Raw genomic sequence first — 55,558 nt, 5'->3', positions numbered from 1 at the left:
GTCGCCGGCATCCTCAATTTCTTCCTGCACGACCCACTTGTGATCAGTGACGGGGTCGCCGCCACCTGCGGGCGTGTAGTTCACGGAGTACGTGTACGTGTCGAATGCGCCGGAAATCGTTGCTGTAGCCCCTTCCATGCCTTCCATGTGGTCGGCCGTGAGCTGCACCTCGGTACCGACAGGGTAGGTGGGCTCACTGGCTTCGGCGATACCCTCGGGTGCCGGTCCGCCGTCCATCGGGTGCTCCATCTCCTCATCACCGCTTTCTGCGTTGTTGCCGCCGTGGCCCTGATGCTCCTCAGTAGCCGAAGGGTCGGTCTGCTGGTCGTCGTCTGCTCCGCTGGCGCAACCGGCGAGCACGAGCGCCACTCCGAGCGCTCCCGCTGCCAGTCCTGTTCGCAGTCTCCTCTGCATGTCATTTCCTTTCATCAATATGCCTACCATATACCCCTAGGGGGTACTAGTCAAGGCTTGTGTGTTGTGTCGGTATGGATCAATCGGAAGCCCCTTCTCAGAGGGTCTGCTCGTGTTGGATGGGCAATGCGGCGATGAGGGGATGGTCGAAGCCCGTCGGTCCGATCTTCGCGGCTCCTCCGGGAGAACCCAACTCGTCGAAGAACTCGACGTTGGCCTTGTAGTAGTCAGACCATTCGTCGGGCAGGTCGTCTTCGTAGTAGATGGCCTCGACGGGGCAGACCGGTTCGCAGGCTCCGCAGTCGACGCATTCGTCGGGGTGGATGTAGAGCGAGCGTTCGCCCTCGTAGATGCAGTCGACAGGACATTCGTCGATGCAGGCGCGGTCCTTGACGTCCACGCAGGGAAGCGCGATCACGTAGGTCATGGCTGCTCCTCTCGGTCGGGTGCGGATCGGCGGTGAGAGCCGGTGGGAGGCTCGGGGAAGTCGTCAGTCTCTGCCGGGCCTGCGGCCGGGTGCGGGATGCGCAGGCGCAGGACGGTGGCGACGAGGCTGAGGGCGATGATGATCGCACCGAGGATCGTCATCGTCCCCGACAGGGTGAGCACCGGCACGAGCAATCCGGCGACGATGGTGGGCACGCCGAATGCCAGGTAGGCAACTGTGTAGATCACAGCCATCACGGCGGCGCGTTCCGACGATGCCGTGTGGGGCATGAGTGTGCGCAGTACCCCGAGGAACGCTGTGCCGAACCCGGAACCGACGATCGCGACCGAGGCGACATAGGCTGAGTAGGAACCGAGTGCGAGGGCGCCGATGCTCACTGCGGTGCCGAACGCCAGGGCACTGGTCGCATACAGGCTGATGGTGCGGGCGGAACGCCGCTGTAGGACGGACGAGGCGGTGACTCCGGAGATCGCCAGTGCGAAGATGACGATCCCAGCTTGGGTGTGCGTGGAGCCCCCAAGCTCACTGCCGACGAGGTCGGCTCCGAGCGCGAGGAAAAGCCCGTTGGTCGCCCACCCGGCGATGATCACGGGCACTCCGGCGGTGAACATGCGGCGCAGGTGCGGTGGCACGGTGAACCGCGGACGGAGGTCGCCACGTCGTATCCGGGTCTTCGGGGCCAGTTCCGGTGTGCTCCACACGACCGTTGCCACGATGAGGAAGGCAAGCACGAGCGACCCGAAGACGGCAGTTGTCGGTTCGGAGGTGAGATCGAGGAGAAGCGCAGCACCGAGAGCCCCGGCCCCAAGGCCAATCATCGGGCCGATCGTGTTCCACAGGGCTGCGATGTTCCGATGCGACGGGGACTCGAAGTCGATCATCATCGCCGACAGCGCCGGGATCAGCAGACCCGCTGCGAGCCCTTGCAAGGCTCGGGCGACCAGGAGCGCCGCGAGGCTACCGGCGAACCAGAACATGGCCACGCTCAGCGCCAGCGCCAAAGAACCGGCGGCCACGACCGGACGTCGGCCGACGTGGTCGGAGAGTGGTCCGAGGTAGAGCAGCGCGGCCAGGAGGGTGAAGGTGTAGACCGCGAACACGAGTGTGGTGGCGACGGGGATGAGTCCGAGCCGTTCGGCGATCTGGGGGTAGAACAAGGACGGCGCGCTGGCAGCGGCCATCATGAGAATGGTCGCTGCCAGCGAGAGCACGAAGCCCCGCCGTGGGATCTGCCTAATACAGTCTCCCGCCATCGCCTATGCCCGCACGCCGTGGAGCTGCTGCCCCCACTGGTAGACGGTGCCGACTGCGTCGATGCCAGTGACGCCGACGACGATGCCGTCGGTCTCGTGGCGGACGATGAACTCCTCACCGGCTTCCAGGTGGGCGTCTGCGCCGGCTGTGTACCCGACTCCGGAGATCATCTGACCGTAGACCATTGCCATGTAAGGGCTGCGTGGCAGGTAGGCGCCCGGATCGTCGCTAATGCCGAGGTCGTGCAATGCGGCCTGCGCGGCATGCGCACCCTGTGCGGCGGCGTCTTCCCAATGGTCGATGCGCCAGGCGCCCAGTGCCTCGTCGTGGTGCGTGGCCACACCTCCGGCTGCGTAGACGTGTTCTGCCGCGGCGCGGAGGTGATCGTCGACGTCGATACCGTTCGTCCACGGTGACGGGGCTGCGGGCGTCGTGCCGAGCGCGAGGAGAAGGAAGTCAGCCACGACGGGATTTCCGTCGTTGAGGGTGATGGTGACACCGGATTCTGTTTCGTCGACATGCTGGAGAGTGCGACCGAATCGGGCCTGCACCTTGGCGGCATGGTCGGCGGCGAGGCGCTCAGCCACGGGCGCCCCAAACGCTCCGACGCCGGGAACTGAACTGCGGGAGACCAGCGTGACCATGCGTCCGTCGGCTTGCAGAGACGAGGCTGTCTCGGCTGCGATGATTCCACCGCCGTAGATCGCTACCCGCGCGGGTCGCCCCAGTCCGGTCAGCAGCTTTCGGATGCCCAGGGCATCCTCCACGGAGTGAAGAGCGGTGACCCGCCCTTGTCCGGCGTCTTCGCCGCCGAACACGTCAGCGGGCAGGGAGCGAGGCATACTCCCGGTCGCGACGATGAGCGCGTCGTAGGAGACCTGTGCGCCGGAGGTCAGCTGGACCTGCTTCGCCGAGGTATCGACTTTGAGCACGGTGTCGGCGATGACCTCGATCTGAGGCAGCGGGAGCTTGATCATCTCCGGCGGTGTCGGACCGAACGCGATTCCCTTGATGAGCATCCGCGTATAGGGCGTCTCCCCGGTGCGGGTCACCAGCGTCACCCGGACATCGTCGCGTGAGGCGAGAGTGCGGGCGGCTGCGGCCCCGGCTGCTCCCGAGCCGAGGATGAGAACGTGCTGTGGGGTCATAGAAGAACTCCTGAACTGCTGGTCGTGATCGAACTGATGCGCCGGCGTCAGGAGCGCACGAGGCGGGCGATGGCCTCGGACGCCTCGCCGAGCCTCTGCTCGCTCACTGGTCCGCCGGCGAGTGCGGCGTCGAGGACACAATGCTTGAGGTGATCGTCGAGCAGGCCGAGGGCGACATTTTCGAGTGCCCTGGTGACTGCGGAGATCTGGGTGAGGATGTCGATGCAGTAGCGGTCCTCGTCGACCATCCGATCGATGCCGCGGATTTGGCCTTCGAGGCGCCGCAGACGATTGCGGTACTTCGTCTTATCGCTGATGTATCCGTGGACGGACGCGTCGCCGTCGCCTCCTGCGGGGCAGGTGTCGAGGTGGGTTTCGGTGGTGGGAGTCGTAGTGGTCATGTCGGTTCGCTCCGATCAGGTGGCGGGGTGCCGCAGCGGTGCCGCGGCACCCCGCACGCTGGTGGATTACGCCATGTTGGCGGCGTACTTGGCCGGGTCCGAATCGAACGCAGGCCCACAACCAGCGCAGCAGAAGTAGTAGCGCTCATCCTCGAAGTCGCGGTAGAGGCCGGCGGCCTCGGCGGTCTTCTTGCTGACCGGGGTGCCGACCATGACCGGGCAGGTGGTCATGTCATCGGCGCCCCCGCCAAGAAGGTTCTCGCGTCCACCGTTCTCCACGGCCGGGTTGGTCTCGTTCGTGCTGCAGCAGCTGCTCATTCTCTGGTGTTCCTTCGTTATTGGATTCGTGTGGATGGGTGGGTTCTCGTACGTCACTTCGAGGCGACGCTCGTGAACCCGCGCAGGCGGAGGCTGTTGCCGACGACGAAGACGCTGGAGAACGCCATCGCCGCACCTGCGAGCATGGGGTTGAGCATGCCGAGCGCAGCGACCGGGATCGCGGCGGTGTTGTAGGCGAATGCCCAGAACAGGTTGGTCTTGATCGTCGACAGGGTCTTCCTGGACAGGCGGATCGCGTCGACGGCGGCCCGCAGGTCACCGCGCACGAGCGTGATGTCGGAGGCCTCGATCGCGACGTCCGTGCCGGTGCCCATCGCCAGGCCCAGATCAGCCTGCGCGAGCGCGGGGGCGTCGTTGACGCCGTCGCCGACCATCGCGACGATCTTGCCCTCTTCCTGGAGGCGAGTGACGACGTCGACCTTGTCCTTGGGTAGCACTTCGGCGATGACCTCGTCGATGCCGACCTCGGACGCGATCTGGCGGGCCACGGCCTCGTTGTCACCGGTGAGCAGCACCGGGGTCAGGCCGATCTCCTTGAGCCCGCGGATCGCCTCGGCGCTCGTGGGCTTGACGGTGTCGGCGACGACGAGGATGCCGCGCGCAGCACCGTCCCAGCCGATCGCGACGACCGTCTTGCCCTCGCCCTCGGCCTGGGCCTTCGCCTGTGCGACCTCCGGAGAGAGCTTCTGCGACCAGTCCGCCAGCAGAGACTCGCGGCCGACGACGACCGGGGTCCCCTCGACGATGCCCTGCACGCCCTTGCCCTCGACATTGGCGAAGTCCTCTGGAGTAGGCAGCTGGCCGACTTCCTGGGTCGCGCCCTTGGCGATCGCCTGCGCAATCGGATGCTCCGAAGAGTCTTCCAGTGCACCGGCGAAACGCAGCAGCTCCGTACGATCCACACCGGGCTCAGTGATCACGTCGGTCAGAGTCATCTTGCCGCTGGTGACGGTGCCGGTCTTATCGAGCACGACGGTGTCGACCTTGCGAGTGGACTCCAGCACCTCCGGGCCCTTGATGAGGACGCCCATCTGCGCACCGCGCCCGGTGCCGACGAGCAACGCGGTCGGGGTCGCCAGACCCAGCGCGCAGGGGCAGGCGATGACGAGCACAGCGACCGCTGCGGTGAACGCGGCGGCGACGGGGAACCCGCCTCCCAGCCAGGCGCCGAGGGTGATGAACGCGACGACGATGACGATCGGCACGAAGATGCCGGAGATACGATCGGCCAGACGCTGCACCTCGGCCTTGCCGGTCTGCGCGTCCTCGACGAGCTTCGCCATCTGTGCGAGCTGTGTGTCCGAACCCACACGAGTCGCCCGCACGACCAGGCGGCCGCCGGCGTTGACGGTGGCACCGGTGACCGAGTCGCCCTCGCGGACCTCGACCGGCACGGACTCGCCGGTGAGCATCGAGGCGTCCACCGCGGAGGAGCCGGAGGTCACGAGACCGTCGGTGGCGATCTTCTCGCCTGGACGGACGATGAACTCGTCGCCGACCGCCAGCTCAGAGGTGGGGATCTTCACCTCTACGCCGTCGCGGAGTACGGCGACTTCCTTCGCGCCCAACTCCAGGAGGGCGCGCAGCGCGGCCCCGGCCTGGCGCTTGGATCGCTTCTCGAAGTAGCGGCCGGCGAGGATGAACATCGTCACGCCCGCGCCGACTTCGAGATAAATGTTCGCCGCGCCATCCGACGGAGCGATCGTGAACTCGAAGGGGTGCGTCATGCCGGGAGTGCCGGCAGTGCCGAGGAAGAGCGCATAGAGCGACCACAGCAGCGCGACGGAGGTACCCATCGAGATGAGCGTGTCCATCGTCGCCGCACCGTGCTTGAGGTTCGTCCACGCCGCCTTGTGGAACGGCCAAGCTCCCCAGATGATCACCGGTGCGGCCAGGGCGAGTGAGGCCCACTGCCAATACGTGAACTGCAGCGCGGGGATCATCGCCATCGCGATCACGGGAACAGTGAGCACGATCGCGCCGATCAGCCGATGCCGCAGCGAGGTGAGCTCACTGTCTTCCTCCTCCCCGGCCTCGGTCTCCGACATGTTCGCCGTAGTGTCCTTGGGCTTGGGCAGTGCGGCCGTGTACCCGGTCTTCTCGACCTCGGCGACCAGCAGTGACGGATCGTAGCCGGCAGGCACGGTGACCTTAGCCTTCTCAGTGGCGTAGTTGACGGTGGCCGCGACGCCATCGAGCTTGTTCAGCTTCTTCTCGATCCGGTTCGCGCAGGAGGCGCAGGTCATCCCGCCGATCTCCAACTCGATGTCCGGCCCACCCGTTGGGGGCGCTGATGTGCTCATCCTCTTCCTTCTTTCTCAGCTCTCGTGCGACGCCAGGCCCTGCGGGTCAGTGGCCGTCGGAATGCGAATCGTCTGTCTTCGAGCCGTCACCGTGCTCGGCGTCGATCACGAACTCGGCGGTGTGCACCTGCCCGTCGACCTGGAAGTCCAGGTAGAGCAGGTAACGGTCGGCGGTCGGGGCCTCCGCTGCGAATCGGATCTCGGGTCCGGCCGTGTCCCCGGCCTGGGGCTCGTCGCCCTCGGCGTGGACGTGCAGGTAGGCGAGGTCACCCTCGCGCAGCGCCACCAGGTGGCCGAACGCGCCCAGGTAAGGCTCCAGCGTGGTCACCGGCTGACCGTCACGCTCGACCGAGATGGTGAGCTCGCTTGAGGTGCCCGCAGTGAGGTCGCCGTTGAGGGAGACGGTGTATCCGTCGACCTCGTCGGTGGTCTGCGCCTCGGTCTCGACAGGGGTGAAGTCGCCCGCGACCTCGATTGCGCGGGTGAGAGTGATGCCTTCGGCTTCCTCGCCCGCGGGTGTGAAGTCGGCGTACACGCGGTAGGTGCCCGCCTCGTCCCAGGTCCACGGCACCGACCAGGTGCCTGTGCTCGTGTCGAGTTCGGGGTGCACGTGCTGGAAACCGGCGCCGTCGGTGCGCACGGCGATCAGATGCAGGTCCTTCTCGTGCGCGGTGGTGTACTCGGTCACCGGTTCGCCGGACTCGTCGAGGATCTGGAAGCTCAGGTCTCCATCCTCGCCTGCGGCCGTGGGGGCCTGGACCGGAGAGAGCACGAAGCCGTCCGCGCTTGCGGAGACCCCGTTCAGAGCGGGCTCCGCGGTTTCCTGCGCAGCGTCGCCGTGCCCTTCACCGTGTGCGTTCACGTTACTTCCTTCTGCCCATGCTGCTGCGAAGCTATCGGGAATGACGGCGCCGGCGAGGCCGAAGGCCCCGCCGAACGCCACCACCAACCCGGCCCCGTAGAGCGCGAGCCGTCCTCCGGCCTTCATCAGACGCGCACCGCCGAGTAGCCGGCCTCCTCGACCGCCGCGAGGACCTTGGCGTCGTCGATCTCACCCTCGGCGGTGACGTTGAGCTTGCCGGTCTGCGCGCTGACTTGGATGTCCTGGACGCCGGGGATCTCGCTGACCTCCTCGCGGATCGACATCTCGCAGTGGCCGCAGGTCATGCCCGTCACCTGGTAATCGTTCGAAGCCATCAGGTATCCTCCTTGTATGTCGGTAGTACCCCTACCGGGTACGTGTACAAGTCAACGCTATACCCCTGTCAGGTATTCCGCAAGGAGGGAGGCGATCGTGTGAGCTGCATCGCGCAAGTGCTGCAAACGATGGTTGGAGCGTCCGAGGTGTGCCTTGTGGTGCACCGATGCTGCGGGGCGATCCGCTGGGTTTTGTCGATGCGCGTCGGAGAGTAGTGACCCCTCGGCTCATCAGAACCGTGGACTGCCTTGCCGCATCGACGAAGGCAGCGAAGACTGGTACGAAACCGACTCCCGCCCCACAGCGATCATGCGCTATTGCTGTTGGTTCGGAACTGGCGAGCTCGTCCGGCTCCACAGGCGTTCGAGATTAGTGAGCGGATCAGACAAGAGCCAGCAAGAGTGCGCGGCCACGCCAGAGGCAGCGAGGCACTCCTGTGATGCACATTGGCGTAGCCCGCTGGTCGCCCAGACGCTTGCCGTCCACCGGCCTGTCGGCCCGGTGGTTTACGACTGCCTCAACATCTTGTTCATTAGGTCGGGCTCGGCAATCATGTTCAGCGAGTTCGGTCGTCAGCCGGTCAGCGTGGGCGATGCGATCCTTCTCGGCCCGAACGTATTGTTCAGCTGCGAGCCCGAGTGCCAAGTGTCGGTGACGTCGATCCGTGTCGATACCGATTTCGCTCTCGATCAGTTCTTCTGGCAGCACTCTGCGGTGCTGCACGATCGGCTTGACGCCCCCGGTTTCGCGGAGAAGATCTACTCTGAACCAGCGCAGATCCTGCGACTCGGCAGAGATCGGGCCGGGATGGTTGTGCCGTGGATTGATGAGATGGTCGCGCTCAGCGTTGAGAGACGGTTCCGAGAGAGATTCAACCGACTCCAGGCACTCTGGTTCGCTGTCATGGATGTGCTCGGACCATTCATCCGGGTCTCGCCTGCGAGGCTGACACCATTGCAGCGTGCACGCGCGCGTCCAGTGCTGCCGCGCAGTCGCAGGTTAGCCCCTCTCCGTCCGGAGGCGCTGCTGGCACGGGAGGCACTGCATGAAAACGTCGCCTATAGGTGGACACTCCACGAGCTGTCCGAGAGGGTGCGGCTCTCCCCGCAGCAATTGACCCGTGTGTTCGTCGATGCCTTCGGGAAGACCCCGATCGCGTATCTGACGATGCTTCGCGTGCAGGAGATGGCCAGGCTGCTGCGCGAGTCCGATCTTTCTGTCGCAGCAGTAGGTCGTTGCGTCGGCTGGTCCAGCCGTTCACGGGCGACGGAGGCATTCATCGAGCACGTCGGGCTCAGCCCGAGTCGCTACCGCTCCATGCGCCCGGTTGTCGCGGATAGATAGCAGCAGAGTCGTCCGGGAAATCATCACTTCGTCCGGCGTCCGACCGGACTCAGCTGCTTCCAGCCCTACGCAGGCTCTGAGGCTGATACGCCAGTAGGTCCACGTCAGGTGCCGCCCGTGTCCTGACGGCCAACCTACCGACTGTTCCGTTCGCTGACCGTCTGACTCGCCGGAAGCTCCTGGCTCACCTCGCTGGTGCAAGGCCAGCCGCGACCTCGCGGCTGGCCTGCCGAGAGGAGGCCGACGATGGCGACGAGGGAGGAAGCCCGCCAACAGCGGGAAGCGAAGCTCGACGAGCTCCACGAGAAGCTCACCGGTGCCGTCGAACGGCTGGTCACCGGTGAGGACTGGGCCGATGCGATGCGGTTCGCTGCCCGGTTCCGGTCGCGGAGCTTCAACAACGTCTGCCTGATCTGGGAGCAGCACCAGGCCGCATTCGAGGCCGGCGGGGTGCCCGAACCGTTCCCCACCCTGGTCGCGGGATACAAGCAGTGGCAGCAGCTGGGCCGACAGGTCGAGAAGGGCCAGGCCGGGTATCAGATCCTCGCCCCGGTCACTGGCAGGTTCGCCTCGACGAACCCGGCCGATCCGGACTCCTGGCGGCGTCTGAACCGGGGTGAGAAGCCGAAGCCCGGTGAGGTCGTGCGCTCCCGCATGGTCGGCGTGCGCCCGGCCTACGTCTGGGACGCCTCCCAGACCAGCGGCGATCCGATCCCCGAACGGCCAGCGCCACGGCTGCTCGCTGGCGAAGCCCCCGAAGGTCTGCGCGAGGGTCTGGCGGAGCAGGTCACGGCGGAGGGGTTCGAGCTGCTGTGGGTGCCGCACGAGGGCATGATCGGCGGCGCGAACGGGCTGACGAACTACTCGACCCGGCAAGTCGCCGTGCGCACGAACATGGACGACGCCGCGCAGGTGAAGACTCTCGCCCACGAGCTCGGGCATGTGCTGATGCATGGGCCGGACCAGGAGGAGGCGCGGCAGCATCGCGGGATCGGTGAGGTCGAGGCCGAATCGGTGGCGCTGATGATCGGCGCCGCCCACGGCATGGACACCACGGGCTACACGATCCCGTACGTGGCCGGGTGGGCGGCGAACGTCGACGGGAAGAACCCGGTCGAGGTCGTGCAGGCCGCCGGTGAGCGCATCCGCAAGACCGCGCTCAGCATCCTCGACGGCCTCGACACGAACCAGGTGCCCGACGGCACACCGCCCGGGCTGGAACGCGACGGCCCGGCCCCGAAGAGCCCACGGCAGGACACGCCCGGTCGGCAAGTGGCGCCGTTGCCGGCGCCGGAGCGGGCCGCTGCGGTCGTGTTGGGGCGGGGGCTGTGATGTCCGAGAGCAGGTTTACTCGGGCGGTCCGGCAGATGGATGCGTCCTGGCCGCTGGGGCGGGCCGCGATGGTGTTCGCGCAGTCCGGGGTGCCGGTGTTCCCGTGCGCGCCGGAGGGCAAGCAGCCGATCACCCGACGCGGCTTCCACGACGCCACCACCGACCCGGCGCAGGTGGAGGCCTGGTGGCGCAGGTTCCCGGCGGCGAACATCGGCATGCCCACCGGCCGAGCCTCGGGCGTCTCCGTGGTGGATGTCGATGTGCACGGCGTCAACGGCTTCGACGCGATCCGCGCCGCGCGGCGGGAGGGGCTGGTGCATGGCTGGGAGACGATGGTGCGCTCACCGACCGGCGGCCTGCACATCTACTTCCCGGCCGCCGACAGTGAACAGCCGTCGTGGCAGGCCGGCCGTGCCGGGGTGGATTTCCGTGGGGATCGCGGCTACATCATCGTCCCGCCCTCGCGCCGCCAGATCGACGGCGAGAGCGTGCTCTACCGCCCCACCTCGTTCGCCCCCACCGACGGGCGGGCGCTGGATGCGCAGCGCCTGCGGGAGTTTCTCACCCCGCCCCGGCCCCGCCCGAAGACCGGCCCGATCTCGGATGCAGGGGCGATGGTGGATGCGGGTCGGATGGCGTCCTGGCTGAGCGGGCAGTCCACGGATCGCAATCTCAAGCTGTTCTGGGCCGCCTGCCGCCTCGCCGAGGGCAATGTGCCGGTCTCCGAGGCGCTGGATGCGTTTGCGAGCGTGGAGCAGCCGGATTTCGGGCAGCGGGAGATCACTCGCACCGTCGAGTCCGCCTACCGCACCATCACCACCGGTGTCGGCACCTCGACCCGGGCCGAGTCCGTGCCGGAGAGATTCGGGCCGGTGCCGGCTGCGACGCGGGCGGGCCGGGGGCTGTGATGGGCGGGCTGTCGGGGCGGCGATGGGCGGTGGTCGCGGCCGCGTCGGGGACGGTGCTGATCGGCGGCGGCGCGTTCTGGCTGAGCTTCGTCGCTCTGGCCGATCTCGCGGTGCGCTCGGGCATCACCAGGAACCAGGCGTGGATCTGGCCGCTCTTGGTGGACGGGCTGATCGTGGTCGCGACCGTCGCGGTCGTCGCCCTCGACGGGCATCGGGCGGCCTGGTACCCGTGGGTGCTGCTGATCGCCGGGGCGCTGATGTCGGTGAGCGCGAACGCCGCGCACGCCCTCGTCGCCGCTGACGCCTCCGTGCCGGGCCTGCTCGCGGCCATCGTCGCCGCGGTCCCGCCGCTCGTGCTGCTGGCCTCCACGCATCTGACGACGGTCCTGACCCGCTCCACCAGAACCCCGGTCCCCACGCCGATCACCCCCACCCCGGAGTCAGGATCGGCGCTGGAGGTCTCCGAGACCGCTGGCGCGCAGGCACAGGCCGCACCGCTCCTTCTGCCGGAGCTTCCCGAGCGGCCACGTTCGGCCACGGGCATCGCGGTAGCGACACCGCCGGCCCCGGCCGCCAAGGTGCTGGGCGAGCAGACAGAGCCTGACCGATCGGATGTGCCCGTGCTGGAGGCGGTGGCCGAAACCCCATCGGCTGAGCCCGACCCGCCAACGTTGGCAGGTGCTGGGCGGCGGGAACGGGCGGCAGTGCTGCGGGGGCGGGGCTGGTCGAACAAGGCGATCGCGCGCGAACTCGGCGTGCACGCCTCGACCGTCGGCCGCTGGTTCCCCCGCACCGATCCCGCGCCCGCCGCAGACCAGGAGACCTCGGCAGTGCCCGAGCACCACAACGAATCAGATGAGGAGAAGGAGCAGAAATCATGAACCCCTACGAGCAGAACAACCCCGGCAGGCAGGACACGCCCCCGCCGGAGACGACCCGCCCTGACCGGGCGGAGACACCGGGTGCTCCGGAGGCGATCCAAGCCGCCGACGTCACCCGCACAACCGGTGCCAAGACTGAGACTGCGGATGTTGATCCGGCACTGCGCAAGGCGCGCGGGGTTGACTGGGTACGCACCTCGGACCTGATGGCGAGAGGCACCGGGCAGATCTCACGCCTGGCGATCGACTTCGAGGCGAACCTCGCACACAAGGCCCACGACGGCCTCGCCCGCGGCGTCACGCGCCTGGGTGCAAAGGAGCGTGAGCTGCCCCCGATCTCGGCGTTCGGCCGCAGTACGAGCCGTGACGGGGCCGGGCGCGGCCCGGTCGGAATGAACTGAGGTGACCGGCCATGACCACGACCATGCCCGGCGCCGAACGCCGAGCACCAGGTGTCGGAGAAGGCGAGTGCACCTGCCTGCCAGGAGGTGCCGAACCCATGACGACCACGACTCACACAGGTTCCCCGCAGCGGGGGCCTGAGAACTACACGACCAGCGCCGGGCTGCGTGCCCTGCTGGCCCGGCTCCACGCGGCCGGGCCCGGGGCATGGGCGCGGGACCCGGTCGCCGGCGAGCTGATGCAGTATGCGGCGCAGAAGTACGCCGCGCTGGCGCGCAAGCACTCGTTGGACCCGTGGGAGGCCGCCAGCGCCGCGTTCGATGTGATGCGCACCCGCTCCGCCCGGGAGGCGATCGACCCGTGGGGCGTGGTCACGCACGCGGTGCGGATCACCTGCATCGCCGAGGAGCGCGCCCAGGGGCTGCTGTGCTCGACCCATCAGGCCCGCCGCCCGCACATCTCCGCGTTCCACGACGCCGAGCGAATCTCCGACAGGGAGACGCCGCTGTCGGAGTATCACCCCGCGTTCCAGGTCACCGACCCCGAACCCGATCCCGACGGCACCGGAGACGCCGGAGACGGTGACGGTGGCGGTGGTGGTGTGGTGGGGGTGGCGATGTCGGCGTCGTCGGCGGCTGAGGACGCGATCGCGCTGGTGACGATGCTCGGCTGGGAGCCCGCGACCGCGCGGGCGTCGGTGGAGCACATCTGCGGGGCGCTGGCGAAGGCCGGGGCGCGGCATACCGCGTTCGAGACCCTGCGACGTGACCAGCACGCCCGCGCGCTGCTGGATCTGCCGGGCCGGTCCTGGACCGGGCTGCTCAAGGCGCTGCTGGGCAACCCGCACCCGGCGCTGGCGGCGACCAGCGCGGGCCGCGGGGTGCTGCTGCGGCTGCTGATCGGCGAGACGATCCCGATGCTGCTGCGCGATGACGATCTCGTGCTCACCATCTGCCTGGCCGCCCCACGACAGGCCCGGAAGTAACCGGGGACCACGAAGAGAGGACTGAGAGGGGTGAGTGGTGATGAGTATCGAACTGCAACGCACCGTGGAGTCGATTCAGGTCGGTGCCCGTCATCGCGCCGACCTCGGCGATATCCAGGCTCTGGCTGACTCGATCCGCGAGCACGGCCTGTTGCAACCGATCACGGTCACCCCCGAAGGGGTGCTGGTGTGCGGGCGACGCCGGCTGGAAGCGATCCGGCTGCTGCACTGGCGCACGGTCAGCGTGTGGGTGCGATCGGGTGTCTCGACCCGGTTGGGGCATCTGCTGGCCGAGCAGGACGAGAATGCGCACCGCAAGCCGCTCAACCAGCTGGAGGCCGCCGCCCTGTACCGCGAGCTCAAGCAGCTCATGACCGAGGACGCCCAGCGCCGCGATGTCGTAACCCGCTTCTCGGCGGAGAATCAGCCCGGTGCTGACGGGGGTGCCAAATTGGCACCCCCGTCAGGGGGTGTCGGTGGGAGGAGCCGCGCGCAGGCCGCGCGGATGGTCACCGGCCGCGCCTCGTACACGACGCTGGAGAAGATCTCGGCGATCCAGGCCATGGCCGAGAACCCCGAGAATCCCGAGGCGCTGCGCGAGCAGGCGACGACGGAGCTGGCGGGGATCGAGGCCGGCGGGCCGGTCGACCCCGCCTATCAGCGCCTGCGCGGCCAGGTCGAGCAAGCGGACGCCTCTCGCCAGGCGTCGCTGCGCGCGATGGCCCAAGAGGCCGTCGCCCGTGTCACCGCCGCTGGACGCACCAAGCCCCGCACGCACACCTCGGCCCGGCCGGCGGTGGTGCCGGGGCGGTGGCCGGTGACGGCGTTCGTGCAGACCTGGACCTCCCTGGCGGAATGGTGGACCCACTACGACGTGGACGAGCTCGCCCGCGACCTCACCGAGGAGCAGGCCGGCATCTTCCTCGACGTCGCCGACGGCACCAGCGCCTTCGCCGCCCGCCTGCGCATCTCCCTCGACACCACCGGCCACGACGTCGAGACGACAACCGAGGAGCCCCGCACCGACGAGGACACCGGCCCCGGCGCTGATGCCGAATCAGGCGAGAGCGTCTCTCGGCAGCATCTGCGTGCTCTGTGACCGGGTGCGTGCACCTGGGCGGCATGAAGACTTTCGCTGACTCCCGCCCGCGCACCCGCCTGATCGTCCTGCTCGCCGCCGGCCTGGTGATCGTGCTCCTGGCCGGCATCGGGATCTACGGCCTGATCCTCGGCCCCGACACCAGCCCACCCCACGACCGTGACCCCGAGCCGGGCGCGTCGTCGAGTCCGGTCGAGTCCGGCACGCCACGGCCGGGGCGGATCGCTGCGGTGGTCGGGTCCGGGGACCCGGAGGAGTTCGCCCGCAACGTCGCGACGGCGGTGTTCGCCTGGGATACCGGGTCGGGGCTGATGCCGCTGGACTACACGAGCGTGCTGATGGAGGTCGCCGACCCGACCGGCACCGAGCAGGCCGGCCTCGCCTCCGATATCGCCGCCTATCTGCCCACGCGGGAGGCATGGGTCGAGCTGCGCCAGTACGCCACCACCCAGCACCTGGAGATCACCGATGCGTTCGTGCCCGGAGCGTGGGCGACCGCGCAGGAGCAGGCGCAGCCGGGGCAGCTGGTGGAGGGGACGACGGCGATCACGATCGAAGGCGTCCGCCACCGTGCCGGGGTGTTGAACGACGAACCCGTCGACTCCGCGCACGAGGTGGCGTTCACCGTGTTCGTGGTCTGCGAGCCCGCCTACGACACCTGTCATCTGCTGCGGCTGTCCGAGCTGGACAACCCCCTGCGCTGACCCGAGAGGTCTGGGGAGAAAGGAGGGGCGTGGTGCTCAAGAAGCTCGCTATCGGACTGCTCGCACTGGCGCTGGTAGCACCGTTCCTGTCGATGGTCGGGATCGGGCTGCTGATGAACCCCGCCGCGACCTGGGCCTGCACCGTGCCCGGCGGCGGACTGCAAGTCGGCGAGGTGCCCGACGAGCTCGCCGTCGAAACGCGCGATGGGGAGTCGTTCACGCTGAACAAGAAGCAACTCACGCACGCGGCCACGATCATCGAGACCGGCTCCGGCGTCGAGGGCGTGAACCGTGACGGACTCCAGATCGCGCTGATGGCCGCACTGACCGAGTCGACCCTGCGGCAGCTGTCGAACACGAGCGTCTACCCGGAGTCAGCGGACTACCCGAACGATGGCGATGGCAGCGACAACGACAGCCTGGGGTTGTTCCAGATGCGCCCGCAGGCCGGGTGGGGGTCGGTCCCAGAGCTGATGGCCCCCGAGTATCAGGCGCGAGCGTTCTTCGGCGGCCCGGACGGCCCGAACCATCCCTCGCCGCGCGGGCTGCTGGACATCCCCGGCTGGCAAGACATGGGCAAAGGCGAGGCCGCCCAAGCCGTGGAGGTCTCGGCGTTCCCCGACCGGTACGAGAACTACAGCCCCGTCGCCGTCACGATCCTCGACACCCTCCTCGGCACCACAGGCACGAACGTCGAAACTGACCCTGGTGTGGTGCCTGCTGTGGCCGGGGCGGCGGAGTCTTCGCGGGTGGTGTTCCCTCTGCCCGAGGGCACGTGGACGGCGACCGACCCGTACGGGCCGCGCACCCACCCGATCACCGGGGAGCAGTCCTTCCACACCGGCAGCGACTTCGCCGCCCCGGACGGCACGCCCATCCTCGCCGCCGCCGACGGCACGGTCACCGTCGCCGAGTACACCGATGCGTGGGGCGGGAAGGTCGTCATCGAACATCAGGTCGGCGGCGAGCAGGTCGCCACCGGGTACATCCATTCCTGGGCCGACGGCATCCACGTCGAGGCCGGCGATAGGGTGCGGGCCGGGCAGCACATCGCCGACGTCGGCTCCTCGGGCCAGTCCACCGGCCCGCACCTGCACCTTGAGGTCTATGTCGGGGGCACCGGCGGTGAGCACACCGACCCCGCCGCCTGGCTGAACGCCCACGACGCCGCGGACCTGCCCGAGGCCGAGACCGGCCCACCGGCCGGCGACTGCGACCCCGACAGCAATGGGCCTGGTGGGGAGCCTGACCCTGCCCCGGCCGGTGACCCGGATGAGCTGGTCGACGACCCGACCAGTAACGGGCAGATCACCCGCCGCACCCTGCACCTGTATCAGCAGACGATCGCGGCGTTCCCCGAGACGACCTGGTCGTGCTACTCGCCACGGCCGGGCACGGTCTCGGAGCACCCGCTGGGTCGGGCCTGCGATATCGCGTTCGGCAACGCCATCGGGCAGATGCCCACGCCCGCGCAGATCGAGGCGGGCTGGGAAGTCACGAACTGGATGAAAGACCACGCCGAGACCCTCGGAGTCGACTACCTCATCTGGCAGGACAAGATCTGGTCCCTCGCCCGTGACGACGAGGGCTGGCGCGACTACACGCGCGGCACCGATATCACCACGAGGCATCAAGACCACCTCCACGTCACCCTCGCCGATTCGGGTGGTGGGGCCTGATGGACGTGTTCCCCGATTTCGAGGGCCTGGGCGGCATCGGCGACCTGGAAGAGGTCATCGGCGCCCTGTTGACGTTCGTGCTCATCATCGCGGTGCTGATGCTCATTATTTCCGGCATCGTCTGGGCGATCGCGTCTGCGTCCGGGAACTACGCCGCCGCCGGCAAGGCCCGCACCGGCGTGCTCGTCGCCCTCGGGGCGGCGATCCTCGCCGGCGCCGGGGTCACGTGGATGAACTGGTTGATCGGCATCGGCCAACAACTCTGAACCCCTGCGCTGAAGCTGCTGCGCCCGCCCCCGGTCTTGTGGGGGCGGGCGCTGCTGCGTGTCTGGCGGGGTCGGGTGCACCTGGTCGAGAGAACACCTCTGTCTCATCTGTCGAAGGAGCGCCCTGCCATGACCATCACGACCCTCGCCACCTGGACCCTCGCCCGCTTGGCGATGCTCCCGATGCAGATCGACATCGACCCCAACGACTCGGGGCTGCCCGGCATCGACCAGCTGCGCACCATCGTCGGTGCCGTCATGACCGTCGGCCTCATCCTGTCCGTCCTCGCGCTGATCGTCTCGGCGATCGTGTGGGGCTTCGGCTCCAACTCCAGCAACCCCCACCTGGCCGGCCGCGGCAAGATCGGCGTCTTGATCTCCTGCGGTGCGGCGGTGATCTGCGGTGCCGCGGTCACGCTGATCAATTTCTTCTGGGGCGTCGGCCAGGCCGTCTGAACCCGCCTATCTGTGTGAGGGAGGTCTGTGATGGCGCTGTGCGATGTTCCCGTCATCTCCACGGTCTGCGACTCCGCCGGTGAAGCGGCCGCGTCGCTGATCGCCGCCCCGTTCGACTGGTTCGCGCAGGCCGTCGGCGGGGCGGCGGGCTGGCTGATCGAGGCCATGTGGACAGTGTTTGACACGACCACGCTGGTCGACGTCACCCAAGAGGGGTACGTGTCGGTGTACAACCTGCTGTTCGGGATCGGCGTGTTCATCGTGCTGATCTTCTTCTGCTTCCAGCTCATCCTCGGCCTGATCCGCCGCGACCCCACCGCGCTGTCCCGCGCCGCCCTCGGGGCCGGCAAGGCCGTGCTCGGCTCCTTCGTGGTCATCACCCTGGCCGCGCTCGCGCTGGAGATCACCGACCAGTTGACCATCGGGATCATCCAAGCCGCCGGCGAGACCACGGCCACGATGGGCGACAAGATCATCCTGCTGGCCGCCGGACTGACCGCCATCAACATCTCCGCCCCCGGTGTCGGGGCGATCGTGACGATCTTCCTCGGCGGGCTCATGGTCGCCGCGGTCGCGATCGTGTGGTTCTCGCTGCTGATCCGCAAGGCTCTGCTGCTGATCGCGATCGTGCTCGCCCCGCTCGCGTTCGCTGGTGCGGCGTGGGATGCCACCCGCGGGTGGATCGGGAAGTGGGCGGCGTTCGTACTCGCCCTCATCATCTCCAAGCTGGTGCTCGTGGTGGTGTTCCTCATCGCGATCACCCAGATGGCAACCCCCATCGAGGCGGACCTGACGGCGATCACCGAGCCAATCACCGGCATCGTCATGCTCGCGATCGCCGCCTTCGCCCCCTACATGGTCTACCGGGTCATCGCGTTCCTCGGCTTCGACCTCTACAACACCATGGGATCGGAACAAGAAGCCAAGAACGCCATGAACCGACCCGTCCCGGTGCCCGGCACACCGCAAGGCGAAGGCCCGAAGAAGATCCTCGACACCAACGGCAACGGCGGCGGAGGAGGTGGGGGCGGGGGTGACGAACCGCCCCCACCCGGAGGCGGAAACCCACCCGGCGGTGGCGGCGGCGGTGGGGGCACGCCGCCACCACCAGGCGGCGGAGCAGATGCCGGAGCAGGTGCGGGCGGTGCGGGCGCCGGCGGTTCGGCGGCCGGTGCGGGAGCTGCCGCGGGACCGGTCGCGGCGGTGGTCATCGGCGCGGAGGTCGCGAAGAAGGCCGCGACGGCCGGCCCCGAGGCCGGCAAGCAGATCGGCGCCCAGGCCGAGGCCGCCACCGACGGCGCCAACCAGAACACCGGCAACACCAACACCAGCGGGAACGGTGAGAGCGGTGGGAGTGGGCCGGGCGCGCAGGCACCGCCGCGCAGCACCCCGCAGCCGAACCTGCCGACCGGCCCGAAGCCCGACGACGGGCCCAGTAAGCCGCCGACCGGTGGGAAGGAGTGATCCTCGTGAGCAACAAGCACAGCGCCGAAGAAGCGCGTACGGGCACCGACCTGGTGCCGGTGAAATTCAGCAGATTGACTCGCCGCGGCATCTTGCTGGGATTGTCCGCGACCCAGCTGGCGACCCTCGCCGTCGGAGTGCTGTCCCTGGTGGGCGCGTTCTACGCCGGCGGGATGCTCATCGCCTACACCGCCCCGATCTGGGTGTCCTCGATCGTGCTGACCTGGATGCCCGTCGCCGGGCGCCCGGTCGTGGAATGGGTGCCCGTGGCCGCCTGGTGGCTGTGGCGGACCACCGGCGGACAGTTGGCCTACCGGCGCCGCATCGTCGCTCCGAGGCCGGCGGGCACGCTCGCGCTGCCCGGTGACATGGCGCGGCTGCGCGAGCACGTCGACCCGCAGAGCGGGGCGGGCATGATCCACGACCCTCACCAGGCGACGCTGACGGTGGTGTGCGAGATCCGCCATCCCGCGTTCGTGCTCCTCGATCCCGGCGAGCAGGCCCGCCGGGTCTCCTCCTGGGGGCGGGTGCTGGCCAGCGTCTGCCGGTCCGGGCGGATCGCGACCGTGCAGGTGCTGGAGCGCACCCTGCCGGACTCGGGCACGGGCCTGGCCGAATGGTGGGCCGCCCACGGCAGCCAGGACGACTCCTTCGCATCGAGGACGTATGCCGAGCTGATCGAGCGCGCCGGGCCCGCCGGGGAGCGTCACGCCACCACGATCAGCCTCAGCCTGGATATGAAGACGGCGGCCCGGCAGATCCGGACCGCCGGCGGCGGGCTGCGGGGCGCGGCCGCGGTGCTGCGCCAGGAGATGAGCACACTGACCGCGGCGCTGCGCTCGGCGGACCTGACCCCTGCCGGGTGGCTGAGCCCGGGGCAGATCGCCGTGATCCTGCGCAGCGCCTACGACCCGGCCGTCGCCGCGACCCTGGAGCGGCACGGGGAGATCGGCCAGTCGCTGGCCACCGCCGGCCCGGTCGCGGTGACCGAGACCTGGACGAGGCTGCGCACCGATACCGGCTACCACGTCGTGCTCTGGATCAGCGAGTGGCCCCGCTCGATGGTGTATCCGGGGTTCCTCGCCCCGCTGGTGCTCTCCTCAGGGATCGGGCGATCCCTGTCGCTGCTCTACACCCCGCTGCGCACCGATCAGGCTGCCCGTGACATCCGCAAGAAGAAGGTCGAGCACATCTCCGATGCCGCGCAGCGCCGCCGGATCGGACAGATCGAGGACGCCGCCCAGACCGCCGAATACACCGACGTGCTCCAGCAGGAAGCTGACCTCACCGCCGGGCACGGCGTGCTGCGCGTGACCGGTCTGGTCGCCGTCTCGGCGCCCACCATCGAGGAACTGGACGCCGCGGTCGCCGCGGTCGAGCAGGCCGCCATCCAGGCCTCCTGCGAAACCCGCCGCCTCGTCGGCCAGCAGGCCGCCGCGTTCACAGCCGCGGCCTTGCCCCTGACCCGGCCCGTATGAGCCGGCTCAGTTGTCCTTCGGGGGCTTCTCCTGTGCTAGGAGTTGGGAGAAGTGCGCGTCGTTTGGGGCGATATCTGGTCGGAGCCAGTGCATGACCTGATACGTGTTGTTCACCAACATGAAGCCGTCCGACGCCATCGCACCGGCGGAGAAGACAACCTGATCATCTCCGAGCGCGTCCAGCAATTCGGCGTTGTCATCGCCATGGACGAGGTCACCGTAGAGGAACATACGTGCGATCTCGTTGTCCCAGGCATTGACACGAACCCCGGCTGCTTCTGGGTCGATCGGGGCCTGCATAATCCGCATTCGGCGAGGCGGGTACTGCGCCCAGTTCTCACGCAACTGTGTCAAATGCTCAGAGACATTGGTGGCGTCCGCCGGCCGAAAGTACTCCAACGCGGCAAGAACCGTTACCCATGCGAGCCGGTCGCCCTTCTTCGTGAGCGTGAGTGGACGGATCAGTGTGAGTGCGTAAGCCACCTGCTCTTTGGGAGGAATGACCTGGCGAATGCCTGCCAGAGACGACTGGCCTGTGGCTTGATCGACAACGAAGTTCATGTGCAGCTGTTGCCCCAGGTTCATCGCATCGTCACGACGTGCGAGCTCGCACGAGAAGAGCTCTTCCGCTCGGCGTTTGAACAGTCGCAGGGTCTGAGTGTGCCTCGCTGCGAGCTGATCGCTGGCCCTATCCTCACCGCTCATGTGCTCCTCCGGCTGGTTCGTGCTCTGAATGCGTACCTCTCGATCACCACAGTCAAGGGGAGGAACCGTGCCTACATTCTACGATCCCGTCGCCGACGCCGAGGAGGCATCGCAGGCGCTGCGCGGCCTGGCGCACGCCAGCCGCGACTTCACCCACCCCGAGGACGCCTACGGGGTGATTGGGGACCTGCTGGCCGGGGTGCGCTCGATGCAGCAGTCGATCCAGCAGCTCGCCACCCGCCACGCCCGCCATGACGGGCGCGCCTTCGACGATGCCGGAGACCCCGCCGCCGGTATCCGTGATGCCCGCCTGGCCGCCGGGGAGCTCTCCGAGGCCGCTGCCGCCCTGGACCGTGTCGAGGAGGGGCTTAACCGTGCCTCGCAGGCTGCCGGTCGCATCGCCTGGCACCCCGCCCCGCCCGCACCCGCCGAGACGGAGATGACCAGGGTTCAGGGGCCGGTGTCGCGGTGGGTGAACATCGTCTTCCTCCAGGGCGGTGAAGCCGATGCGGTGCTGTGGCTGATCGACTGTGACGGCCCGGACGCCGCGATCGAGCACCTGGCCGGCTTCGACTACGGCGAGGAGACCACGGACGCGGCCATGCTCAACGGCTACGTCTACGACACCCCACCGATCGGGGCGCTGGACAAGGAAGCACGCACGGGAGAGTACACGCTGACCTACAACCCGGACCTCGGCCACGTCGCCCTCTACCGCCACCACCAGATCGCGCCCGAGGACAGCCTCGACACCGACACCCCCGCACCGACCATGGACCCCGACATGGGCAGTGCCGGCGGTGCCGCCTCGGCCGGGACTGCGATGGGCGCGGCGGGTGCTGCCGCTGCGGCGCTCTCTGATCGCGGGGTACGCGCCACCGGACGAGAAGCGGGCAGTGCCGCCGGGCGTGGGCCGGTGAGCGAGGGGTCCTGGTTCGAGCATCCGGGCGTCGCGGCGGTCAAGCGTGACCGCGGCCTCGGCCTCTGACCCGACTACCTCCCGTGGTGCCGCCGCCCTGTGGGGTCGGCGGCACCGGCATGTCCGTGACCGGGCGGGTGGGGTGCACCTGCACCACATCCCCGTCGTTCTCGTGCCTGGGAGGCCATCATGTCCGCCGTCTACTATCCCGCCGCGTTCGCCACCGAGGCCGCCCGCAACCTGCGCCACCTCGCCGCGGACAGTGAACTGCAGGCCACGGGTCCCGGCACCGCCACACTGCTGGGCGACCTGCGCGATGCGGCCACGGCGATGCGGGAGGCGATCGACCGGATCGCCGTCGCCCACACCCTCCCCGGCGCCCCGGCCCTCGCACGGGATACCGGGCTGCAGATCGGTGACGAGCTCCATCAGGCCGGCACCGCACTGGAGGAGACCACGACCCGCCTGACCGGTGCCGTCACCGCCATCGAACACCCCACCACCGTTCCGAAGCACACGACGCGGCGTTCCCTGCGCGCGGGGAGGCAGGCGCGGGTCGCGCAGCCGGCAGGGTCGTGGTTCGACCCGCACCCCGCCGGGTCCAGCAGAGGTCAGGGGCGGGGGTTGGGACTGTGAGCGAGAAGGAACGCCTACATACCTCCGTGCTGGTCGCCCCGGCCACCGAGCGGCGACGGCTGCGGGCGCAGCGCCGCCAGGCCGCGGCCCGGTTGCAGGCCGAGCAGCGTCGCCGCGAGGTCGCGGAAGCGAAAGCCAAGGCCGAGGTCGAGCGGGCCGAGCGCAAGGCCACTCGGTATTTGCCCGCCGCCGGGGAGCCCGGCAAGCAAACGTTGCGGACGCCGGGCCGGTTCCGGCTGCCCCGCCACCAGGACACCTCCGCGACCCTGTCGGCCCAGTACCCGTTCCTCGCCGAGGGCGGCCTGGGCTCGGCGGGCGTGTTCGTCGGCCAGGACCTCTACTCCGGGGGCTCGTTCGTCTACGACCCGTGGGTGCTGTATCAGACCGGGGTCATCACCGCCCCGAACGTCGTGGTCGCAGGGATCGTCGGCAGCGGCAAATCCTCCCTCGCCAAGAGCCTGTACACGCGCAGCCTGCCGTTCGGGCGGCGGGTCTACGTTCCCGGTGACCCGAAAGGCGAGCACACTGAGATCGCCCGCGCCGTCGGCGGGCGGGCGATCCAGCTCGGCCACGGCCTGCCCACCCGCCTCAACCCCCTCGACGAGGGCTACCGCCCCTCCGGGCTCAGCGATGCGGAGTGGGAGACGACGGTCGCCTCCCGCCGCCGCGACCTGATCGGCGCGCTCACCGAGACCGTGCTGGCCAGGCCCATGTCGCCGCTGGAGCACACCGCGATCGACACCGCCCTCGCCGAAACGGTACGGGAGAACGAGGTGCCGATCCTGCCGATGATCGTCGACCACCTCCTGTCTCCCTCCCACGACCCTGACGGGCGGCTGGCCGAGGACGGCCGCATGGTCGGACACGCGCTGCGACGACTGGTGGCTGGGGACCTCTCCGGCCTGTTCGACGGCCCGTCGACGGAGGTGTTCGACCCGACCCTGCCGATGGTGTCCCTGGACCTGTCGCGAGTCACCGAGAACTCCACGCTGGTGTCGGTGTTGATGACGTGCTCCAGCGCGTGGATGGAATCGGCGCTGCTGGACCCGAACGGCGGGCAGCGCTGGTGCATCTACGACGAAGCCTGGCGCCTCATGTCCGAACCCGCGTTGCTCAAGCGCATGGATGCGCACTGGCGGCTGGCGAGGGCGTACGGGATCAGCAACATGCTCATCTTCCACAAGCTCACCGACCTGGAAAACGTCGGCGACCAGGGCTCGGCCATGCGCTCGCTCGCGAACTCCCTGCTCGCCAATGCGGAGTCCCGCATCATCTACCGGCAGGAATCCGACCAGCTGGGCACGACCGCGAAGACCCTTGGACTGACCGGCACCGAGCGCGAGCTGCTGCCGACGCTGGGCACCGGACAAGGGCTGTGGCGGATCAAGGAACGCTCCTTCGTCGTCCAGCACCAGCTCCACCCGGCCGAGTACGAGCTCTTCGACACCACCAGCCGCATGTCCGATCCCGGAAAAAACCAACCCCGCGTAGGGTAAGAATCCGCGTGATTCCGCGGATCTCCAGACGTTCTGACCTTGACTGTGGGGTCGCATGTTCGTTACAGATGCAACCGTACGAGCGATCGGATCGATCTTTGTCGAAGCGGTCGTGGAGGGCATGAGCGCTCCCTGTGCTCATCGCTTGTGAGCTTGCACGAGAGTGCGGGACGTAGCGCTCCAAGCAGTGGTGGCGAGGACCGCGCCGAGAATGCCGATACCGACGAGGACGAGAGCCACGGCGGGAAGGCCGATAGCGGCGCCGAGAACACCGGCGAGGGGGTACGTGATGAGGAAGCAGGCGTGGGACAGGGAGAACTGCGCGGCGAACACCGCGGCCCGATTCTCTTCCGTGCTGCCTCGCCGCAGCAGCCTGGCGGAGGGGGTGAGGATCGTGGAGGTTGCCGCCCCCATCAGCGCCCACACGCTCAGCAGCCCGACCCACTGGGGCGTGCCATCGGTCCAGGCGAGCACCCCGGCTCCGGCCAGGAGAAGGACGGGCAGGGCGATGCCGCCGGTGAGCATGACTCGCCGGTCCGAGACGGCTTCCAAGAGCTTGGGCATGGTCAGGGCCACGATCATGGAGCCGCCTCCGTAGGCGGCGAGCAGGAGCGCAGCATCGGACTGGGTGCGGCCCAGATCGCCCAGGACGAGGACAGTGGTGTTGACGATCACCATCGCCGTGGTCGTCGCCACGACGAGGTTCAGCGCCATCAGGCCCTGCAGCTCCCGGCTGGCCCAGAACGCACGGGCGCCGCGGGTGAGGCGATCGAAGAACGGCGCCGGAGCGGGAGCCTCGAAGCGAGGAAAGCGGGAGACAAGCACCAGGGTCGCAGAGGCAAGGAACCCGACCACGGTGCCAGCGAAGAGATTGTGGAAGCTGACGACCGTCAGTAAGGCGGCGGCGAGCATCGGGCTCACCAGCGACTCCAAGTCGTAGGCGAGCCGCGACAGCGACAGGGCACGTGTGTACTGTCCCTCGTCCGGGAGCACGGACGGGATCACGGCCTGAAACGCGGGCGTGAACGTCGCCGATGCGGACTGCAACAGGAAGATCAGCACATAGATCTGCCACACCTCGGTCACGAACGGCAGCGAGAGCGCGACCCCAGCCCGGATGAGATCGGTCCCGATGAGTAGTGGCTTTCTCTTGAGACGGGTGGTGAGTGCCGTCGTGAGGGGGGAGACGGCGACGTAGGCCACCATCTTGATCGTCATCGCCACACCCATCACCACGCCGGCGTCGCCGCCGGCGATTTCGAAGGCGAGCAGTCCGAGCGCGACGGTGAGCAGGCCCGTGCCCAGCAGCGCGATGACCTGCGCGCTGAACAGTTTCGCGTAGGTGGGATTGCGCAGGACAGCAAGCATGAGACGAGGCCTAACGAACGAGAGTTTGTGCGACGAACGGGCTACTACTGCCGGGGTGCGTGGTGGTGGGGCGGGATCTGCCCGTTCGCGACCGCGTGCTCGGCCTGCTTGATCGCCTCGACCACCAGGGCGACCGCGTGTTCGTCGGTGAGGCGGTAGAGCACGCTCGTGCCCTCCTGCCGGGTCGTGACCATCCGCGCCATCCGTAGTCGGGCCAGATGCTGCGACACCCCCGAGGGCTTCTTCCCGACCAGTTCCGCCAGCGCGTTCACCGGCAACTCGTCGGCCTGGCGCAGGGCCAGCACGATCCTGATCCGCGTCGGATCGGACAACAGTCCCAAGACCTCCGCGGCGAGATCGACGTATTCCGACGCGGGATCCATGCCGCACATCTGCTTATCTGCATCCATACGCAGATACTAACAGCGGCGTATGGGTGAGGGAACCCTGCCGTCGTGTGCTGGACGAGGCCCGGCAGCTGCGCCAGCAGCAGCCAGGATGAACGGTGCGGGTACGGGATTGTGCACCTGGCCGGCATGAGACGACATGCGAATCTCCCTGAGCCGGTGCCGGTGTCGATGCGCACCGTGATCCTCGATATCCACGCCGACGGGTCGATGACCGTGATGATCGACGGCACCGTGTATCCGCCCGACGACGACCAGCGGCCGTGGTCGCGGGCCGCGTTCCCGCAGATCATCGACCACGCCAGCCAGGAGCGTGCGGTGCCGGTGCGGGTGGAGGTGCACGAGGCCGACGGCACGAGCTTCACCGAACTCGTCGCCGCACAACCACGCCGCGCCGACCCTGCACCCGAGCCGGCCCCAAAGACGAGACGGCCCAAGGCGGTGCCGGCGCTGATCGAGGTCACCGGGGAGGGGTTCGTCGCCGGGGAGGACATCGCCTGCACCGTGCTCGTCTCCGACACCGACGCGGCCGGCGACGGCACTGCACGGGGGCTGCTCGATCCGCGACGGGTCGGGGATGCCGGAGAGGTGCTGCTGGTCGGGCGCGTCTCCGGCACGGTCGTGGCGCGCAGGCTGCGATGAGCGTCCCGCAGGGCCGCCAGAGCGGCAGCTTCGGCGACGAGCTGACCAACGCCGCGATGATCGGGCTGGTCGGACTGTTCGGCCTCGCCCTGATCCTGCGCGGCGCCGGATCGGTGGCCGCGTTCCTCACCGGCACCGACCAGCCCGCCGCTGGGCCCGCCTCCGGCATCTCGGTGCTGTTCCGGCCCGGTGATCCTGCCGCCGCGCTCGACGCGCCAGGGATGAGCGCGGTCGCCTACTGGGCCGTGACCGTCGTGCTGCTGGCCGGGCTGGTCGCCGGCGGCTGCTGGGTGTGGACGCGGCTGCGCCGTCACGCCCGCAAGACCGAGGTCGACCCGCACACAACCGCCGGAGTCGCGACCCGCCACGAGGTGGCCACGGTCGCCTCACCTACGGCGCTGCTCACCCGCGCCGGGAACTTGCGACCCTCTCTCTCCAAGCCGACCCCGGCGGATGTCGGCTACCGACTCGGGATGTGCCGGGGCCGGGAGGTGTGGGCCAGCGTCGAGGACTCGATCCTGCTCATCGGACCACCCCGCTCCGGCAAGGGCCTGCACGTGGTAATCCCCGCGATCCTCGACGCGCCGGGGGCGGTGATCGCCACCAGCACCCGCCCGGACAACCTCACCGCGACCCTGCGCGCGAGAGAGAAGCACGGCCCGGTCGCAGTGTTCGACCCCCAGCACCTGGCCGAGGGCGTCCCGGCGGGGATGCGCTGGTCGCCCGTGCGTGGCTGCGCCGACCCTCTCACCGCGATGATCCGCGCTACCGGCCTCGCCTCGGCCACCGGCCTGTCTGCCGGCGGGGTGGAGTCTGGCGGATTCTGGGAAGGCAAGACGAGGACTGCGCTGCAGGCTCTGCTGCACGCCGCTGCTCTTGATGGGCGTTCCCCGGCGGAGCTGTTCCGCTGGACCCTGGACCCCTCGGCTGCGGCGGAGGCCGTCGCGATCCTCACCAACAGCCCGGACGCGGCCACGGGGTGGGCGGACTCGCTGGAATCCATGATCGACGCCGACCCCAGGACCCGCGATTCGATCTGGCAGGGCGTCTCTCTGGCCCTCGGTGCTCTCGCTGACCCGCGGGTGCTCGATGCCGTCAGCCCCGGCCCCGGGGAGGAGTTCGACCCCGAAGCGTTCATCCGTGATCGGGGCACCCTGTTCCTCCTCGCGACCGGTGCTGGAGCCGGAGCCTCCGCAGCACTGGTCGCCGCGTTGGTGGAGGATCTCGTGGAGACCGCCCGGCGGATCGCGGCACGCTCACCCGGAGCCCGTCTCGACCCGCCACTGCTGCTGGCGTTGGATGAGATCGGCAACCTCGCCCCGCTGCCGTCGTTGCCGACGCTGATGGCCGAGGGCGGTGGCACCGGAATCACCTGTTTGCCCGTGCTCCAGTCTCTCGCGCAGGCGCGCGACAAGTGGTCGGAGAACCAGGCCGGCGCGATCTGGGACGCCTCCATCGTGAAGATTCTTCTCGGCGGGGCTTCGAACAGCAAAGACCTTCAAGACCTGTCCACGTTGATCGGTGAACGTGATGAGTACACCGACTCGATCACCCTCGGTGATCACGGCACTCGCCAGAACCAGCGCTCCGTGCGCAGGGTCGCGATCTTCCCGCCCGACCGGTTGCGGACCCTCCCGTTCGGCACCGCGGTGACCCTGCTGCGTGCGGCCCCGCCGATCGTCACCGATCTGCGCGCCTGGCCCGCTCGCGCCGACGCCGACCAGCTCAAGACCGACCGGGCCGAGATCGAGGCGCTGCTGCGCCGCCCCGACCCGCCTCGGTAGGTCCGGGACAGCTCGTGTGCACCTGCCTGTCACGACGGCCGCCACGACAGGTGGCCGCATCAGGAAGACAGGAGCAGCACGATGGCCGAGCACGAGAACCCAGGAACCGGCCCCGAGACCCAGCCCGAGCAGGGCGCGGATGTCCGCGAGTCCTTCAAGGGACGCATCAAGTCCGAGCCGACGCTGGGCACCACTCAGAAGGGCAAAGCGGCGTTCTACGCGAAGGTCGAGCAGCGTCATTGGGACTACGAGGACGACGGCACCTACACCCGTCTGCCGAACACCTACCACGACCTCGTCGCCTACAAGGGCGTCGCCGTGCGCGCCTACAAGCAACTCGCCAAGAACGACTTCTTCATCGCCGAGGGGCGCATGGAGGACTACCAGTCCAAGAGCACCGGCGAGACGAAGCAGCGGTTCGTCGCGACCGCGCTCGGTCACGACATGGCCCGCACCACCTACGAGGTCGACCGCACCCCGCGCCGCGAACAGGCCCAGCGACCCACCGTCGAACGTGACGCAGCCCAGCAGTCCGCCGGTTCCGGTGTTCCCGAGCAGCCGGAACGGCAGGTGGCGCAGCAGCAGACGCCTGCCGCGTTCGCCGCGCCCGAGTACCGGCCCGACCGGCAGTCGCCGGACATGGGCCTGTGAGCACCGAGGAGTCCCGATCATGACCGACGACCGCGACCACGAGACCCCCGGTGAGCCCGCCGTGGAGGAGCTGCCCGAGGACGAGCTCGACCTCGACGACGAGGGGATGCTCGAAGACGAGGACGAGGAGGACCCCGGCCCGCCGCACCCAGTGAACTGGTACCTGCTGCGCGCCGACGAACTCGAAAAGGAGTGGTACGCCCTGAACCGGTGGGTCGAGACGACACGCCGCACCTACGGGCTGCCCGCCAGCGTCATCCCACCGTTCTGGCACCGCCACGACGAACTCGTCTGGGAGCTCTCAGCGCTGCATCTGCACTGGCTGTGTGCCTACCACCCCGAGCAGAACGGCAGTGCCCCGTTCGGGTGGCATCGCGACTTCGCCGACGCCCGCGCCAGGCTGCGCGAATGGGTCGCCGCCTCCGGTACCCGCCTGGACCGCGACCGGCCAACCAGGCAGACGACCTGGCCCGGCGAGGACCCCGCCGACCCGGTCGAGGACGTGTTCGTCGCCGACCGCGATGCCGACTTCGTCGAGTACGTCGCCGCACGAGTCGCCGAACGCCGCGCCGCCGAGGACGCCTTCTTCGCAGGCGCCGATCCGCGCACCGGGGAACTGCGATGAGTACCGCAGCTCAGCAGACGAGCGCCGAGCTCTCGCGGCTCCAGGAGCTGGGGCGAGAGCTCGGCGCGTCGTTCCTACCGCCGACTGACCGTCAGGGCGCAGCGGTCAGGACGATTCTGGTCGCCTCCATTGATATGTCTCGGGAACCGAGAACCGAGGAGTGATCTTGATCCGTGCCGGATCAAAGCGGCCGCCCATGGTCTTGGCCTTCTCGATCCGGATGTCGAGCAGCATCTTGAGCATGCGGCGCTTCTCGACCAGGTCGAGAGCTTCCCATGCGGCATCCAGATCCTTCGTCTGGATCAGTGCGAGGAGTTGCCTGTCGGCGACCGGGGGAACGGCGGCTTTCGCGGCACGTTCGATCTCGGGCTTGAGGCGTTCCTCGACATCGGCCAGCATCGTCATGCTGATCCGGCCCTGTGCATACTCGCCCGCTGCGTCGGCGAGGCGCCTGCGCAGTGCTGCGACATGGTCCTGGGCTTCGCGGACCCGCTCGTTCCAGTTGTCGTCCGGGCCCAGAATGACCGCTAGGCTCTCAGGCTTGGACAGCCAACCAAGTAGTGCGCCGGTGACGTAAGCGTCCGTGTAGGGAATGTCGATACTGACCTTCCGGCACCCCACTTTCCCGCAGATGTAGTTGTCTCGAGGCATCCCAGTCCGCTTGCGATCCACGGCACCATGAATGCGCACCAAGGGGTGCGAACAGAAGCCGCACCTGGCAATGAATGACAGCAGCCACCTGGGGTGACTATGGTTGCCTTCCTCCACGTACCGAGTACGGCGAGCCCGGTCCGCAAGGATCTGGTTGACCTTCTCCCACTTTTCGACCGGAACGATCGCCGGCCAGTCCGCTTCACCGATGACCTCGCCCTGATACATGCGCAGGCCCGCAATCGTTGGACTCTTGATGAGTTGGCGCAGGGTTGAGCTCATCCAACCTCGCGACTGGTCGGACGTCGGCTTCATCGGGGTCGGCACCCCCGCGCGATTCAGGCGAGTCACGATGTTGTTGATCGAGACCCCGTCCAGAATCTCATCGACGGCCGTGATGATGATCGAGGCCTTTCCCGGGTCGATCTCCTGACGAACCAGCGCACGCGTCTGCTCGTCATACACCCTGCGGTACCCGTAGGGGAGCCGACCGTGTGGGCGACCCTTCTGCGCGTTGAGCCGCACAGTGCGCAGCTGCCGGTCCCGGATCACCGCGGCGTCCTTCTCCGCAGTGAGGAACTCCAGCCCCATCATGAAGCTGTCGTCATGGCGGGAAAAGTCATAGACCCGGCCCTTCGTCAGGTAGAGCACACCGGCTTCCTGACAAGCCGCACGCAGTTGCACGTACGCCAGTAGCTCACGTCCGGCGCGGGAGGGCTCCCACGTCACGAACGCGTCATACTTCTTGGAGGCGATCAGGTGGAGAGCCTCCTCGAACCCCTCACGCTCGCGGGTGCGCCACTTCGATGCAGATCGATTGGCATCGGTGATGACCCTGCCGACATTCCACGTCTGCTGCGCGCACCAGGCGCGGCAGTCCGTCTCCTGATCGTCGGTCGAGCGCATGAGGTAGTGACGATCCATCGAGGCTCGCGTGTATATGAGAGCCTTGATCTCGGAAGCCGGTGGTCGGGTGGGTAGTCGAGTCTCCATGACAGACAGGTGCTCCTCTTGCATCTGCCATCTAGCTGCTGGGTGAGCCGACCAACGACGTCGACTCCGATATGCTCGCCGCGATGGAGGACCTCCTCGACTCGTGGCCGGGCACCCTCATCGTCGTCTCCCACGACCGCTACCTGCTCGAGCGGGTCACCGATCAGCAGTACGCGATCCTCGGCCACCGCCTGCGGCACGTGCCCGGCGGGGTCGACGAGTACCTGCGCCTGCGCGCGGAGGAAGCCTCGGGGTCGAGCCCGGCAACGGGGTCGAACAGTGCAGATCCCGCCGGGACCGCCTCGGCGGAGGAGTCGTCGGCACCGAAGCTCAGCGGTGCCGAAAGGCGGGCCGCGACGAAGGAGGTCTCGGCGATCGAGCGGCGCATGGACAAGCTGAGCACGCAGGTGGCCGCCCTCCACGAGGAGATGGCCGTCCACGATCAGGCCGATTTCGAGGGCCTCGCCGCGCTCACCGCGCAGGTCCGCGAACTCGAGGACGAGACGGCAGCCCTCGAGGAGCGGTGGCTCGAGGCCACCGAGGCGCTGGAGGCGTAGTGGACTGGCGGCAGCGACTGGCCGACGAGGAGGCGGAGACCCGTGCGCTCCTGGCGTCGCTGAGCGCCTCGATCGACGGTCTCTCCGCTGCCCGGCAGGGCGACAACAGCGACGACGAACACGACCCCGAGGGCTCGACGATCGCGTTCGAACGCAGCCAGGCCGACGCGCTGCGGCAGCAGGCCGGTGAGCGTCTCGCCGCGATCGCCGCGGCGGTGACCCGGCTCGATGACGGGACGTTCGGGATCTGCGCCGCCTGCTCACAGCCGATCGCCCAGGCGCGACTCGACGCTCGCCCCTACGCGGCGCTGTGCGTGACGTGCGCGAGCAGGGACACCGGGAGGTAGACGATGGCCGCCGGAGTCGTTCTCATCGTTCTCCCTCCGCTGCTCCTGCTCCTCGCCGGCGTACTCGTCCTCGTCCAGGCCGCCCGAGGCCGGCGCACCGCGTCGACGCCCGGTTTCGTCCTCCGCCTCGTCGCCGGCATCGGCGTTCTCCTCTGCGCACTCCTCGCACTGTCGGGGCTGTGGCTCGAGATCAACTACGCGGTGGTGTTCTTCCCCGTCATCGCTCTCATCCTCGGCGGGGTGTGGCTCATCGCCTTCCTCGGCGCCGCGCTGCTCTCCGACTGGCTGAGCGCCCGCCGCGGCGGCGGGAACTGACGAACCCGATACGGAAGTCAAGGCGCCTGGGGAGGGCGGGCCGCCTCGGCGACATGACCTTCTGTGACGGAATGCGGCGCGAATCTGACCTTCTGTGACGGTCGACGGCGGACAGCGACGCTGCCTGTGATGAGCTGGCTGAGTCCTCAATGCGACGGAGCTCGGTCATCGGGCCCGACGATCTCAGCTCTACCGGGAGAACTCATGTCACAGTCCAACGCCCTCACCGAGCGCCTCGACGCCGGTCCCGTGATCTGCGCGGAAGGCTTCCTCTTCGAACTCGAGAAGCGCGGTTACCTCTCCGCGGGAGAATTCGTGCCCGAGGTCGCGCTCGAGTTCCCCGAGGCGCTGCGCAGCCTCCACATCGACTTCCAGCGGGCCGGCTCCGACATCGTCGAGGCCTTCACGTACAACGGACACCGCGAGAAGATGCGGGTCATCGGCAAGGAGGACCTCCTCGAGCCGCTCAACCGCTCGGCCCTGCAGATCGCGCGCTCCGTCGCCGACGCCAAGCCCGGCAACTTCATGGCCGGCAACATCTCGAACTCGAACATCTGGGATCCCGCCGACCCTGCGAAGCAGGACGAGGTCCGCGCGATGTTCTCCGAGATGGTCGGCTGGGCCGTCGAGGAAGGCGCCGACCTCATCATCGGTGAGACCTTCTACTTCGCCGGTGAGGCCATCGCCGCCGCCGAGATCGCGAAGGCCAGCGGCCTGCCCGTCGTCCTCACCCTCGCGCCCATGGCGTTCCAGGAGATGGCCGACGGGGCCGGGATCGTCGAGACCGCCCAGCGCCTCGAGCAGCTCGGCGTCGACGTCGTCGGCCTCAACTGCTTCCGCGGACCGGCGACGATGCTGCCGTGGCTCAAAGAGATCCGCGCGGCCGTCTCGTGTCACGTCGGCGCCCTGCCGATCCCCTACCGGACGACCGAGGAGGAGCCGACCTTCTTCAACCTCTCCGACCCCCACGCCGCGGTGCCGTCCCCGCACGGCCGGACCTTCCCCACCGCGCTCGATCCGCTGCAGACCAACCGCTACGAGATCGGCGCCTTCGCGAAGGAAGCGCACGAGCTCGGCGTCAACTACCTCGGCGTGTGCTGCGGTGCGACTCCGATGCACATCCGTGAGGTCGCCGAGGCCGTCGGCCTGACGACGGAGGCGAGCCGGTTCTCGGAGAACATGAGCAACCACTTCATGTACGGCACGAACGAGCGCCTCGCCGACAACGTCGTCGCCCTCGGCGACCGGGCGTAAGAGCGCCTCGGGCGGACCAGCGCCTCGGGCGCAGCAGCGTGTGAAGCGGTCGGCGGCCGATGCCGCCGGCCGCTCCTGCGCGTCACTGCGGGTTTGCGCCAATTGGGACTGAGATGGCCAGTGCGTGTACTGGCCATCTCAGTCCCACCTGGCCAAAACTCATCTGAGCGCTCCTCGGGTCGATGCGCAGGCCGGCCCGAGGGCCGGCCGCCGCCCTACTTCGCGGTGACGTCGATCCGGTCGAGGGCGGATTCAAGGCGGGCGACGGTGCCGTCGATGTCACCGAGCTTGTCGAGGCCGAAGAGCCCGATGCGGAACGACGTGAAGCCCTCCGGCTCCCCGGTGTGCAGCGGCACCCCGGCCGCGACCTGGAGCCCGACCTCCTTGAACGCCGCACCGTTGGCCAGCTGCGGGTTGGTCGTGTGGACGACGACCACGCTCGGCGCCTGGAACCCCGGGGCCGCCACCGAGGGCAGACCGCGGGCAGCGAAGACCGCGCGCACCCGCTCGCCGAGTTCGAACTGCGCCGTCTCGAGCTTGTCGAAGCCGCGCTCCTCGGTCTCGCGCATGAGCGCGGCGTTGTGGGCGAGCGCATCCGTCGGCATCGTCGCGTGGTACGGCGCGCGACCGGCCTCGTACTCGTCGGCGATGAACAGCCACTTCTTCAGATCCATCGCGAAGCTCGTCGAGGTGCCGGCCTCGACCGCGGCCCGACCGGCCTCCCCGAGCATGACGTAGCCCGCGCACGGCGAACCGCTCCACCCCTTCTGCGGGGCGCTGATGAGGACGTCGACGCCGAGATCGGCCATCGACACCCACACCGCACCCGAGGCGATGCAGTCGAGGACGAAGGCTCCACCGACGGAGTGGACGGCATCGGCGACGGCCCGGATGTACTCGTCGGGCAGGAGCATCCCCGAGGCCGTCTCGACGTGGGGAGCGAACACGACGGCCGGACGTTCGCGCTCGATGGCGGCGACCACCTCGGCGATGGGGGCAGGCGACCACGCGGCCTGGACATCGTCGGAGTCCGGCTGAGCCGGGAGGACGACGGTCTCGCTCGCGATCGATCCGGCGTCGAGGATCTGCGACCACCGGAACGAGAAGAGCCCGTTGCGGATGATCAGGCACTTCTTTCCCGTCGCGATCTGCCGGGCCACCGATTCCATCGCATAGGATCCGCCACCGGGGACGATGGCCGCACTCTGCGCATCGTAGGCGGTCCGCAGGATGCGGTTGATGTCCTGCATGACGGAGACGAAGCGCGCCGACATGTGGTTGAGCGAACGGTCGGTGAAGACGACCGAGTACTCGAGCAGACCGCCGGGATCGACGTCGTCGTGGGGCAGGGTCGGATCGTGGGGCTGCGTCGCATCATGTGGCTGAGTCATAGATCCCACAGTGCCACGTTCCCCGCGCCGGGGCCACCGGCGGCTCAGACCTCGACTTCGCTGCGGTCGCCCGACCACAGCGTGTGGAAGACCCCGGGACGGTCGACCCGCCCGTACGTGTGCGAGCCGAAGAAGTCCCGCTGAGCCTGGATGATCGCCGCCGAGGACCGGGGCGCGCGGAGGCCGTCGACGTAGGCCAGCGCCGAGGCGAGCGCCGGGACCGCGATCCCCGCCGCGACCGCGTCGCCGACGGTCGAGCGCAGAGCGGCCTGGTCGGCCTCAAGCGACTGCCGGACATCAGCGGCGGCGAGCAGGGAGCTGAGATCCGGCTGCGCCTCGTAGGCGGCGACGATCCTGTTGAGCACGCGGGCGCGGATGATGCACCCGGCCCGCCAGATCGACGCGAGCTCGCCGAGGCGGATGTCCCAGCCGTGCACGCGGGCGCCCGCGGCGATCTCGTCGAAGCCCTGGACGTACGCGAGGATCTTGCCCATGAACAGCGCCCGGCGGACCGTCTCGATCGCCTCGCCGAGGCGGTCGGCAGGGGCCGTGTCCGCCGGGACCGGTCCGCCGAGGGCCTCCCCCTGGGCGCGCAGATCCGCCGCCTGGGACAGCGACCGCGCGAAGACCGCCTCGGCGATCGTCGGCACGGGAACCCCGAGGTCGAGACCCGACTGCGCCGTCCACGCCCCGGTCCCCTTGGCACCGGCGGCATCGGCGACGATGTCGACGAAGGGACGCCCCGTCGCGGCATCGGTGTGGGCGAAGACCTCGGCGGTGACCTCGATGAGGTAGGACTCGAGTTCGCCCGCGTTCCATTCGGTGAGCACCGCGGAGATCTGGGCGGGGGTGAGTCCGAGCCCGTCGCGGAGGATCGTGCACGCCTCGCCGATGAGCTGCATGTCGGCGTACTCGATGCCGTTGTGGACCATCTTGACGAAATGACCGGCGCCGTCGGTGCCGATGTGGGCCACACACGGGACCGGCTCGACCGAACCCGGCACCTCGGCGCGGGCGGCGATCGGGGTGAGGAGGGGGCGCAGGCGCTCCCAGGCGGCGTCGGAGCCGCCGACCATGAGCGAGGGCCCCTCGAGCGCGCCGACCTCACCGCCGGAGATCCCGACGCCGACGAACTCGATGCCCGTCTCGGCCAGCCGCCGCCCGCGGGCGATCGTGTCGGTGAAGTGGGAGTTGCCGCCGTCGACGATGATGTCGCCGGGGGCGAACACCTCGGCGATGCTGCCGATCGCGGCGTCGGTCGCGGCCCCGGCGTTGACCATGAGGATCGCGACGCGGGGCGTCCGCAGCATCCCGGCGAGCTCGGCGGGAGAGGTCGCGACGAGGAACTCGGCCTCGGGGTGGTTCGCGGCCACCGCTCGCGCGCGGTCGACGTCGAGGTCGTAGAGCGCGACGCGCAGACCCTCCTGCCCGGCGAGGTTGCGCGCGAGGTTCGACCCCATCACTCCGGTCCCGATCACAGCGACATCGGCGTTCATCAGCAGTCCTCTTCGTTGCAGGGTCACGTTGTTGACAGTCTTCCGCAGAAGAAATACGGTTCAATAACTCTGATTTATTCTGCAGAGCATATCAATATCATCATATGTTTTCGAGAGATTCTTATGGACCTGGGACAGACCCTTCCACCACTCGTCATCATGGGGGTGTCGGGGACGGGCAAGACCGTCGTCGGCCAGCAGGTCGCCGAGGCTCTCGGGGTGACGTTCATCGACGGCGATGACCTGCACACCCCGGCGAACAAGGCGAAGATGGCCGCCGGCATCCCGCTCACCGACACCGACCGGATGCCGTGGCTCGCCGCGATCGCCACCGAGCTCAGCCGCCTCCCCGCCCCGCTCATCGCCTGCTCGGCGCTCAAGCGCCGCTACCGTGACCGCCTGCGCATCGATGCCCCGGCAACGTTCTTCATCCACCTCGACGGTCCCCGCGCCGTCATCGCCGACCACCTGGCCAGACGCGCCCACGAGTTCATGTCGCCGACGCTGCTCGACTCGCAGCTGTCCACTCTCGAGGCCCTCGAACCCGACGAGGCGCACATGGTCGTCTCGATCGAGCAGAGCCTGCCCGAGGTGCGGCAGACGATCCTCGATCTCCTGCCCGTCGAACTCGCCCGCATCGCCCTCCACCGCCGCACCCGCCTCGAGGAAGAGGATCAATGACCGATATCGAACTCGCGTGGACGCTGCCGGCGCCCGCGCTGCTCGGCCTTGCCGCCGCGGCGATCGCCCTCCTGCTGCTGCTCATCATCAAGCTCCGGCTCCACGCGTTCGTCGCCCTCGTCGTCGTCAGCGTCCTCACGGCGCTCGCGGCCGGCATCACCCCCGGTGACCTCGTCACCGTGCTCTACGACGGGTTCGGCTCGACCCTGGCCAGCGTCGCCCTCCTCGTCGGACTCGGGGCGATGCTCGGGCGCCTCCTCGAGCTCTCCGGCGGAGCCGAGGTGCTCACCGACCGTCTCATCAGGGCCTTCGGCGAGAAGCGCGCCCCACTCGCCCTCGGGGTGACGTCCCTGCTCTTCGGGTTCCCGATCTTCTTCGACGCCGGCCTCGTCGTCATGCTCCCGATCATCTTCACCGTCGCGCGCCGCCTCGGCGGGTCGCTGCTCCTCTACGCGATGCCCGCGGCGATGGCGTTCTCCGCGATGCACATCTTCGTGCCCCCGCACCCGGGTCCCGTCGCCGCCTCCGGTCTCCTCGGCGCCAATGTCGGTCTCGTCCTCATCTGCGGCATCCTCATCGCGATCCCCGCGTGGTACCTGTGCGGGTACCTCTTCGGTCTCTTCATCGGCCGGCGCTTCGACGTTCCCGTGCCGACGATCCTCTCCGCCGGCGGCGACGACGAGTATGCGAGCTTCAAGTCGACACCGAGCCTGACCACCGTCATCACCCTCCTCGTCCTCCCCCTCATCCTCATCTTCTTCAACACCGGACTCGGCTTCGCCGCCGAGGCAGGCTGGGTCGACGGCGAATCCACGCTGGTGACGAGCCTGCGGATGCTCGGCGAGACGCCGATCGCGCTGCTCATCACCGTGCTCGCGGCGATGTGGCTGCTCGGGTGGCGGAAGAACAAGAGCCGCTCGCTCGTCGACTCGATCGTCGACTCCGCACTCGGACCGGTGTGCTCGATCGTCCTCATCACCGGGGCCGGCGGCATGTTCGGCGGGGTGCTGCGGGCCAGCGGCATCGGCGACTCGATCGCCGACTCCCTCGCCGCGCTCGGCCTGCCGGTCATCGTCGCCGGATTCCTCATCGCCGCCATCGTCCGCGTCGCCCAGGGGTCGGCGACCGTGGCGCTGACCACGGCCGCCGCGCTCGTCCAGCCGATCGTCGTCGGCAACCCGGACTTCTCGAGCCTCCAGGTCGTCGCGATCGTCCTCGCCCTCGCCGCCGGCTCCGTCTTCGCCAGCCACGTCAACGACTCGGGCTTCTGGCTCGTCTCCCGGTTCTTCGGCATGGACACGAAGACGACGCTGAAGACGTGGACGGTCGGGCAGGCGCTCCTCGGCGTCGTCGGCTTCGCCTTCAGCCTCATCCTCTACGCCGTCGTCAGCGCGTTCTGAGGCGCGGCGAGCCTTCCCGCGTGCTGAGAGGCGCGCGGGCCTCAGCGCGTTCTGCGGCGCTGGCCTCTCACGTCCGCCGGGGCTCGCCGTCCCAGACCGAGGACATCTCGTCGTAGGCCTTCGCGACGATCTTCGCCATCGCCTGCCGGGCCCGGTCCGGCTCCTCACCGCCGATCGCATCGGCGACGTCGAAGTGCCACTGGAGCGCATCGGGATGGGGGAACTGCGGCTGCAGCCCCTCCGCGGTGCGACCGGCGAGGATCTCGGCGACGACGGTGTCGAACGACGCGAAGAGCTCATTGCCGCCGGCGCGCAGGACAGCGCGGTGGAACGCGGCATCGGCATCGAGGAAGGCGCTCACGTCACCGGTCCGCCCTGCCGCCCGCATCCGCGCGGCTAAGCGCATGATCTCTTCGGCCGCCTCGGCGTCGGCATAGGTCGCCGCGAGACCCGCGGCCTCGGGCTCGATCGCCACCCGCAACTCGGTCAGCGACCGCAGCTGACGGGCGGGACGGACCGCCATCCGCCAGCGGACGACGAGCGGATCGAGGATCGTCCACTCCGACATCGCGAGGATGACGAGACCGAGCCGGCGCACCGGTCGAACCATGCCGAGGGATTCGAGGACGCGCACGGCCTCCCGGATGACCGAGAGCGAGACGTCGTAGCGGGCGCGCAGCTCCTCGGTCTTGACGACGACGCCCGGGGGCAGCGCCTCGGAGACGATGTCGCGTCCGATCGCCTCGAGGACCTGACCGTGGAGGTTCTCCCGCGACGGCGGGTTTGAGTCGGCGGCCATCAGCCGCTCGGCACCACGTGGGCGCCCGCCGCGGGACCCGTCGTCCGCAGCGCTTCCTTGACTCCCCGCGTGGCCTGGAGGAGGACGGCGAGGTCGAGGGCGTGGTGGGCGTCGCGGGCGAGGAACCCGATCGTCGGACCCGAACCGCTGAGCAGGGGCAGGACCGCACCGGCCTCCCGCCCGGCCTCGAGCACCTCGGCGAGTTCCGGCCGGAAGGACACCGCCGCCTCGGTGAGGTCGTTGCCGGCGGCGGCCGCGAGCGCGTCGACGTCACCGGCGGCGAGCGCCTTGAGCACCTCCGGCGGGACCTCGGCCGGGCCCGGGTCGGGGGTGAGTTCGTCAAAGCGGCCGTAGACCGCAGGCGTCGAGAGCTGTCCCGCCGAGGTGGCCATCACCCAGTGGAAGGTCCCGCGGGTGAGGACGGGGCTGAGCTTCTCCCCGCGGCCGTGGCCGATCGCCGTGCCCCCGCGCAGGAGGAACGGGACGTCGGCGCCGATGTCGACGGCGAGGTCGGCGAGCACCTCGGTCTCGACTCCCCCGATGAGGTGCGCGGCACCGGTGAGGGCCGCTGCAGCATCGGCGGAGCCCCCGCCCATCCCCCCGGAGACGGGCACCTGCTTGTCGATGACGATGTCGAGCCCGCGCAGCGCATCGACGTCGCGCTCGGCTTCGAAGGTGCTGATGAGGAGGTCGACGGCACGGCGGGCGAGGTTCGTCTCCCCGCGCGGCACAGTGTCATCGGCGTAGCGCCCCCGGACGATGATCGCCCCCGTCCCGCCGGGGATGAGGGTGAGCGTCTCGGTGAGGTCGAGGGCCTGGAAGACCGTCGCGAGCTCGTGGTAGCCGTCCGCGCCGACTCCGCCGACGCCGAGGTGGACGTTGATCTTCCCCGGTGCGCGCACTCTCACCGGGGTCGGGGCGCCGGGACGCGGGGACAGCTGCTCGGTCATGCGGAGCGACCGCCCTCCGGGCTGGCGTCCGGGCTCTGTTCCGCTGCCGGACGGCTGTCATCGGCGGCGAGTCGGGCCTCGGCGGCGGCGAGGCGTGCGAAGTCGGCGACGCCGAGCGCCTCACCCCGGGTGCGCGGGTCGATGTCGGCGGCGCGGAGGACCTCCTCGGCGCGTGCCGGGCTGCCGGCCCACGTCGCCAGGGCCGCACGCAGGGTCTTGCGGCGCTGCGCGAACGCGGCGTCGACGAGGGAGAAGAGGCGCGTGCGCTCGGCGGGATCCCGGTCGCTGCGGGTGACGTCGATGCGGACGAGTCCCGAGTCGATGTTCGGGGCCGGCCAGAAGACGTTCTTGCCGATCCGCCCGGCCAGTCCGACCTCGCCGTACCACTGGGCCTTGACGCTCGGCACGCCGTAGGTCCGCGAGCCGGGCCCGGCGGCGAGGCGCTCGGCGACCTCGAGCTGGACCATGACGAGGACGGTCCTCAGGCTCGGGAAGATCTCGAGGAAGTGGAGGAGGACGGGCACGGCGACGTTGTAGGGCAGATTCGCCACGAGCGCGTCCGGGGCCTGCGGCAGCTCGGTGACCTTGAGTGCGTCGGCGCCGACGAGATCGAACCGGTCGACGGCCTCCGGCGCGAACTCCGCGATCGTCGCGGGCAGGCGGGCGGCGAGCACCTCGTCGATCTCGACAGCGGTGACGGCATGGCCGGCCTCGAGCAGGCCGAGGGTGAGCGACCCGAGTCCGGGGCCGATCTCGACGACGTTCTGCGCCCCGGCGAGGTCGGCGGCCGCGACGATCGAGCGCACGGTGTTGGGGTCGATGACGAAGTTCTGGCCCTTCTGCTTCGTCGGGCGCAGACCGATGTCAGCGGCGATGTCGCGGATGTCGCGTGCGGTCAGTAACGTCACACCCAACAACCTACCTCACGGTCTCGGGAACGCTCGCCGTGACGGTGCCCGTGATCCCCCGTGACCTGCGGGTGACCCGGAAACGTTAGGCTGGCCCCCATGGATCGCACGACTCTGGCCGAACTCCTCGACGTCTCCGTCCTCGACCGTCTCGACCGGATCGATGATCTGCCCACAGGCGATCTCGCCCGCTCAGCGGCGCTGCGCAAGGAGGGGTTCTCCGCCGAGGTGACCGCGGCCCTGCTCACGCAGGCGCAGCTGCGCACGGAGGCCGTCGGCAAGCTCGGTCCTTACGCCGCGGAGATGCTCTTCACCCGTGACGGCCTCGCCCAGGCCACCCGCCTGCCCGTCGCCGCCCACCACGCGCAGCGGCTGCTCGCCGCCGGGCGGGCCGACGGCTCCGACTCCCCCGTCCGCATCGCCGACCTCGGCTGCGGGATCGGCTTCGATGCGTTCGCGTTCGCCGGCCTCGGCGCCGAGGTCCGCGCCGTCGACGCCGACGAGGTCACCGCCGCGATCGCCGCCTTCAACCTCCGTCACCTGCCCGGCGCCGAGGTCGCGCACGGGCTGGCCGAGCACGCGGAGATCGTCGGCGCCGACGCCCTGTGGTTCGATCCGGCTCGCCGCCGCGTCGGTCGCGCGAATGCCCGCGGGGCGACCGCGCGCATCGCCGACCCCGACGAATTCTCCCCGTCCCTGACCTGGGTCGTCGACCGCGCGGCGAAGGCCCATGCGGCCGGGGTCAAGCTGGGCCCCGCCCTCGACCATGACCTCATTCCCGCAGGCGCGGAGGCCCAGTGGGTCTCCCACGACGGCGACGTCGTCGAGGTCTGCCTCTACTTCGGAGCGGCCCGGCAGCGGCCCGGGCGCAGCGCGCTCGTCATGGGCGAGCGCACCCTCCTCGTCCACGAGGACGATGTGCCGGCGGCCGACGAGGACGGCATCGGCCGCCTCGGCGAGTATCTCCTCGAACCCGACGGCGCGATCGTCCGCGCGGGGCTCGTCACGGCGCTCACCGGTCCCCTGCAGGCGCGCCGGCTCAACCCGTCGATCGCCTACCTCACGACCGATGTCGCCCCGACCGGACCGGCCGCGGCAGGGGTCACCGCGTACGAGATCGTCGATGTCCTCCCGGCGAAGATCCCGAGCCTGCGCAAGGAGCTCATCGCCCGCGGCATCGGCTCGGTCGTCATCAAGAAGCGCGGCGCCGACATCGTCCCCGACCAGGTGCGACGCCAGCTCAAGCTGCCGAAGGGCGAGCGCGCCACCCTCGTCTTCACCCGCCTCGGCGACAAGCACGTCGTCCTCCTCACCCAGCCGTTCACGGCACCCGGGACTGCCCCGGAGTCCTGAGGGGACGTAGAGTCAGCAGCGGAGGCGATCGCAGGAGATCGACCCGAGCCAAGGAGATCCGATGACCCGAACCGATGTCCTCATCACCGCGCAAGAGCTCCTCACCCAGACGATGGGCCGGACCCCGCCGAGGCTGCTCGACGTCCGCTGGACCCAGCTCAAACCCGATGGCCGGGACGACTTCGCACGCGGTCACCTGCCGCACGCGCTCTACGTCGACCTCGACACCGACCTCGCCGATCACGGTCAGACCGATCCGCGCGCCGGGCGCCACCCCCTGCCGAGTCCCGAGCAGTTCCAGACCACGGTCCGGACCTGGGGCATCACCCCGGAGACGGAGGTCGTCGTCTATGACGACAACTCCGGACTCGGCGCGGCGCGAGCCTGGTGGCTGCTGCGTTGGGCGGGACTGCACGCCCGTGTCCTCGACGGCGGGATCGACGCCTGGGTCTCCGCCGGCGGCGACCTCGAATTCGGTGAGGCCGCAGCCGTCGCCCCCTCCACCGTCGTCATCACTCCCGGGTCGATGCCCGTCATCGACGCCGACACCGCCGAGTCCTGGGACGGCGTGCTCCTCGACGCCCGCGCCCCCGAGCGGTTCCGCGGGGAGACCGAACCCCTCGACGCGGTCGCCGGCCACATTCCCGGAGCGCGGAACGCCCCGGCGACGGAGAACACCGCCGACGGCTACATCCTCTCCGAGGTCGACCTCCGCGAGCGCTTCGGCGACCTCGGCGCCCTCGAGGAGTCGGTCGCCGTCTACTGCGGATCCGGGGTCACCGCGTGCCACAACGCGATGGTGCTCGCGACCCTCGGGGTCGGCTCGAGCCTCTACTCGGCGAGCTGGTCCGGCTGGTCCTCCGACCCGGGCCGCGGGATCGCCACCGGCAGCTGAGCATCCGTGCCGCGGTCCGCTATGCTCCGCCCCTGAACCGGCTGGTGGGCTGCGGGCAGGCCGACGTCGACGCGGAGTCCCCCGCCGGCCAGCGGGGTGAGGGTGAGACGGCCGCGATGGGTGGCGACGATGCGCGCGACGATCGCGAGGCCGAGGCCGACCCCTGCGTGGCTGCTGTCGCGGGTGCGCCTGCCGCCGCGCTGGAACGGTTCGGTGAGGGTCGCAACCGCTTCGGGGCTGATGACCGCTCCGGTGTTCTCGACGCTCACCCACGCCCACGGACCGGTGCCGTCCGGTGCCGGCTGCCGGCCTGTGCGCACGCGCAGCGAGCCGCCGGCCGGGAGGTTGTGGACGATGGCGTTGTGGACGAGGTTCGTCACCACCTGGGACAGCAGCACCGGCGACCCCAGCGCTGTGGCCGGCTGGGTGTCGAATTCGACGTCGATCCCCCGCGATTCGGCGAACGGCAGCAGGGTCTCCACGGCATCCTCGGCGAGGAGGGAGAGGTCGACCGGCTCGACGTCGCGGATCTCATTGCCGGCGCGGCTGAGCAGGAGGAGCGCCTCGGTGAGCGCGATCGCACGGTCGTTGACCGCGCGCAGCTGAGCGAGATCGGCGCTGTGCTCGCGGTCGGGCTCGCGCTGCGCGACATCGAGGACCGCCTGCGTGATGGCCAGCGGGGTCCGCAGCTCATGGGAGGCGTTCGCGGCGAAGCGCTGCTGTTCGGCGACGTGGGCCTCGACCCGGGTGAGCATCGCATCGAAGACGTCGGCGAGCTCCCGGATCTCATCCTGGCGCCCGCTCATCCGGATGCGGTGGGAGAACTCGCCGGCGGACACCGCCCGGGCCGCCCGGGTGATCCTCGCCAGCGGGGTGAGCATGCGGCCGGCGAGGAACCATCCTCCGGCCAGCCCGACGACGAGGAGGAACCCCAAGGTCGCCGCCGCGGCGGGGAAGAACGCCCGCTGCAGATCGGAGCGATTGGGGACGAAGCCGTCGGGGGCGCTGATCGGCACGTTGGGGACATAGCGCAGGAGGAAGATCCAGACGACGGCGAGCAGGAGGATGCCGGCGACGATGAGGAACCCGGCGTAGCTGAGCGTCAGCTGCCACCGGACGCTCAGTCCGCGGGGTCGCGGCTCAGCCACGGTCGGCCGCCTCGGCGCTCGGGTCCGCGATGCGATAGCCGACGCCGGGCACCGTCGCGATGAGCCAGGGCTCGCCGAGGCGCTTGCGCAGGGCCGAGACCGTGATCCGCACGGCATTGGTGAACGGGTCGGCGTTCTCGTCCCAGGCCTTCTCGAGCAGCTCCTCGGCGCTGACGACTCCGCCGTCGGCGCGCATGAGCACCTCGAGCACCGCGAACTGCTTGCGGGTGAGAGCGACATACCGGCCGTCACGGTAGATCTCCCGGCGGAACGGGTCGAGGCGAAGACCCGCGACCTCGAGCACCGGCGCCCGGTGCTGGGACCGGCGCCGGTCGAGGGAGCGCAGACGCAGCACGAGCTCGGCGAGTTCGAAGGGCTTCGTCAGGTAGTCGTCCGCGCCGAGGGCGAACCCCGTCGTCTTGTCGTCGAGGCGATCGGCGGCGGTGAGCATGAGGATCGGCATGCCGGTGCCGGCGGCGACGATCTGGCGGGCCACCTCGTCGCCGGAGGGTCCGGGGATGTCACGGTCGAGCACGGCGATGTCGTAGTCGTTGACCGCGAGCATCTCGAGCGCCTGGTCACCGTCGCCGGCGATGTCGGCGGCGATGGCCTCCAGGCGGAGACCGCTGCGGACGGCCTCGGCCATCTCGGGTTCGTCCTCGACGATCAGTACGCGCATAGGGATCAGCGTAATGGCCCGGATGTATCGCGAACATATCGATTTCCGCATACGCTCCGGCAACAGTCGACTGCGTTGACTGAAGGCATGACCACGAGAACCGCAGCATCCGTCCCAACCGCCACCGACCGCCTCGGCGTCTTCGCCGTGGCCGTCGGACTCGCCGTCCTGCTCGTCGCCGCCCTCGCCGGCTGCGCGGTGCAGGCGGAGTCCCAGACCGGCGAGGCGGGAGTCGGGGCGTCGATCGACGCGAACGTCCGCGACACCGACAACGGCGCCCTGCCCGACGACGCCCGCATCACCGACACCGAACTGCCGGGCATCTCCGGGCTCGACGCCGATCTGCGCACAGCGGTGACCGCGGCCGCCGAGTCCGCGCGCCTCGACGGCGTGACGTTCACCGTCAACAGCGGGCGGCGATCGGCGGCCTACCAGGCCGGTCTGCTCGACGACGCCGTCTCCACCTACGGGTCGAAGGCCGAAGCCGCACGGTGGGTCGCCACCCCCGAGACCTCGCCGCACGTGTCCGGAGATGCCGTCGACATCGGCCCGATGGACGCCTCGAGCTGGCTCTCCCAGCACGGCGCCGACTTCGGGCTGTGCCAGATCTACGGCAACGAGGCGTGGCACTACGAGCTCCGGCCGGAGGCGCAGACCGACGGCTGCCCGCAGCAGTACGCCGACCCCACCGAGGACCCCCGGATGCGGTGATTCCGCGGTGCGGTGAGGGGCAGGGTGTGCGGCTCGTCTCATTCATCGATGCGCAGGGCCATCCGTCCCGCAGCTGAGGCTAGGCTAATCTTGCACGCCGATTCCCTGAGGACGAAAGAGGACTGCTCCGTGCCCGAGACCCTGCCATCCGGCTCCCTGCCCACCGGCTCCCGTCCCGACAGCGCCCGCCGTTGCCCGACGCGATCGGGTCGGCTCTCAGCCGTGCGCGGCAGCCTCGCGCTGTCGGCCGCCGTGCTCACGGTCAGTGTCCTCAGCGGGTGCGGCACCGACGCGGAGACAGCGGGGGCCGCCTCGGCGGACACCTACTCCGTGAAGACCGAGCTCGGCACCTTCGAGGCCCCGACCGACTACGAACGGGTCGTCGTCACGTCGACGGCGCTCCTCGACTCGAGCGTCGCAGCCGGAGTCACGCCCGTCGGCTCGCCGATGTCGTTCGCGGGACTGCCCGACTACGTCGGCCTCGACGACGACTCGGTCACGCGCATCGGAGACTCCGACGAGGAGATCGACCTCGAGTTCGTGGCCGCGCTCGAACCCGACCTCATCCTCATGAACGCCTCGGGCGGTGCCGGCCTCGACGACACGATGTTCGACGAGTACTCCGACATCGCACCGACGGTGCCCGTCGTCGTCGGCGAGCAGGACCCCAAGGGCCTTGCCGCCCAGGTCGGGGCCGCACTCGACCGCACCGCGGAGATGGATGAGGCCGCCCGGGCCTACGAGTCCCGCGCCGCCGACCTCAAGGCGCAGCTCGCCGACGATCCCGAAGCGGCCAAGCCGGTCTCGCAGGTGCGCCTGCGACCCGACGAGGTGCGCGTGATGATGGAGGAGACGAACGCCGGGGTTGCGATGACCGACGCCGGACTGACGTTCGCTCCGCCGGCCGAGGGCACGAGCGTCGGCGAGGGCGGCTACGTCGAGACGAGCCTCGAGCTGCTGCCGGGCAGCCTCGGCGACCACATCTTCGTCTACAGCACCGAGGAGGGCGTCGTCGATGAGGTCGCGGCCTCACCGATCTGGCAGGCCATCCCCGCAGTCGAGGCCGGCAATGTCCACCCCGTCGACTTCGAGGCGTGGATGCGCGGGCAGGGCTACCTCGCGCTGGGCACCGTCCTCGACGACATCGCCGCCGCGTACGGCAAGCAGCTCGACTGACTCACCCACTGCACGACGGCGCTGCGTCGCTGCCGTCGTAGTTGACCGGCAGCGATCCTGTGGCGGTGAGGTCGCCCTTGAGCCACTTCGCGACCGCCTCGAGCGCGTAGGGATTGGAATCGTAGGCGGTCACCGCGGTCTTCGCCGTGGTGCTGCGCATCGTCCACGGGGCAGCGGTGCCGACGGCCACCTCGGCGGAGGTCTTCGGACTCAGACTCACCGTCGTCCCACCGGAGCCGACGGTCAGCCCCGCGGACTCGGCCGCCTTGCCCAGGGCGGCCTTCTCCTTCTCGCTGCCGCCGACGATCGAGATCGACTCGGTGCCCGCGAACTCGCAGTCGCCCTTGAGCACGGTCAGCGACTTCTCGGCGACCTCGGTGAGCACGGCCTCGGGATCCTCAGCGCCGGCGTCAGACCCCGCAACGCCCTTCTGCGTCTCCGCGGTGGCCAGCTGCATCGCAACGACCCGGCGGGACTTCTCGACGAGGTCGTCCTTCGTCAGCGTCCCATCCCCCAGCGCCGCGACGATCGCCTTCTGTGCGGCTGCGGCGTCCGGGGGCATGAGCGCGAGGTCGGCGCCGGCCTTGAGCGCGGTCACGGTCTCCCCGCCGTTCTCGTTCTGGGGCACGGCCTCCATGTTGAGCGCATCGGTGATCGCGACCCCGTCGAAGCCGAGCTTGTCGCGCATCGCCGCGTAGGCGTCCGGGTTGAGGCTCGCCGGGGTCGTCTTCGCGTCCGGCAGCCCGATGTGGCCCATCATCACGAGCGGCACCCCGGCCTCGACCGCGGACTTGAAGGGCAGCAGGTCCGTGCTCTCGAGCTCGTCGATCGACTTCTCCGACACCGGCAGGCTCTCATGCGAGTCGACGGTGAGGCGACCGTGGCCGGGGAAGTGCTTCGCGGAGCTCGCGACCCCACCCGCTTCGTAGCCGTCGACGGCCTGGGCGACCACCTCGGCGACGGCCTTGGGGTCGCTGCCGGCCGAGCGCACGTTGATCGCGACGTCCTCGGGTCCGACCGTGACATCGGAGTCGGGGGCGAAGTCGATCGTGAAGCCGAGGTCGGTGAGGTTGCGCGCCTGCACCGTCGTCGCCGTCGTCGTCAGCTGCCCGTCCCCGGTGGCGGCAAGCGCCATGAGCGGCGGGAACGGCAGCGCCGCGGTGCTCAGGCGCGAGACCGGGCCGCCTTCCTGATCGACGCCGATCGACACCGGCTGGCCCGTGGTCCGCGCGCCGGCGATGTCCTTGGTCAGGGCGCTCACCTCGTCGGCCGTGGGGGTCTCCGTGAGGTTGTCGGCCATGACGATGACCCCGCCGAGGCTGTTCTGCCTGACCATGTCGACCGCGCCCTGGGAGCCCGCTCCGGCCCAGGTGCCGATGATGAGGGACCCGGCGAGCTGCTCGTCGGAGAAGGAGTCGACGATCTCGGCGGCCTCGTCGGCGAAGTCCTCAGGCTGGGCCGGGGGCGCGCTCGTCGGCGCGCTCGTGGGGGCGGCCGAGCTCGCCCCCGCCTCGGCGCTCGAGGGATCCGTCGTGGCATCCGTTTCCCCCGCGCTGCCGCCGGAACAGCCGGCGAGGACAAGGGTGAGTGCCGCGGTCAGTGCCGTGAGGGTGAGACGTGTTGGCATGCTCCCATGCTAGTGGGCGCACCTGAACCCGGTCCGCGCGCTCGGCCGGCGGGTGGGAGACCGATCTCATGCCCGTGTGGGCAAGACGGCGTCTCGAGTCGGGGACGCGCGCCACTATGATCGATCCATGGTCGATTTCGCACGTTCACCCCGTTCCACCCTCGGTGTCGAATGGGAACTGGCTCTCCTCGACGGGGAGAGTCTCGATCTCACCCCCGCAGCGGAGAGCCTGCTGGCCGATGTCGCCGACCGCGCACCCGCATTCGAGAAGCGGATCGTCGGCGAGATGCTGACGAACACGATCGAGCTCGTCACCGATGTGCAGACGACGGTGTCCGGTGTCGCCGAGGACCTCGCGACCTCGATGGGCGCGCTGCGGACGCTGACGGAGGATCGCGGCATCGAGCTGATGTCGGCGGGCACCCACCCGTTCGCCCAGTGGCAGACGCAGGAGGTGCGGGCGAAGGACCGGTACCTCGAACTCGTCGACCGCACGCAGTGGTGGGGTCGGAACATGCTGATCTTCGGCGTCCACGTCCACGTCGGCGTCGATTCGCGCGACAAGGTCCTGCCGATCATCAACGCGCTCCTCGCCTACGTCCCCCACCTGCAGGCGCTCAGCGCCTCCTCCCCGTTCTGGGGCGGGACGGACACCGGGTACGCGTCGAATCGGGCGATGATGTTCCAGCAGCTGCCGACGGCCGGTCTGCCGTTCCAGTTCGATTCGTGGGCGGCGTATGAGAAGTACGTCGACGACATGCTCACGACCGGCATCATCGACCATCTCAACGAGATCCGCTGGGACATCCGGCCCGCGCCGAACTGGGGCACCGTCGAGGTGCGGGTGTGCGACGGGCTGCCGACGCTCGAGGAGATCACCGCGATGACCGCGTTCATCCAGTGCCTCATCGACGACTTCTCCGCCCGCCTCGACGCCGGAGAGACCCTGCCGACGATGCCCGACTGGTTCCACGACGAGAACAAGTGGCGGGCGGCGCGGTACGGGATGGACGCGATCATCATCGAGAACGCGCAAGCCGATGAGCGGCTCGTCACCGAGTGCATCGCCGACGAGCTCGTCCGTCTGGCGCCGGTGGCCGAGAGGCTCGGATGCGCGCGCGAGCTCGCCTCGATCAGCGATCTCATGGCGCGCGGGGTGCCCTACCAGCGCCTGCAGGACGTGTTCCACACGACCGGATCGCTCACCGAAGTGACGCGCTCGCTCATCCGGGATCTGCGCACCTCGTACGTGTGAGGCGCGGGGCCTGCTCGCGGGCCGGGGCTGCCTAGAGGTGCGGGCTGCCTAGAGGTGCGGGGCGAGGAGCTCTTCGAGTTCCGGCAGGCTCGCCTCCACCCCCGGGTGGAGATCGAGGTCGCGGAGTTCGTCGAGCGGCACCCAGCGCAGCTCGATGCTCTCAGGATCGTTGATCACCGGCTCGAGGTGCCGCAGGGTCTTCGCGATGACCGTCGTGTACGACCATGTGCCGAGGTTGAGGACATGGCAGTCGACGATCGTGAAGTCGTTGCCCTCGGGATCGGGCACACCCGCCTCCTCGTGGGATTCGCGGATCGCGGCATCGATCGCCGACTCCCCCATGTCGCGGGCCCCGCCGGGGAATCCCCACGTGCCGCCGGCCACCGACCACAGCGCCCGGTGCTGCATGAGCACTCCGCGATCGGGGTCGATGAGCATGAGTCCGGCCGCGCCGTTGAGACCCCAGTGCTTCTCTCCGTCGGAGCCGACGGTCCACCCGTCACCCGAGCGCCGAGGCGGCAGGGAGTCGGGCAGGCGCTCTGACCGGGCGGGCGAGGAGGCCTCACCGGAGTGGTTCGCGGTCGCGTCTTCCGGGGCCTCGTCAGAGCGTCGGGCTCCGTCAGACGAGGACATCATCGACATCCAACGACGAGACCGCGGCCAAGCCGAGATCGCTCGGGGCGGCACCGCGGGAGACGAGTTCCGCACCGAGTGCGGCGACCATCGCCCCGTTGTCGGTGCAGAGGCTGAGCGGAGGCACCCTCAGTGTCACACCCGCCTCGGCGCAGCGGGCGGCCAGCACCTCGCGCAGGTGCGCGTTCGCCGCCACCCCGCCCCCGAGGACGACGTGGTCGATGCCCGTGTCAGAGGCGGCGAGTAGGGTCTTCGTCACGAGGACGTCGACGACGGCGTCTTCGAACCCGGCGGCGATGTCGGCCACCCTCAGGTCGCTGCCGAGTGCCTCAGCCTTCGTCACCTCACGCAGGGCCGCAGTCTTGAGCCCGGAGAAGGAGAAGTTGAACCGACGCTCGGGATCGCGCAGATCGTCCTTCTTCGCAAGCCCGCGCGGGAACCGCACCGCCGTGCGGTCACCGGGCACACCCGTGCCGTCGAGGAGGCCGAGCGCGGCCTTCGAGATGTTCGGGCCCCCGGGGTAGCTCAGCCCGAGCAGCCGAGCAGTCTTGTCGAACGCCTCACCGGCGGCATCGTCGATCGTCGCCCCGAGGAGCTCGATGTCGTCGACGATGTCGCCGATGCGGAGGATCTCCGTGTGCCCGCCCGAGACGAGCAGGGCGATCGTCGGCGTCCGCAGACCGTCGATGTCGTCGGCGACGAGGTCGACGGCGACGTGGGCGGCGAGATGGTTGACGCCGTAGAGCGGCAGCCCAAGCGCCGTGGCCAGTCCCTTCGCGGCGCCCACGCCGACCATGAGCGCCCCGGACAGTCCGGGTCCTGCGGTCACCGCGATCGCGTCGAGATCGCCGAGGGCGACCCCGGCCTCATCGCACGCGGCGACGATCGCGGGACCGATCGCCTGGACGTGGGCGCGGGAGGCGACCTCGGGGACGACTCCGCCGAACCGGATATGGTCGTCCATCGACGACGACACCGTGTTCGTCAGCAGCGTGCGCCCGCGCACGATGCCGACCCCGGTCTCGTCGCACGAGGATTCGATGCCGAGGACGAGGGGGTCGCTCATCGGCTCTCCGTACCGCGGTGCGGCTCGCCGACGCGGGCGTCCTCCGGTTCAGCGGTCCCGAGATCGTCGAGATCCGGATCGCCGAGGTCGTCCTCAGCGGCGTCATCGACCTCGAGTTCGAGGTCGGCGTACGTGCGCAGCAGGTCGTCGTCGTCGGCCTCAGGCGCCTCGACGCCGAGGCTGCGGGCGAACATCCGCAGGTGCGTGTCCCACATCGGACCGAAGTCGGCGGCCTTCTGGCGGGCCGCCTCGGCGTCGGTGGCCGACTGGGTGAACACGAGGACGGTGCCGTCGGTCTCATCCGCGGCAGCCACGGTCGCCGCCTCCGGACCCAGCGACGGGTCAGCAGACGCGGCGGCGGCATCGACCGCGACGGGCAGCAGCTGGATGCCGAGGACGCCGAATTCGACGAACTCGACGAGGACGTGCTCCTCGTCCTCGCAGCTGAGGATCTCCCCGACGAGTTCGGTCTGCCCGAGTTCGGAGACGCCGAGGTCGAAGGACACGGAGTCGCCGTCGACGGTGAAGGGAGCGAACCAGTCACCGGCGCGCTCCCCGTCGGTCAGGCGTGCCCACGCCGCCGCCGGCGTCACCGTCAGCGGCAGCTCGATGACGAGGTCGGTGCCGTTCTCCCAGGTCACAAGGCGCGGATCGGGCGCGATCATGCGTCGGCCCACGCGTCGTCGAGCTGCGCGATCTCGGCATCGGTGAGGGTGAGCTCGGTGCCGGCGAGGAGCTCGGTGAGCTGCTCGGGCACCCGCGCCGAGGCGATCGTCGAGGGAATGAAGTCATGGCTGAGCTGCCAGGCGATCGCGGTCGCGGTCATCGACGCATCGTGGGAGGCGGCGACATCGTGGAGGACTTCGAGGGCGCGGAGGGCGTTCTGGTCATCGAGGAGGTCTCCGACCCGTTCACCGCGGACGCTGCCGGTGGCGTCTCCGCCGGTGTGCTTGCCGGTGAGGAAGCCCGAGGCCAGCGAGTGGTAGGGCAGTTCGGCGATGCCGCGGCTGCGGAGGTACTCCTGCTTGTCGGCATCGACGGCGGCCCGGGAGACGAGGTTGAACTTGTCCTGGACGACCCGGTAGTGCGCGAGCGAGTACTTCTCGCTGATCTTCATCGCCGACTTCAGCCGGTCGAGGGAGAAGTTCGAGGCGCCGAGGTAGCTGACCTTGCCCGAGCGGACGAGCGCGTCGAACGTCTCCGCGACGGCGACCTGGTCGACCTTCTCGTCATCGATGTGCGCGTAGTAGAGGTCGACGCGGTCCGTGCCGAGCCGACGCAGTGAGGCATCGAGGGCCTCACGGATGTTGACCGGGTCGAGCCCCTTCTGCTTCGGGAGCATGCCGACCTTCGTCGCGATGACCATCTCGTCGCGGTTGCCGCGGGCGGCCATCCATTCGCCGATGATCGTCTCCGACTCCCCACCCGAGTTGCCCTCGACCCAGACCGAGTAGGCATCGGCGGTGTCGATGAAATTGCCTCCCGCCTCGGCGTAGGCATCGAGGACGGCGAAGCTCTCGTCCCGATCAGCGCCCCACCCGAACGGATTGCCGCCCAGCTGCAGGGGGTGAACCATGAGATTCGTGTCTGCCAGTTGCACTCGTGTCATGCCTCCACCCTACTCGCCGAGGCGGTCCTCCGTCCTCAGGTCGGGTTGAGGATGGAGGCGGTGCGAACCCAGCGCTCACGGAGCCTGCCGCGATAGACTCTGTCCACCCGGCGACATCAGAGGAGCAGCCATGACCGACCCGTTCTCCGCTCGTCTCAAGGGCAGCACGGCGACGATCCACGACGAGGTCGAGCACACGGACTTCATGGTCGAGCTCATGGAGGGCCGGCTCGATGCGGTCGCATACGCGACGCTGCTCACGCAGTACGAGGTCATCTACGCAGCCCTCGAGGCACGGGCCCGTGACTTCGCCGCCGATCCGGTGTTCGCCCCGTTCCACGACCCCCGGCTCGAGCGCTCCGCGCGGATCAGCGCCGACCTCGCCGCCCTCGATCGCGTCGACGGCATCGACGTCTCCGGGATCGCGGTGACGACGAGTGCCCGGGCCTATGCCGATCATCTCGCCGCCCTCGGCACCCCCGAGCAGATGATCGCGCACCATTACACCCGCTACCTCGGCGATCTCTCCGGCGGACAGGCGATCGGCACCCTCATGGGCAGGCATTACGGCCTTCCCGAGGAGGCGCTGACGATGTGGGACTTCACCGCACTGGGCAAGGGAAAACCGTACAAGGACGCCTATCGCGGTCGTCTCGACGAGGTCGCGGCGACCGACGGCGACGAAGAGGCCGTCATCGCCGAGACGCTGCGGGCCTTCGACCTCAACGGGGCGCTGCTCTCCGAGCTCACCGACCGGTCCGCGCCGGTCGCGTAAGACCCGCGTCAGGCCGCGGGCTCATTCGCTCGAGGCGACGTCGCTAGCGCAGGCTACGGCGCATGAGGATCGCGTCGGCGCCCGGATAGTAGTCGGGGCGCCTGCCCCATTCCTCGAAGCCGAGCGACCGATAGAGACCGAGCGCCGCGTCATTGCCGTCGGCGACCTCGAGGTGGACGACCTCGGCACCCTGACGGGCCGCCCAGTCGAGCCCAGCGGCGAGGAGACTGCGACCGACCCCGCGTCCGCGGGCCGCCTCGGTAGTCGCGATCGTCATGACATCGGCTTCCGCGCCGATCGCCGACATGACCACCCAGCCCGCGAGCTCTCCAGAAGACGCATGATCGGGAGGCCCACCGGTCACCGTCTCGTCCTCCCCGACCTCCGGGAGACGCGCGGCGAACATCGCCGTGCCCTGTTGGGCCCGCACCGCCCAGTAGTACTGGACGGTCCAGGCGGTGGGGCCGAAGATGCGCGCATCGGCCTCGGCCACCTCGGCGAGGTCCCACCAGGGAAGGTCGGCGATCTGCACGGGGAGCATCGACGGCTACTTGAGCGTGCTCTGGCGCACGGGCGTCGCAGCGGCATCGGGCTCGCGGAGGTATTCGGGGACCGGTTCGCCGAGCTCCCGGCCCGCCGCGAGCTCACGGGCGGCGGCGAAGGCGAGGAACTCGGCCCGCGGGTCGACGATGTCGGATCGGGTCGAGGCGCCGAGGAGGTCGGAGTAGAGGGCGAAGCCGCGCCCGAGACGCTCGCCGACCGCCGCGTCGTCGACGCCGAGGGCGGTCAACTCCGCGGCGAGGTCGGCGGGTTTCGCGACGAGGGGACCGGCGACGAGTTCGGCGGCGGGCGAGTACACGCTCGCGTAGACCTCCTTGCGGCGCGCGTCCCCGGCGATGAGGACGAGTCCCGAGTCACCGCCGATGAAGCCCGACGTGCCGGTGTCACCAGCATCGGGAGGCACGAGCAGCCGGCGGAACTCCTCGGCGATCGCCGCCTGCGAATGGAGGCCGTGAACGGGGATGCCGCGCGCGAGACCGACGGCGATGCCCGCGGCGATGCCGACCCGCAGACCGGTGAACGGCCCCGGCCCGGTGCCGGTGACGACGAGGTCGGGCACCGCGGGATGGGCGAGCACGCGCTCGAGCGCCGG

58 protein-coding genes and 1 pseudogene (2 of these 59 running past the window's edge) are annotated in these 55,558 nt (G+C 69.4%); 32 read left to right on the top strand and 27 right to left on the bottom strand.

Translation table 11 applies throughout. From position 1 onward, the window contains the following. The 9 genes from J9315_RS04795 to J9315_RS04755 form a co-directional block, all read right to left on the bottom strand. On the bottom strand, positions 1-414 hold the 5' portion of the coding sequence (locus J9315_RS04795) for a YdhK family protein (protein WP_006214166.1). The gene continues 186 nt to the left of window position 1, outside the view; 414 of the gene's 600 nt are visible here — the first part of the coding sequence; it begins with the start codon at positions 412-414; its stop codon lies off the left edge, out of view. Between the two features lie 97 nt (positions 415-511). Beyond that, on the bottom strand, positions 512-841 hold the full coding sequence (gene fdxA, locus J9315_RS04790) for a ferredoxin (protein ID WP_006214165.1): 330 nt from the start codon (positions 839-841) through the stop codon (positions 512-514). Next, positions 838-2,115, bottom strand: coding sequence for an MFS transporter (locus J9315_RS04785; protein ID WP_100244661.1), 1,278 nt, complete (start codon positions 2,113-2,115; stop codon positions 838-840). The genes fdxA and J9315_RS04785 overlap by 4 nt, the downstream gene beginning before the upstream one ends. A gap of 3 nt (positions 2,116-2,118) precedes the next feature. Beyond that, positions 2,119-3,264: an NAD(P)/FAD-dependent oxidoreductase gene (locus tag J9315_RS04780; protein ID WP_006214163.1), complete on the bottom strand. Its 1,146-nt coding sequence runs from the start codon at positions 3,262-3,264 to the stop codon at positions 2,119-2,121. Positions 3,265-3,311: 47 nt separating this feature from the next. Continuing rightward, positions 3,312-3,665 (bottom strand): metal-sensitive transcriptional regulator, encoded by a 354-nt coding sequence (locus J9315_RS04775; RefSeq protein WP_006214162.1) that lies wholly within the window; start codon positions 3,663-3,665, stop codon positions 3,312-3,314. A gap of 66 nt (positions 3,666-3,731) precedes the next feature. Continuing rightward, complete coding sequence (locus J9315_RS04770) at positions 3,732-3,983, bottom strand: YHS domain-containing protein (RefSeq protein ID WP_006213356.1); 252 nt, start codon at positions 3,981-3,983, stop codon at positions 3,732-3,734. A 53-nt stretch (positions 3,984-4,036) separates the two neighbouring features. Continuing rightward, positions 4,037-6,307, bottom strand: a complete 2,271-nt coding sequence (locus J9315_RS04765; protein WP_040560307.1) for a heavy metal translocating P-type ATPase — start codon at positions 6,305-6,307, stop codon at positions 4,037-4,039. Positions 6,308-6,353: 46 nt separating this feature from the next. Then, entirely contained in the window at positions 6,354-7,295 is a 942-nt protein-coding gene (locus J9315_RS04760) for a hypothetical protein (RefSeq protein ID WP_040560308.1), read from the bottom strand. Continuing rightward, positions 7,295-7,504, bottom strand: coding sequence for a heavy metal-associated domain-containing protein (locus J9315_RS04755; protein WP_006213359.1), 210 nt, complete (start codon positions 7,502-7,504; stop codon positions 7,295-7,297). Before J9315_RS04755 ends, J9315_RS04760 begins: the two co-directional genes overlap by 1 nt. Before the next feature lie 553 nt (positions 7,505-8,057). Here J9315_RS04755 and J9315_RS04750 point away from each other — a divergent pair. The 13 genes from J9315_RS04750 (at position 8,058) to J9315_RS04690 (ending at position 20,503) form a co-directional block, all read left to right on the top strand. After that, positions 8,058-8,849, top strand: coding sequence for a helix-turn-helix transcriptional regulator (locus J9315_RS04750; protein WP_225984163.1), 792 nt, complete (start codon positions 8,058-8,060; stop codon positions 8,847-8,849). A gap of 246 nt (positions 8,850-9,095) precedes the next feature. Further along, positions 9,096-10,181, top strand: coding sequence for an ArdC-like ssDNA-binding domain-containing protein (locus J9315_RS04745; protein ID WP_006213361.1), 1,086 nt, complete (start codon positions 9,096-9,098; stop codon positions 10,179-10,181). Positions 10,182-10,216: 35 nt separating this feature from the next. Continuing rightward, positions 10,217-11,089, top strand: a complete 873-nt coding sequence (locus tag J9315_RS04740) for a bifunctional DNA primase/polymerase (protein WP_100244604.1) — start codon at positions 10,217-10,219, stop codon at positions 11,087-11,089. Next, a complete protein-coding gene (locus tag J9315_RS04735) occupies positions 11,089-11,970 on the top strand; it encodes a DUF2637 domain-containing protein (protein ID WP_179861206.1) in 882 nt (293 codons plus the stop codon). The genes J9315_RS04740 and J9315_RS04735 overlap by 1 nt, the downstream gene beginning before the upstream one ends. After that, complete coding sequence (locus J9315_RS04730; RefSeq protein WP_006213364.1) at positions 11,967-12,371, top strand: hypothetical protein; 405 nt, start codon at positions 11,967-11,969, stop codon at positions 12,369-12,371. The genes J9315_RS04735 and J9315_RS04730 overlap by 4 nt, the downstream gene beginning before the upstream one ends. 98 nt (positions 12,372-12,469) lie before the next feature. Then, a complete protein-coding gene (locus tag J9315_RS04725) occupies positions 12,470-13,357 on the top strand; it encodes a hypothetical protein (RefSeq protein ID WP_040560311.1) in 888 nt (295 codons plus the stop codon). Between the two features lie 40 nt (positions 13,358-13,397). Further along, positions 13,398-14,456, top strand: coding sequence for a ParB N-terminal domain-containing protein (locus tag J9315_RS04720; RefSeq protein WP_040560312.1), 1,059 nt, complete (start codon positions 13,398-13,400; stop codon positions 14,454-14,456). A gap of 23 nt (positions 14,457-14,479) precedes the next feature. Continuing rightward, on the top strand, positions 14,480-15,160 hold the full coding sequence (locus J9315_RS04715; RefSeq protein ID WP_040560323.1) for a hypothetical protein: 681 nt from the start codon (positions 14,480-14,482) through the stop codon (positions 15,158-15,160). Positions 15,161-15,192: 32 nt separating this feature from the next. Beyond that, the gene (locus J9315_RS04710) at positions 15,193-16,839 is read left to right on the top strand and encodes a M23 family metallopeptidase (RefSeq protein ID WP_040560324.1); all 1,647 of its coding nucleotides are present in this window, start codon (positions 15,193-15,195) and stop codon (positions 16,837-16,839) included. Further along, positions 16,839-17,105: a DUF6112 family protein gene (locus J9315_RS04705; protein WP_006213369.1), complete on the top strand. Its 267-nt coding sequence runs from the start codon at positions 16,839-16,841 to the stop codon at positions 17,103-17,105. Before J9315_RS04710 ends, J9315_RS04705 begins: the two co-directional genes overlap by 1 nt. Positions 17,106-17,234: 129 nt before the next feature. Beyond that, on the top strand, positions 17,235-17,561 hold the full coding sequence (locus J9315_RS04700; protein ID WP_006213370.1) for a DUF6112 family protein: 327 nt from the start codon (positions 17,235-17,237) through the stop codon (positions 17,559-17,561). Positions 17,562-17,591: 30 nt separating this feature from the next. Then, the gene (locus J9315_RS04695) at positions 17,592-19,025 is read left to right on the top strand and encodes a hypothetical protein (protein WP_006213371.1); all 1,434 of its coding nucleotides are present in this window, start codon (positions 17,592-17,594) and stop codon (positions 19,023-19,025) included. A gap of 5 nt (positions 19,026-19,030) precedes the next feature. Beyond that, complete coding sequence (locus J9315_RS04690) at positions 19,031-20,503, top strand: SCO6880 family protein (protein WP_006213372.1); 1,473 nt, start codon at positions 19,031-19,033, stop codon at positions 20,501-20,503. A 6-nt stretch (positions 20,504-20,509) separates the two neighbouring features. Here J9315_RS04690 and J9315_RS04685 read toward each other — a convergent pair whose 3' ends face one another. Then, complete coding sequence (locus tag J9315_RS04685) at positions 20,510-21,208, bottom strand: hypothetical protein (RefSeq protein WP_040560313.1); 699 nt, start codon at positions 21,206-21,208, stop codon at positions 20,510-20,512. 67 nt (positions 21,209-21,275) lie between these two features. Here J9315_RS04685 and J9315_RS04680 point away from each other — a divergent pair, with 67 nt between their 5' ends. The 3 genes from J9315_RS04680 (at position 21,276) to J9315_RS04670 (ending at position 24,259) form a co-directional block, all read left to right on the top strand. Next, entirely contained in the window at positions 21,276-22,196 is a 921-nt protein-coding gene (locus J9315_RS04680) for a hypothetical protein (protein ID WP_006213374.1), read from the top strand. 120 nt (positions 22,197-22,316) lie between these two features. After that, the gene (locus tag J9315_RS04675; RefSeq protein ID WP_006213375.1) at positions 22,317-22,763 is read left to right on the top strand and encodes a hypothetical protein; all 447 of its coding nucleotides are present in this window, start codon (positions 22,317-22,319) and stop codon (positions 22,761-22,763) included. After that, on the top strand, positions 22,760-24,259 hold the full coding sequence (locus tag J9315_RS04670; protein ID WP_006213376.1) for a hypothetical protein: 1,500 nt from the start codon (positions 22,760-22,762) through the stop codon (positions 24,257-24,259). Before J9315_RS04675 ends, J9315_RS04670 begins: the two co-directional genes overlap by 4 nt. A 138-nt stretch (positions 24,260-24,397) precedes the next feature. Here the strand turns inward: J9315_RS04670 and J9315_RS04665 are convergent, their stop codons facing one another. Together J9315_RS04665 and J9315_RS04660 are read right to left on the bottom strand one after the other, a co-directional pair. Next, complete coding sequence (locus J9315_RS04665) at positions 24,398-25,627, bottom strand: MFS transporter (protein WP_006213377.1); 1,230 nt, start codon at positions 25,625-25,627, stop codon at positions 24,398-24,400. A gap of 44 nt (positions 25,628-25,671) precedes the next feature. Further along, positions 25,672-26,037 (bottom strand): metalloregulator ArsR/SmtB family transcription factor, encoded by a 366-nt coding sequence (locus J9315_RS04660; protein WP_197464170.1) that lies wholly within the window; start codon positions 26,035-26,037, stop codon positions 25,672-25,674. Positions 26,038-26,082: 45 nt separating this feature from the next. On the opposite strand from J9315_RS04660, the gene J9315_RS04655 reads away from it, so the two are divergent. The 4 genes from J9315_RS04655 to J9315_RS04640 all read left to right on the top strand — a co-directional run bounded on the left by J9315_RS04655 (position 26,083) and on the right by J9315_RS04640 (position 29,736). Continuing rightward, positions 26,083-26,676: a hypothetical protein gene (locus tag J9315_RS04655; RefSeq protein WP_249121029.1), complete on the top strand. Its 594-nt coding sequence runs from the start codon at positions 26,083-26,085 to the stop codon at positions 26,674-26,676. Further along, positions 26,673-28,460: a type IV secretory system conjugative DNA transfer family protein gene (locus J9315_RS04650; protein ID WP_063249311.1), complete on the top strand. Its 1,788-nt coding sequence runs from the start codon at positions 26,673-26,675 to the stop codon at positions 28,458-28,460. The genes J9315_RS04655 and J9315_RS04650 overlap by 4 nt, the downstream gene beginning before the upstream one ends. Before the next feature lie 81 nt (positions 28,461-28,541). Beyond that, positions 28,542-29,111, top strand: a complete 570-nt coding sequence (locus J9315_RS04645; protein WP_006213381.1) for a hypothetical protein — start codon at positions 28,542-28,544, stop codon at positions 29,109-29,111. 106 nt (positions 29,112-29,217) lie between these two features. Beyond that, entirely contained in the window at positions 29,218-29,736 is a 519-nt protein-coding gene (locus J9315_RS04640; RefSeq protein ID WP_144589511.1) for a hypothetical protein, read from the top strand. Between the two features lie 105 nt (positions 29,737-29,841). On the opposite strand, the gene J9315_RS04635 is transcribed toward J9315_RS04640, so the two are convergent. Next, a complete protein-coding gene (locus tag J9315_RS04635) occupies positions 29,842-31,380 on the bottom strand; it encodes a recombinase family protein (RefSeq protein ID WP_006213383.1) in 1,539 nt (512 codons plus the stop codon). 35 nt (positions 31,381-31,415) lie between these two features. Between J9315_RS04635 and J9315_RS04630 the strand changes: the two are divergent. The 4 genes and pseudogenes from J9315_RS04630 to J9315_RS04615 all read left to right on the top strand — a co-directional run. Further along, positions 31,416-31,937: pseudogene (locus tag J9315_RS04630) on the top strand (ABC transporter ATP-binding protein); the annotation flags it as partial. Then, complete coding sequence (locus J9315_RS04625; RefSeq protein WP_211978899.1) at positions 31,937-32,284, top strand: TraR/DksA C4-type zinc finger protein; 348 nt, start codon at positions 31,937-31,939, stop codon at positions 32,282-32,284. The pseudogene J9315_RS04630 and the gene J9315_RS04625, both read left to right, overlap by 1 nt. A 3-nt stretch (positions 32,285-32,287) precedes the next feature. Continuing rightward, positions 32,288-32,599 (top strand): hypothetical protein, encoded by a 312-nt coding sequence (locus tag J9315_RS04620; RefSeq protein WP_211978898.1) that lies wholly within the window; start codon positions 32,288-32,290, stop codon positions 32,597-32,599. 204 nt (positions 32,600-32,803) lie between these two features. Continuing rightward, a complete protein-coding gene (locus J9315_RS04615; RefSeq protein WP_211978897.1) occupies positions 32,804-33,853 on the top strand; it encodes a homocysteine S-methyltransferase family protein in 1,050 nt (349 codons plus the stop codon). A gap of 215 nt (positions 33,854-34,068) precedes the next feature. Here J9315_RS04615 and J9315_RS04610 read toward each other — a convergent pair whose 3' ends face one another. Then, positions 34,069-35,244 carry an alanine--glyoxylate aminotransferase family protein gene (locus tag J9315_RS04610; RefSeq protein WP_211978896.1) on the bottom strand — a complete coding sequence of 392 codons (1,176 nt, stop codon included), beginning with the start codon at positions 35,242-35,244 and terminating at the stop codon, positions 34,069-34,071. A 44-nt stretch (positions 35,245-35,288) separates the two neighbouring features. Continuing rightward, entirely contained in the window at positions 35,289-36,740 is a 1,452-nt protein-coding gene (gndA, locus tag J9315_RS04605; RefSeq protein ID WP_211978895.1) for an NADP-dependent phosphogluconate dehydrogenase, read from the bottom strand. A 123-nt stretch (positions 36,741-36,863) separates the two neighbouring features. Here gndA and J9315_RS04600 point away from each other — a divergent pair, with 123 nt between their 5' ends. Both J9315_RS04600 and J9315_RS04595 read left to right on the top strand, forming a co-directional pair. Continuing rightward, a complete protein-coding gene (locus J9315_RS04600) occupies positions 36,864-37,421 on the top strand; it encodes a gluconokinase (RefSeq protein ID WP_211978894.1) in 558 nt (185 codons plus the stop codon). Then, complete coding sequence (locus J9315_RS04595) at positions 37,418-38,821, top strand: GntP family permease (RefSeq protein WP_211978893.1); 1,404 nt, start codon at positions 37,418-37,420, stop codon at positions 38,819-38,821. Before J9315_RS04600 ends, J9315_RS04595 begins: the two co-directional genes overlap by 4 nt. Positions 38,822-38,888: 67 nt before the next feature. Here the strand turns inward: J9315_RS04595 and J9315_RS04590 are convergent, their stop codons facing one another. The 3 genes from J9315_RS04590 to rsmA are packed head-to-tail and all read right to left on the bottom strand — an operon-like array spanning position 38,889 to position 41,478. Beyond that, positions 38,889-39,620, bottom strand: coding sequence for an FCD domain-containing protein (locus J9315_RS04590; RefSeq protein WP_211978892.1), 732 nt, complete (start codon positions 39,618-39,620; stop codon positions 38,889-38,891). Next, positions 39,620-40,570, bottom strand: coding sequence for a 4-(cytidine 5'-diphospho)-2-C-methyl-D-erythritol kinase (locus J9315_RS04585; RefSeq protein WP_211978891.1), 951 nt, complete (start codon positions 40,568-40,570; stop codon positions 39,620-39,622). The genes J9315_RS04590 and J9315_RS04585 overlap by 1 nt, the downstream gene beginning before the upstream one ends. Further along, positions 40,567-41,478, bottom strand: a complete 912-nt coding sequence (gene rsmA / locus J9315_RS04580) for a 16S rRNA (adenine(1518)-N(6)/adenine(1519)-N(6))-dimethyltransferase RsmA (RefSeq protein ID WP_211978890.1) — start codon at positions 41,476-41,478, stop codon at positions 40,567-40,569. Before rsmA ends, J9315_RS04585 begins: the two co-directional genes overlap by 4 nt. A gap of 99 nt (positions 41,479-41,577) precedes the next feature. Between rsmA and J9315_RS04575 the strand changes: the two genes are divergently transcribed. Further along, positions 41,578-42,831 carry a class I SAM-dependent methyltransferase gene (locus J9315_RS04575; RefSeq protein ID WP_211978889.1) on the top strand — a complete coding sequence of 418 codons (1,254 nt, stop codon included), beginning with the start codon at positions 41,578-41,580 and terminating at the stop codon, positions 42,829-42,831. Between the two features lie 61 nt (positions 42,832-42,892). Beyond that, entirely contained in the window at positions 42,893-43,726 is an 834-nt protein-coding gene (locus tag J9315_RS04570) for a sulfurtransferase (protein ID WP_211978888.1), read from the top strand. On the opposite strand, the gene J9315_RS04565 is transcribed toward J9315_RS04570, so the two are convergent. Together J9315_RS04565 and J9315_RS04560 are read right to left on the bottom strand one after the other, a co-directional pair. Beyond that, the gene (locus tag J9315_RS04565; RefSeq protein ID WP_249121028.1) at positions 43,663-44,874 is read right to left on the bottom strand and encodes a HAMP domain-containing sensor histidine kinase; all 1,212 of its coding nucleotides are present in this window, start codon (positions 44,872-44,874) and stop codon (positions 43,663-43,665) included. The two genes, J9315_RS04570 and J9315_RS04565, sit on opposite strands and share 64 nt — an antisense overlap. Continuing rightward, on the bottom strand, positions 44,867-45,553 hold the full coding sequence (locus J9315_RS04560; protein WP_198499381.1) for a response regulator transcription factor: 687 nt from the start codon (positions 45,551-45,553) through the stop codon (positions 44,867-44,869). The genes J9315_RS04565 and J9315_RS04560 overlap by 8 nt, the downstream gene beginning before the upstream one ends. Positions 45,554-45,640: 87 nt before the next feature. On the opposite strand from J9315_RS04560, the gene J9315_RS04555 reads away from it, so the two are divergent. Together J9315_RS04555 and J9315_RS04550 are read left to right on the top strand one after the other, a co-directional pair. Continuing rightward, positions 45,641-46,264: a M15 family metallopeptidase gene (locus tag J9315_RS04555; protein WP_211978887.1), complete on the top strand. Its 624-nt coding sequence runs from the start codon at positions 45,641-45,643 to the stop codon at positions 46,262-46,264. Positions 46,265-46,393: 129 nt separating this feature from the next. Continuing rightward, a complete protein-coding gene (locus tag J9315_RS04550) occupies positions 46,394-47,440 on the top strand; it encodes an iron-siderophore ABC transporter substrate-binding protein (RefSeq protein WP_211978886.1) in 1,047 nt (348 codons plus the stop codon). Between the two features lies 1 nt (position 47,441). On the opposite strand, the gene J9315_RS04545 is transcribed toward J9315_RS04550, so the two are convergent. Further along, on the bottom strand, positions 47,442-49,067 hold the full coding sequence (locus J9315_RS04545; RefSeq protein ID WP_211978885.1) for a glycoside hydrolase family 3 N-terminal domain-containing protein: 1,626 nt from the start codon (positions 49,065-49,067) through the stop codon (positions 47,442-47,444). A 127-nt stretch (positions 49,068-49,194) separates the two neighbouring features. On the opposite strand from J9315_RS04545, the gene J9315_RS04540 reads away from it, so the two are divergent. Then, on the top strand, positions 49,195-50,322 hold the full coding sequence (locus tag J9315_RS04540) for a glutamate--cysteine ligase (RefSeq protein WP_198499385.1): 1,128 nt from the start codon (positions 49,195-49,197) through the stop codon (positions 50,320-50,322). A gap of 48 nt (positions 50,323-50,370) precedes the next feature. Here J9315_RS04540 and J9315_RS04535 read toward each other — a convergent pair whose 3' ends face one another. From J9315_RS04535 to J9315_RS04520, 4 genes are read right to left on the bottom strand one after another with little or no spacing between them, the layout of a single operon-like run. After that, entirely contained in the window at positions 50,371-50,955 is a 585-nt protein-coding gene (locus J9315_RS04535) for an NUDIX hydrolase (RefSeq protein ID WP_198501026.1), read from the bottom strand. Further along, positions 50,942-52,021: a tRNA (adenosine(37)-N6)-threonylcarbamoyltransferase complex transferase subunit TsaD gene (gene tsaD / locus J9315_RS04530; protein ID WP_198499386.1), complete on the bottom strand. Its 1,080-nt coding sequence runs from the start codon at positions 52,019-52,021 to the stop codon at positions 50,942-50,944. Before tsaD ends, J9315_RS04535 begins: the two co-directional genes overlap by 14 nt. Beyond that, on the bottom strand, positions 52,018-52,686 hold the full coding sequence (locus J9315_RS04525) for a hypothetical protein (RefSeq protein ID WP_198499387.1): 669 nt from the start codon (positions 52,684-52,686) through the stop codon (positions 52,018-52,020). Before J9315_RS04525 ends, tsaD begins: the two co-directional genes overlap by 4 nt. Further along, entirely contained in the window at positions 52,683-53,630 is a 948-nt protein-coding gene (locus tag J9315_RS04520; protein ID WP_232623662.1) for an aldo/keto reductase, read from the bottom strand. Before J9315_RS04520 ends, J9315_RS04525 begins: the two co-directional genes overlap by 4 nt. A 130-nt stretch (positions 53,631-53,760) precedes the next feature. Here J9315_RS04520 and J9315_RS04515 point away from each other — a divergent pair, with 130 nt between their 5' ends. Then, positions 53,761-54,405, top strand: coding sequence for a biliverdin-producing heme oxygenase (locus J9315_RS04515; protein ID WP_198499388.1), 645 nt, complete (start codon positions 53,761-53,763; stop codon positions 54,403-54,405). A 43-nt stretch (positions 54,406-54,448) separates the two neighbouring features. Here the strand turns inward: J9315_RS04515 and J9315_RS04510 are convergent, their stop codons facing one another. Further along, positions 54,449-54,946, bottom strand: coding sequence for a GNAT family N-acetyltransferase (locus J9315_RS04510; protein ID WP_198499389.1), 498 nt, complete (start codon positions 54,944-54,946; stop codon positions 54,449-54,451). Positions 54,947-54,952: 6 nt separating this feature from the next. Next, positions 54,953-55,558 carry the 3' portion of a tRNA (adenosine(37)-N6)-threonylcarbamoyltransferase complex dimerization subunit type 1 TsaB gene (tsaB, locus tag J9315_RS04505; RefSeq protein WP_198499390.1) on the bottom strand. It continues 123 nt past the right edge of the window, so the window shows 606 of its 729 coding nt (coding positions 124-729); the start codon falls outside the window, past its right edge; it ends in the stop codon at positions 54,953-54,955.

The sequence above is a fragment of the Brevibacterium sp. W7.2 genome (genome assembly GCF_018137945.1).
Taxonomy (GTDB): Bacteria; Actinomycetota; Actinomycetes; order Actinomycetales; family Brevibacteriaceae; genus Brevibacterium; species Brevibacterium sanguinis.
Note: the sequence above shows the minus strand (reverse complement) of the source record. Positions and strands in the feature narration are given on the sequence as shown.

Bases quoted from the DNA above. Each gene is read 5' to 3' on its own strand.
- J9315_RS04555 (WP_211978887.1), top strand. From the start codon at position 45,641: ATGACCACGAGAACCGCAGCATCCGTCCCAACCGCCACCGACCGCCTC.
- J9315_RS04730 (WP_006213364.1), top strand. From the start codon at position 11,967: ATGAACCCCTACGAGCAGAACAACCCCGGCAGGCAGGACACGCCCCCG.
- J9315_RS04610 (WP_211978896.1), bottom strand. From the start codon at position 35,244: ATGACTCAGCCACATGATGCGACGCAGCCCCACGATCCGACCCTGCCC.
- J9315_RS04575 (WP_211978889.1), top strand. From the start codon at position 41,578: ATGGATCGCACGACTCTGGCCGAACTCCTCGACGTCTCCGTCCTCGAC.
- J9315_RS04760 (WP_040560308.1), bottom strand. From the start codon at position 7,295: ATGAAGGCCGGAGGACGGCTCGCGCTCTACGGGGCCGGGTTGGTGGTG.
- J9315_RS04735 (WP_179861206.1), top strand. From the start codon at position 11,089: ATGGGCGGGCTGTCGGGGCGGCGATGGGCGGTGGTCGCGGCCGCGTCG.
- J9315_RS04740 (WP_100244604.1), top strand. From the start codon at position 10,217: ATGGATGCGTCCTGGCCGCTGGGGCGGGCCGCGATGGTGTTCGCGCAG.
- J9315_RS04515 (WP_198499388.1), top strand. From the start codon at position 53,761: ATGACCGACCCGTTCTCCGCTCGTCTCAAGGGCAGCACGGCGACGATC.
- J9315_RS04665 (WP_006213377.1), bottom strand. From the start codon at position 25,627: ATGCTTGCTGTCCTGCGCAATCCCACCTACGCGAAACTGTTCAGCGCG.
- J9315_RS04700 (WP_006213370.1), top strand. From the start codon at position 17,235: ATGACCATCACGACCCTCGCCACCTGGACCCTCGCCCGCTTGGCGATG.
- J9315_RS04540 (WP_198499385.1), top strand. From the start codon at position 49,195: ATGGTCGATTTCGCACGTTCACCCCGTTCCACCCTCGGTGTCGAATGG.
- J9315_RS04600 (WP_211978894.1), top strand. From the start codon at position 36,864: ATGGACCTGGGACAGACCCTTCCACCACTCGTCATCATGGGGGTGTCG.
- J9315_RS04755 (WP_006213359.1), bottom strand. From the start codon at position 7,504: ATGGCTTCGAACGATTACCAGGTGACGGGCATGACCTGCGGCCACTGC.
- J9315_RS04745 (WP_006213361.1), top strand. From the start codon at position 9,096: ATGGCGACGAGGGAGGAAGCCCGCCAACAGCGGGAAGCGAAGCTCGAC.
- J9315_RS04715 (WP_040560323.1), top strand. From the start codon at position 14,480: ATGAAGACTTTCGCTGACTCCCGCCCGCGCACCCGCCTGATCGTCCTG.
- J9315_RS04595 (WP_211978893.1), top strand. From the start codon at position 37,418: ATGACCGATATCGAACTCGCGTGGACGCTGCCGGCGCCCGCGCTGCTC.
- J9315_RS04660 (WP_197464170.1), bottom strand. From the start codon at position 26,037: ATGGATGCAGATAAGCAGATGTGCGGCATGGATCCCGCGTCGGAATAC.
- J9315_RS04780 (WP_006214163.1), bottom strand. From the start codon at position 3,264: ATGACCCCACAGCACGTTCTCATCCTCGGCTCGGGAGCAGCCGGGGCC.
- J9315_RS04750 (WP_225984163.1), top strand. From the start codon at position 8,058: ATGTTCAGCGAGTTCGGTCGTCAGCCGGTCAGCGTGGGCGATGCGATC.
- J9315_RS04775 (WP_006214162.1), bottom strand. From the start codon at position 3,665: ATGACCACTACGACTCCCACCACCGAAACCCACCTCGACACCTGCCCC.
- J9315_RS04695 (WP_006213371.1), top strand. From the start codon at position 17,592: ATGGCGCTGTGCGATGTTCCCGTCATCTCCACGGTCTGCGACTCCGCC.
- J9315_RS04615 (WP_211978897.1), top strand. From the start codon at position 32,804: ATGTCACAGTCCAACGCCCTCACCGAGCGCCTCGACGCCGGTCCCGTG.
- J9315_RS04590 (WP_211978892.1), bottom strand. From the start codon at position 39,620: ATGGCCGCCGACTCAAACCCGCCGTCGCGGGAGAACCTCCACGGTCAG.
- gndA (WP_211978895.1), bottom strand. From the start codon at position 36,740: ATGAACGCCGATGTCGCTGTGATCGGGACCGGAGTGATGGGGTCGAAC.
- J9315_RS04520 (WP_232623662.1), bottom strand. From the start codon at position 53,630: ATGACACGAGTGCAACTGGCAGACACGAATCTCATGGTTCACCCCCTG.
- J9315_RS04570 (WP_211978888.1), top strand. From the start codon at position 42,893: ATGACCCGAACCGATGTCCTCATCACCGCGCAAGAGCTCCTCACCCAG.
- J9315_RS04685 (WP_040560313.1), bottom strand. From the start codon at position 21,208: ATGAGCGGTGAGGATAGGGCCAGCGATCAGCTCGCAGCGAGGCACACT.
- J9315_RS04705 (WP_006213369.1), top strand. From the start codon at position 16,839: ATGGACGTGTTCCCCGATTTCGAGGGCCTGGGCGGCATCGGCGACCTG.
- J9315_RS04620 (WP_211978898.1), top strand. From the start codon at position 32,288: ATGGCCGCCGGAGTCGTTCTCATCGTTCTCCCTCCGCTGCTCCTGCTC.
- J9315_RS04645 (WP_006213381.1), top strand. From the start codon at position 28,542: ATGGCCGAGCACGAGAACCCAGGAACCGGCCCCGAGACCCAGCCCGAG.
- J9315_RS04545 (WP_211978885.1), bottom strand. From the start codon at position 49,067: ATGCCAACACGTCTCACCCTCACGGCACTGACCGCGGCACTCACCCTT.
- J9315_RS04650 (WP_063249311.1), top strand. From the start codon at position 26,673: ATGAGCGTCCCGCAGGGCCGCCAGAGCGGCAGCTTCGGCGACGAGCTG.
- J9315_RS04675 (WP_006213375.1), top strand. From the start codon at position 22,317: ATGTCCGCCGTCTACTATCCCGCCGCGTTCGCCACCGAGGCCGCCCGC.
- J9315_RS04770 (WP_006213356.1), bottom strand. From the start codon at position 3,983: ATGAGCAGCTGCTGCAGCACGAACGAGACCAACCCGGCCGTGGAGAAC.
- J9315_RS04525 (WP_198499387.1), bottom strand. From the start codon at position 52,686: ATGATCGCGCCCGATCCGCGCCTTGTGACCTGGGAGAACGGCACCGAC.
- J9315_RS04785 (WP_100244661.1), bottom strand. From the start codon at position 2,115: ATGGCGGGAGACTGTATTAGGCAGATCCCACGGCGGGGCTTCGTGCTC.
- J9315_RS04725 (WP_040560311.1), top strand. From the start codon at position 12,470: ATGACGACCACGACTCACACAGGTTCCCCGCAGCGGGGGCCTGAGAAC.
- J9315_RS04635 (WP_006213383.1), bottom strand. From the start codon at position 31,380: ATGGAGACTCGACTACCCACCCGACCACCGGCTTCCGAGATCAAGGCT.
- J9315_RS04510 (WP_198499389.1), bottom strand. From the start codon at position 54,946: ATGCTCCCCGTGCAGATCGCCGACCTTCCCTGGTGGGACCTCGCCGAG.
- J9315_RS04585 (WP_211978891.1), bottom strand. From the start codon at position 40,570: ATGACCGAGCAGCTGTCCCCGCGTCCCGGCGCCCCGACCCCGGTGAGA.
- J9315_RS04720 (WP_040560312.1), top strand. From the start codon at position 13,398: ATGAGTATCGAACTGCAACGCACCGTGGAGTCGATTCAGGTCGGTGCC.
- J9315_RS04535 (WP_198501026.1), bottom strand. From the start codon at position 50,955: ATGTCCTCGTCTGACGGAGCCCGACGCTCTGACGAGGCCCCGGAAGAC.
- J9315_RS04765 (WP_040560307.1), bottom strand. From the start codon at position 6,307: ATGAGCACATCAGCGCCCCCAACGGGTGGGCCGGACATCGAGTTGGAG.
- J9315_RS04640 (WP_144589511.1), top strand. From the start codon at position 29,218: ATGCTCGAAGACGAGGACGAGGAGGACCCCGGCCCGCCGCACCCAGTG.
- J9315_RS04560 (WP_198499381.1), bottom strand. From the start codon at position 45,553: ATGCGCGTACTGATCGTCGAGGACGAACCCGAGATGGCCGAGGCCGTC.
- tsaD (WP_198499386.1), bottom strand. From the start codon at position 52,021: ATGAGCGACCCCCTCGTCCTCGGCATCGAATCCTCGTGCGACGAGACC.
- fdxA (WP_006214165.1), bottom strand. From the start codon at position 841: ATGACCTACGTGATCGCGCTTCCCTGCGTGGACGTCAAGGACCGCGCC.